The organism is Alcanivorax sp. (assembly GCF_002726155.1).
Taxonomy (GTDB): Bacteria; Pseudomonadota; Gammaproteobacteria; order Pseudomonadales; family Alcanivoracaceae; genus Alcanivorax.
Window position 1 is genome coordinate 1 of record NZ_PBSH01000023.1, and the last position, 55080, is coordinate 55080.

50 protein-coding genes are annotated in these 55080 nt (G+C 58.9%); 19 read left to right on the forward strand and 31 right to left on the reverse strand.

What is annotated here, in order from left to right; genetic code table 11:
* Window positions 1-134: 134 nt before the first annotated feature.
* From queC to aspS, 14 genes are all read right to left on the reverse strand, one after another.
* Window positions 135-803: a 7-cyano-7-deazaguanine synthase QueC gene (gene queC, locus CL546_RS06810; protein ID WP_290493829.1), complete on the reverse strand. Its 669-nt coding sequence runs from the start codon at window positions 801-803 to the stop codon at window positions 135-137.
* Between the two features lie 66 nt (window positions 804-869).
* Complete coding sequence (queE, locus tag CL546_RS06815; RefSeq protein ID WP_290493830.1) at window positions 870-1511, reverse strand: 7-carboxy-7-deazaguanine synthase QueE; 642 nt, start codon at window positions 1509-1511, stop codon at window positions 870-872.
* Window positions 1512-1613: 102 nt separating this feature from the next.
* Window positions 1614-2366: a tol-pal system protein YbgF gene (gene ybgF, locus CL546_RS06820; RefSeq protein WP_290493831.1), complete on the reverse strand. Its 753-nt coding sequence runs from the start codon at window positions 2364-2366 to the stop codon at window positions 1614-1616.
* 15 nt (window positions 2367-2381) lie between these two features.
* A complete protein-coding gene (gene pal / locus CL546_RS06825) occupies window positions 2382-2954 on the reverse strand; it encodes a peptidoglycan-associated lipoprotein Pal (protein ID WP_290493832.1) in 573 nt (190 codons plus the stop codon).
* Window positions 2955-2999: 45 nt separating this feature from the next.
* Window positions 3000-4304 (reverse strand): Tol-Pal system beta propeller repeat protein TolB, encoded by a 1305-nt coding sequence (tolB, locus tag CL546_RS06830; protein ID WP_290493833.1) that lies wholly within the window; start codon window positions 4302-4304, stop codon window positions 3000-3002.
* Between the two features lie 14 nt (window positions 4305-4318).
* Window positions 4319-5101: a cell envelope integrity TolA family protein gene (locus CL546_RS06835; RefSeq protein ID WP_290493834.1), complete on the reverse strand. Its 783-nt coding sequence runs from the start codon at window positions 5099-5101 to the stop codon at window positions 4319-4321.
* On the reverse strand, window positions 5094-5531 hold the full coding sequence (gene tolR / locus CL546_RS06840) for a protein TolR (RefSeq protein WP_039927546.1): 438 nt from the start codon (window positions 5529-5531) through the stop codon (window positions 5094-5096). The genes CL546_RS06835 and tolR overlap by 8 nt, the downstream gene beginning before the upstream one ends.
* Window positions 5532-5533: 2 nt before the next feature.
* Window positions 5534-6220: a protein TolQ gene (tolQ, locus tag CL546_RS06845; RefSeq protein WP_290493835.1), complete on the reverse strand. Its 687-nt coding sequence runs from the start codon at window positions 6218-6220 to the stop codon at window positions 5534-5536.
* Window positions 6213-6656, reverse strand: a complete 444-nt coding sequence (gene ybgC / locus CL546_RS06850) for a tol-pal system-associated acyl-CoA thioesterase (RefSeq protein ID WP_290493836.1) — start codon at window positions 6654-6656, stop codon at window positions 6213-6215. Before ybgC ends, tolQ begins: the two co-directional genes overlap by 8 nt.
* Complete coding sequence (gene ruvB / locus CL546_RS06855) at window positions 6649-7677, reverse strand: Holliday junction branch migration DNA helicase RuvB (RefSeq protein ID WP_290493837.1); 1029 nt, start codon at window positions 7675-7677, stop codon at window positions 6649-6651. The genes ybgC and ruvB overlap by 8 nt, the downstream gene beginning before the upstream one ends.
* Before the next feature lie 111 nt (window positions 7678-7788).
* Window positions 7789-8391, reverse strand: a complete 603-nt coding sequence (ruvA, locus tag CL546_RS06860; RefSeq protein ID WP_290493838.1) for a Holliday junction branch migration protein RuvA — start codon at window positions 8389-8391, stop codon at window positions 7789-7791.
* Window positions 8392-8431: 40 nt separating this feature from the next.
* Window positions 8432-8950: a crossover junction endodeoxyribonuclease RuvC gene (ruvC, locus tag CL546_RS06865; protein ID WP_290493839.1), complete on the reverse strand. Its 519-nt coding sequence runs from the start codon at window positions 8948-8950 to the stop codon at window positions 8432-8434.
* 217 nt (window positions 8951-9167) lie between these two features.
* Window positions 9168-9914: a YebC/PmpR family DNA-binding transcriptional regulator gene (locus tag CL546_RS06870; RefSeq protein WP_290493840.1), complete on the reverse strand. Its 747-nt coding sequence runs from the start codon at window positions 9912-9914 to the stop codon at window positions 9168-9170.
* A gap of 103 nt (window positions 9915-10017) precedes the next feature.
* Window positions 10018-11781 (reverse strand): aspartate--tRNA ligase, encoded by a 1764-nt coding sequence (gene aspS, locus CL546_RS06875; protein WP_290493841.1) that lies wholly within the window; start codon window positions 11779-11781, stop codon window positions 10018-10020.
* A gap of 379 nt (window positions 11782-12160) precedes the next feature.
* Between aspS and CL546_RS06880 the strand changes: the two genes are divergently transcribed.
* From CL546_RS06880 to CL546_RS06915, 8 genes are all read left to right on the forward strand, one after another.
* Complete coding sequence (locus CL546_RS06880) at window positions 12161-12535, forward strand: HU family DNA-binding protein (RefSeq protein WP_007150746.1); 375 nt, start codon at window positions 12161-12163, stop codon at window positions 12533-12535.
* Window positions 12536-12682: 147 nt separating this feature from the next.
* The gene (locus CL546_RS06885; RefSeq protein WP_290493842.1) at window positions 12683-12982 is read left to right on the forward strand and encodes a PA4642 family protein; all 300 of its coding nucleotides are present in this window, start codon (window positions 12683-12685) and stop codon (window positions 12980-12982) included.
* A gap of 197 nt (window positions 12983-13179) precedes the next feature.
* On the forward strand, window positions 13180-14400 hold the full coding sequence (locus CL546_RS06890) for a hypothetical protein (protein WP_290493843.1): 1221 nt from the start codon (window positions 13180-13182) through the stop codon (window positions 14398-14400).
* A gap of 10 nt (window positions 14401-14410) precedes the next feature.
* Entirely contained in the window at window positions 14411-15028 is a 618-nt protein-coding gene (locus CL546_RS06895; RefSeq protein ID WP_007150953.1) for a class I SAM-dependent methyltransferase, read from the forward strand.
* 223 nt (window positions 15029-15251) lie between these two features.
* On the forward strand, window positions 15252-16454 hold the full coding sequence (locus CL546_RS06900; protein WP_290493844.1) for a sensor histidine kinase: 1203 nt from the start codon (window positions 15252-15254) through the stop codon (window positions 16452-16454).
* A complete protein-coding gene (locus CL546_RS06905) occupies window positions 16451-17104 on the forward strand; it encodes a response regulator transcription factor (RefSeq protein WP_290493845.1) in 654 nt (217 codons plus the stop codon). The genes CL546_RS06900 and CL546_RS06905 overlap by 4 nt, the downstream gene beginning before the upstream one ends.
* A gap of 68 nt (window positions 17105-17172) precedes the next feature.
* Complete coding sequence (locus tag CL546_RS06910; protein WP_290493846.1) at window positions 17173-18933, forward strand: autotransporter assembly complex protein TamA; 1761 nt, start codon at window positions 17173-17175, stop codon at window positions 18931-18933.
* Window positions 18930-22436 carry a translocation/assembly module TamB domain-containing protein gene (locus CL546_RS06915; protein ID WP_290493847.1) on the forward strand — a complete coding sequence of 1169 codons (3507 nt, stop codon included), beginning with the start codon at window positions 18930-18932 and terminating at the stop codon, window positions 22434-22436. Before CL546_RS06910 ends, CL546_RS06915 begins: the two co-directional genes overlap by 4 nt.
* A gap of 250 nt (window positions 22437-22686) precedes the next feature.
* On the opposite strand, the gene CL546_RS06920 is transcribed toward CL546_RS06915, so the two are convergent.
* Together CL546_RS06920 and CL546_RS06925 are read right to left on the reverse strand one after the other, a co-directional pair.
* Complete coding sequence (locus tag CL546_RS06920; RefSeq protein WP_290493848.1) at window positions 22687-23097, reverse strand: PaaI family thioesterase; 411 nt, start codon at window positions 23095-23097, stop codon at window positions 22687-22689.
* 50 nt (window positions 23098-23147) lie between these two features.
* Window positions 23148-25466, reverse strand: coding sequence for a hypothetical protein (locus CL546_RS06925; RefSeq protein WP_290493849.1), 2319 nt, complete (start codon window positions 25464-25466; stop codon window positions 23148-23150).
* A gap of 155 nt (window positions 25467-25621) precedes the next feature.
* Between CL546_RS06925 and CL546_RS06930 the strand changes: the two genes are divergently transcribed.
* Entirely contained in the window at window positions 25622-27340 is a 1719-nt protein-coding gene (locus CL546_RS06930; protein WP_290493850.1) for a proline--tRNA ligase, read from the forward strand.
* A 119-nt stretch (window positions 27341-27459) separates the two neighbouring features.
* Here the strand turns inward: CL546_RS06930 and CL546_RS06935 are convergent, their stop codons facing one another.
* Window positions 27460-28497: a DUF4062 domain-containing protein gene (locus CL546_RS06935; protein ID WP_290493851.1), complete on the reverse strand. Its 1038-nt coding sequence runs from the start codon at window positions 28495-28497 to the stop codon at window positions 27460-27462.
* Between the two features lie 263 nt (window positions 28498-28760).
* Between CL546_RS06935 and CL546_RS06940 the strand changes: the two genes are divergently transcribed.
* A complete protein-coding gene (locus tag CL546_RS06940) occupies window positions 28761-29507 on the forward strand; it encodes a ParA family protein (protein WP_290493852.1) in 747 nt (248 codons plus the stop codon).
* 159 nt (window positions 29508-29666) lie between these two features.
* Here CL546_RS06940 and CL546_RS06945 read toward each other — a convergent pair whose 3' ends face one another.
* From CL546_RS06945 to chrA, 3 genes are all read right to left on the reverse strand, one after another.
* Window positions 29667-31361: an acyl-CoA dehydrogenase family protein gene (locus tag CL546_RS06945; RefSeq protein WP_290493853.1), complete on the reverse strand. Its 1695-nt coding sequence runs from the start codon at window positions 31359-31361 to the stop codon at window positions 29667-29669.
* Window positions 31362-31460: 99 nt separating this feature from the next.
* Complete coding sequence (locus CL546_RS06950) at window positions 31461-32096, reverse strand: TetR/AcrR family transcriptional regulator (RefSeq protein WP_290493854.1); 636 nt, start codon at window positions 32094-32096, stop codon at window positions 31461-31463.
* Window positions 32097-32206: 110 nt separating this feature from the next.
* Complete coding sequence (gene chrA, locus CL546_RS06955) at window positions 32207-33343, reverse strand: chromate efflux transporter (protein ID WP_290493855.1); 1137 nt, start codon at window positions 33341-33343, stop codon at window positions 32207-32209.
* Window positions 33344-33440: 97 nt separating this feature from the next.
* Here chrA and recQ point away from each other — a divergent pair, with 97 nt between their 5' ends.
* Together recQ and CL546_RS06965 are read left to right on the forward strand one after the other, a co-directional pair.
* Window positions 33441-35582 carry a DNA helicase RecQ gene (gene recQ, locus CL546_RS06960; RefSeq protein WP_290493856.1) on the forward strand — a complete coding sequence of 714 codons (2142 nt, stop codon included), beginning with the start codon at window positions 33441-33443 and terminating at the stop codon, window positions 35580-35582.
* Between the two features lie 109 nt (window positions 35583-35691).
* Window positions 35692-37641: a metallophosphoesterase family protein gene (locus tag CL546_RS06965; RefSeq protein ID WP_290493857.1), complete on the forward strand. Its 1950-nt coding sequence runs from the start codon at window positions 35692-35694 to the stop codon at window positions 37639-37641.
* 50 nt (window positions 37642-37691) lie between these two features.
* Here CL546_RS06965 and CL546_RS06970 read toward each other — a convergent pair whose 3' ends face one another.
* A complete protein-coding gene (locus CL546_RS06970) occupies window positions 37692-38123 on the reverse strand; it encodes an MgtC/SapB family protein (RefSeq protein ID WP_290493858.1) in 432 nt (143 codons plus the stop codon).
* 170 nt (window positions 38124-38293) lie between these two features.
* Between CL546_RS06970 and CL546_RS06975 the strand changes: the two genes are divergently transcribed.
* Together CL546_RS06975 and CL546_RS06980 are read left to right on the forward strand one after the other, a co-directional pair.
* Entirely contained in the window at window positions 38294-38428 is a 135-nt protein-coding gene (locus tag CL546_RS06975) for a hypothetical protein (protein ID WP_290493859.1), read from the forward strand.
* Window positions 38429-38518: 90 nt separating this feature from the next.
* Complete coding sequence (locus tag CL546_RS06980) at window positions 38519-39901, forward strand: DEAD/DEAH box helicase (RefSeq protein ID WP_290493860.1); 1383 nt, start codon at window positions 38519-38521, stop codon at window positions 39899-39901.
* A gap of 73 nt (window positions 39902-39974) precedes the next feature.
* On the opposite strand, the gene CL546_RS06985 is transcribed toward CL546_RS06980, so the two are convergent.
* The 3 genes from CL546_RS06985 to CL546_RS06995 all read right to left on the reverse strand — a co-directional run bounded on the left by CL546_RS06985 (window position 39975) and on the right by CL546_RS06995 (window position 42374).
* On the reverse strand, window positions 39975-40649 hold the full coding sequence (locus tag CL546_RS06985; protein WP_290493861.1) for a hypothetical protein: 675 nt from the start codon (window positions 40647-40649) through the stop codon (window positions 39975-39977).
* 128 nt (window positions 40650-40777) lie between these two features.
* Window positions 40778-41278 (reverse strand): activator protein, encoded by a 501-nt coding sequence (locus tag CL546_RS06990; RefSeq protein ID WP_290493862.1) that lies wholly within the window; start codon window positions 41276-41278, stop codon window positions 40778-40780.
* 190 nt (window positions 41279-41468) lie between these two features.
* A complete protein-coding gene (locus tag CL546_RS06995; RefSeq protein WP_290493863.1) occupies window positions 41469-42374 on the reverse strand; it encodes an aspartyl/asparaginyl beta-hydroxylase domain-containing protein in 906 nt (301 codons plus the stop codon).
* 259 nt (window positions 42375-42633) lie between these two features.
* Between CL546_RS06995 and CL546_RS07000 the strand changes: the two genes are divergently transcribed.
* From CL546_RS07000 to yecR, 4 genes are all read left to right on the forward strand, one after another.
* Window positions 42634-44340 carry a mechanosensitive ion channel family protein gene (locus CL546_RS07000; protein ID WP_290493864.1) on the forward strand — a complete coding sequence of 569 codons (1707 nt, stop codon included), beginning with the start codon at window positions 42634-42636 and terminating at the stop codon, window positions 44338-44340.
* 105 nt (window positions 44341-44445) lie between these two features.
* Window positions 44446-44619 (forward strand): hypothetical protein, encoded by a 174-nt coding sequence (locus CL546_RS07005; protein WP_007150661.1) that lies wholly within the window; start codon window positions 44446-44448, stop codon window positions 44617-44619.
* Window positions 44620-44971: 352 nt separating this feature from the next.
* Window positions 44972-46264 (forward strand): LssY C-terminal domain-containing protein, encoded by a 1293-nt coding sequence (locus CL546_RS07010; RefSeq protein ID WP_290493865.1) that lies wholly within the window; start codon window positions 44972-44974, stop codon window positions 46262-46264.
* A 90-nt stretch (window positions 46265-46354) separates the two neighbouring features.
* Complete coding sequence (yecR, locus tag CL546_RS07015) at window positions 46355-46684, forward strand: YecR family lipoprotein (protein WP_290493866.1); 330 nt, start codon at window positions 46355-46357, stop codon at window positions 46682-46684.
* A 118-nt stretch (window positions 46685-46802) separates the two neighbouring features.
* Here yecR and sat read toward each other — a convergent pair whose 3' ends face one another.
* From sat to CL546_RS07050, 7 genes are all read right to left on the reverse strand, one after another.
* A complete protein-coding gene (gene sat / locus CL546_RS07020) occupies window positions 46803-48008 on the reverse strand; it encodes a sulfate adenylyltransferase (RefSeq protein ID WP_290493867.1) in 1206 nt (401 codons plus the stop codon).
* A gap of 206 nt (window positions 48009-48214) precedes the next feature.
* Window positions 48215-49273, reverse strand: a complete 1059-nt coding sequence (locus CL546_RS07025) for a succinylglutamate desuccinylase/aspartoacylase family protein (RefSeq protein WP_290493868.1) — start codon at window positions 49271-49273, stop codon at window positions 48215-48217.
* Window positions 49274-49419: 146 nt separating this feature from the next.
* Window positions 49420-50328, reverse strand: coding sequence for a 30S ribosomal protein S6--L-glutamate ligase (rimK, locus tag CL546_RS07030; RefSeq protein ID WP_007148982.1), 909 nt, complete (start codon window positions 50326-50328; stop codon window positions 49420-49422).
* Window positions 50325-50783 carry an ATP-dependent zinc protease family protein gene (locus tag CL546_RS07035; RefSeq protein ID WP_290493869.1) on the reverse strand — a complete coding sequence of 153 codons (459 nt, stop codon included), beginning with the start codon at window positions 50781-50783 and terminating at the stop codon, window positions 50325-50327. Before CL546_RS07035 ends, rimK begins: the two co-directional genes overlap by 4 nt.
* Window positions 50783-51166 carry a lactoylglutathione lyase gene (gene gloA / locus CL546_RS07040; protein ID WP_039926957.1) on the reverse strand — a complete coding sequence of 128 codons (384 nt, stop codon included), beginning with the start codon at window positions 51164-51166 and terminating at the stop codon, window positions 50783-50785. Before gloA ends, CL546_RS07035 begins: the two co-directional genes overlap by 1 nt.
* A 191-nt stretch (window positions 51167-51357) precedes the next feature.
* Window positions 51358-52773, reverse strand: coding sequence for a YncE family protein (locus CL546_RS07045; protein ID WP_290493870.1), 1416 nt, complete (start codon window positions 52771-52773; stop codon window positions 51358-51360).
* A gap of 231 nt (window positions 52774-53004) precedes the next feature.
* The gene (locus CL546_RS07050) at window positions 53005-54228 is read right to left on the reverse strand and encodes an argininosuccinate synthase (RefSeq protein WP_290493871.1); all 1224 of its coding nucleotides are present in this window, start codon (window positions 54226-54228) and stop codon (window positions 53005-53007) included.
* Window positions 54229-54454: 226 nt separating this feature from the next.
* Between CL546_RS07050 and rnt the strand changes: the two genes are divergently transcribed.
* The coding region (rnt, locus tag CL546_RS07055; RefSeq protein WP_290493872.1) for a ribonuclease T at window positions 54455-55080 on the forward strand (626 nt) is incomplete at its 3' end.

Consider the following 55080-nt stretch of genomic DNA (forward strand, 5'->3'; position numbering starts at 1 on the left):
GGATTCGAACCAGCGACCAATTGGTTAAAAGCCAACTGCTCTACCAACTGAGCTAACGACCCGCTCCCGAAGGAGGCGCAAATAATACGGATTTATTTCTGGGTGACAAGGGGTTAACCGAAATTTTTTCCGCTTTATTGATAGTTTGTTGGATCTTTAACCAATGCATCGGCGAAGCCTTGGCTGCGCAAGCGGCAACTGTCGCATTTGCCACAGGCATTGCCATTCTCGTCAGCCTGATAGCAGGACACCGTGAGCCCGTAATCCAGCCCCAGCGCGACCCCCTGTTGAATAATCTGCGCCTTGCTCAGGTGCATCAACGGGGTCTCGACCTGCATCGGCCGGCCTTCCACCCCCGCCTTGGTGGCCAGATTGGCCATGGACTGGAACGCCTCGATAAACGCCGGGCGGCAATCCGGATAACCGGAATAATCCACCGCATTCACGCCAATAAAAATGGCTTGAGCATCAACCACTTCCGCCAGACCTAGCGCCAACGACAGAAATACCGTGTTACGCGCCGGCACATAGGTCACCGGGATGCCCTCGCCGCCATCTTCCGGCACATCAATGGAATGATCGGTCAGGGCGGAGCCGCCAATATTGCCCATACCCAGCTCAATCACACGATGACTCAAGGCCCCCAGCGCCCCGGAAACCTGCACCGCCGCATCCAGCTCCGAGCGGGTGCGCTGGCCATAATCAAAGGCGATGGTATGGCATTCATAGCCCTGATCTCGTGCGATGGCCAGGCAAGTGGCAGAATCGAGGCCACCGGACAGCAACACCACGGCTTTTTTCATGGCAGGCTCCTTAATTACTCGTTACTTGAAGGTTCTGAGGCTTCTGCGTCAGGCCTCGGACGTCTATCAACGCCCCCGGGCATCATTCCAAAGATACTTATGCAGTTGTAACTGAAAGCGCACAGGCAGACGGTCCGCGACAATCCAGTCCGCCAGATCCCCCGGTGCCAGACCGTCCTGCACCGGCGAAAACAGCACATCGCTGACCCGTTTATGCAGCTGGTGTTGATCCAACATGAAGCGCGCCCAGTCATAATCCTTGCGGTCCGCCAGCACGAACTTCACCTGATGGTGCGCCTTGAGCAGGGGGATGTTCTCCAGACGATTGTTGTGCTGTTCCCCGGAGCCTGGCGCCTTGAGGTCCATGACCACTGAAACGCGCTCATCCACTTCGGCAATATCCATGGCACCACCGGTTTCCAGACTCACCTGGTAACCGTCATCACACAGCGCCGTGAGCAACGGCAGGCAGTTCGGCTGGGCCAGCGGTTCGCCACCGGTCACCGTCACATAGTGCGCCCCATGGGCCGCCACCTGCTCGCGAATCGCCACCAAGGTCCATTTCTCCCCACCGGAAAAGGCATACTCCGTATCACACCAGACACAGCGCTGCGGGCAGCCGGTCAGGCGCACGAATACCGTCGGGCAACCCACGGTGCGGGATTCACCCTGTAGGGAATGGAAAATTTCGGTAAGACGGAGTTCCACAACATCTCCTGAGGGCCCCTTAATCGTCGGTTGGGGCGGAAATGCGCGGATTCTATCACCTTTGCCGGCCTCTGTGCCGCCGGTAAAGGTGACAGGAAGGTGTTACGGGTTGAGCTGGTCCAGCAGGCTCTTGGCCTGGCCGGCTTCGCTGCTATCCGGGTATTGCTTGATCAGCTTGTGCAGATTGACCTTGGCGGGCGAAACCTCACCGGCCTTGGCCTGCATGACAGCCAGGATATAGAGGCTTTTCGGGGCCTTGCTATGCTCCGGGTAATCGTCAGCCACCGCCTGAAAATGGCCTTCCGCCTTCTTCAAGTCCGGCTCTTTCTGGTCACTGTATAGCTTACCCGCCCAGAAATGGGCGTTGGCCCGGGACATTCCCTGCGGGAATTCCCCCAAATACGCCTCGAAACCGGCAATGGCACCCTTGAAGTCACCACCGACCAATTTGTCCTTGGCGGCATTGTAGGCGGCACGGTCCGCTTCCGGGTCATTATCCCCTTCAGCGCCGTCCTCTGGCTGCTCGGTCTGTCCCCGTTCAGCCAGCGTATTAATTCGGGTATCCAGATCCAGATAACGCTCACGTTCGGCTTCCTTGAGAGTGGAAAGCTCGTGGCGCAGCTCTTCCAGCTGACCCTGCAGCTGCTGAATCTGTTCTTCAAACTGTTGCTGCTGTTGCATCAACACCATCAACCCATCCTCGTTCACCGCAGCAGACGGTGTAGAGGTATTGCGCATTTGGGATTGCGCCTGGGCGAGGCTGCGCTCTTCAACGGCCAGCGGCCCAGTGCTCTGTGCATGCGCACAGAACACCAGGGAGCTGAGCATCGCGCCTGCGAGCAGGCGCGCTGTCATCACTACCTTCATGCCTTACGGACGGCCGGACAGGTAGTTGATTTCTACGCGGCGGTTCTTGGCCCAGTCCATTTCACCGTGGCCAAAGGCTGCCGGCTTCTCTTCACCGTAGGAAACGATTTCCAGCTGTGAAGAAGCAACACCCTGTACGCGCAGGAACTTCTCTACCGCTTTGGAACGACGCTCGGACAGAGCAACGTTGTATTCACGGGTACCGCGCTCATCAGCGTGACCTTCCAGACGAATTTTCGCGTTAGCGTTGTTCTTCAGGTAGGTCGCGTGGGCACGCAGAGTTTCGAAAGCCGCAGCCGGAACGGTGTTGCTGTCGAACGCGAAGTAGATAACGCGAGAATCGGTAGTACCGTCGTAGTTGGACGGATGGTTGTAGAAGTTGTCAGCAGTCAGCGGGATGCTGCTGGTGTCCGGCTTAACCGGCTCTGACGGCTCAACCGGAGTGACCGGAGAAGTGTCAGTCTGCTGAGACATGTTGTCAGTCGCAGAAGAATCGTCTTCAGTCGGGGTGCTGGAACAGGCTGCCAGGGCAGCTGCCAGCACAATGGCAAACAGCGGGTTAAGTAATGAACGCATGCGAAAAGCTCCTATAATTTCCTAGTATTGGACTCCGAGAACCACTCAGAGGAACGGCGACCATGCCGGTTCTCTGACTTCCCCTTCCTTCGACGGCAGCTCAACTTTCACTCTGCCATCGATGGATACGGCTTCCAGAACCCCCGTTCCCCCGTGTTGCGTCCCGTAAATTACCATACTTCCATTGGGTGCAACACTGGGCGATTCATCCATATCGGTGCGGGTCACAATATTGAATGTGCCGCGCTGGAGGTCCTGCACACCGACATTGAAATTTCCATTTCGTCGATGCACATAAACGAGATAGCGGCCATCGGGGGTCACATCCGAGCGCGCATTATAGGCGCCCTGGAACGAAACCCGCCGGACCGACTTATCATTTATGTTCAGTTTATAAATCTGTGGGCCACCGGAACGGCTGGAGGTAAACACCAGGTGTTCGCCATCGGGCAACCAACGCGGCTCGGTATCAATGCCGTAATTGTTGGTTAACCGGGTCAGCCCTTTGGTGGACAGATTTAGCATATAAATTTCGGGATTACCGTCACGCGACAGCGTCAGAGCCAACTTCTGGCCATCCGGCGACCAGTCCGGGGCACCGTTGATGCCACTGAAACTGGACACTTTTTCGCGCTCGGTGGTCGCCAGGCTGTGAATATAAATGGCCGGGCGCCCCTGATCTTCAAACGATACGTAAGCAATTTTCCTGCCATCCGGCGACCAGGTAGGGCTCATAATGGGCTCTTTACTGCGCAGGATCGTGGTGACCCGGTGCCCATCAGCATCCGCATACTGGAGCTGGTAGGGGTTGGAATCATGGCGATTGTGCGTCACATAAAGGATCTTGGTGGAGAAGGCGCCGGGAATGCCGGTGAGCTGCTCATAAATACGATCACTGATGGCATGGGCCACATCACGCAGCTGCGACTCAGGCGGGCGATAGGTTTCCGACATCAGCTTTTTCTGCCGGGCAACATCAAACAGCGCATAACTGACTTCGTAGCCACCGGTCTCCTGGCGCTTCATGCTGCCAGTGATCACATACTCCGTGCCCAGCACCTTGAAGTCCCGGTAAATCATTTCCTGCTCGTTGCGCGGGCGACTGAGCATGTCTTCCGCTGGCAACGGCTTGAACTGGCCGCTGCGATGCAGGTCGGCCTGAATGATTTCGGACACATCTTCCGGCGCATTTTGCGCACCATCAAAGGGCACGACAGCAATCGGCACCGCGTCCACGCGCCCTTCTGTTACCTTGATCAGCAACTCTGCCTGGGCATTTACCATCCACAGGGCTGCCATCAGGGCGATACTGATTTGTGTCCACACTTTGCGTTTACAGGTTTGCTGCATCCTTAACACACCTATCATTGTGCAACTCCAGGATCAAATTCGATCACCAGTGAGCGAAACTGTTCGTTAAACAACTGGCCATCCGGTACGGGTAACGGGCTGGCCAGCTTGACGGCGTTCACGACCGATTCGTCGAAATCCGGATAACCACTGCTTTCTGCCACCGACACATTGATCACTTCACCGCCCGGGATCATCTGTATTTTTACCCGCGTAGTGATGTCATCCCGGTTACGGTAATTGCCGGGAATCCGCCAGCGCTGCCCCACATGGGCGGCAATGGCATCGGTAAAACTGGCCACTTCGGCGTCAGCCTGGTCCGCGTTGCTGGCCGCTTCCTGATCGGGCTGATCGGACACCTTGCTCTGCCTGTCCATTTCCAGCTCTTCCTCGGCCAGCATTTCTTCCACACTCGGTGTATCAATGTCAGGCACTACCGGTTTTGGATCCGCTTTGGGCGCTGGCTTCGGGTCCGGCTTCTTCACCGGATCCGGTTTTTTTTCCGGCGCAGGCTTGGGTTTTGGCTCAGGCTTGGGCGTCGGTTTCGGCGCGGGCTTGGGCTTGGGCTTGGGCTTGGGTTTCGCAGCAGGCTTGGGCGTTGGCTTCACTTCCGTTTTCGGCTTCGCCACCGGTGCTTTCTGCTGCTTCGACCGCTCCACCATGGTGGCCTTTACATGGGGCGGCACCACCGGGGCCTTGTGCAGGGACGGGTCCGTGCTCCAGCTGAACACCAGCAACCCGAACACCAGCAGGTGGATAAACAGCGTGAACAGCAACCCAACGCGGCGATCACTCATTGCGTCCCTGCGGTTCCGTCACCAACCCGAGCTGGGAAATACCCGCTTCCTGTAACGCCCCCATCAGCGACACCACCCGGGCATAGGCCACGTTGCCATCGCCTTCCACCAGAAACAGGGTGGACGGCTTGTGCTTGTGGATACGCAGCACATGGCCTTTCACGGTTTCCAGGCTGGAGGACTTCTGGCTGTCGCCACCCACATCAATGAAATAGCTGCCATCGGCGGTAACGGAAATGATCACCGGTTCGTTCTTGGTGGTATCAATGGGGTCGCTGTTGCTGTCCGGCAGGTCCACATTGATGCCCTGAGTCATCATCGGCGCCGTGGCCATGAAGATCACCAGCAACACCAGCATCACATCGATGTAGGGCACCACGTTCATCTCGGCAACGAGCTTGCGCGGCACCCGTATCTTTACGCCGCTCATGCTCATGCCTCGCGCCCGTGAGCCTGACGGTGCAGTACGGAAGAAAACTCTTCCGCGAACATTTCGTTCTCCGTCAGCAAGGCATCACTCTGGGCGGAGAAGCGGTTATAGGCCATCACCGCTGGAATCGCCGCGAACAGGCCAATGGCCGTGGCAATCAGCGCTTCTGCGATACCCGGCGCAACCACACTGAGGGTCGCCTGTTTCACATTAGCCAGCGCCATAAAAGAATTCATGATGCCCCAGACCGTGCCGAACAGGCCCACATAAGGGCTGGTGGAGCCAACCGTGGCCAGAAACGGCAAATGTTTGGTCAGGCGAGTCTGCTCACGCTGCAAGGCAACGCGCATGGCCCTTTGAGCACCATCCATGACCGCTTCGGCACCGCGGGTGCTTTTGGAGAGGCGAACAAACTCCTGGAACCCGGCACGGAAGATGGCTTCAGTGCCGGAGTCCACGTCCGGATCCTTGCGGCTCTGGTTGTAAAGGGACGCCAGATCATCGCTGGACCAAAATTTTTCCTCAAAGGCACGACCGGCACGATGGGCCCGTCCGAGCACTCGGAAACGGCCAACAATCATGTACCAGGACGTCAGTGACGCCAGAATCAACAGCGCCATCACCAGCTGTACCACCACGGTGGCGTTGCTGATCAAACTGACGACAGACATGTCGGATGCCTCAACCATGTAGCCCTTCTCCTTTGCTGGCCGCGCTAAATTTCTTATACAGTGCCGACGGAATCGCCGTCGGCTTCAAGGTATCGGCACTCACGCAGGCGACTTTGATCTCCGCCTGGCAAATCAATGTTTCCGCCTTTCTCACCTGCTGATCAAACAGCAGCGTGGCCTTGCCCAGTTTTTTCAATGTGGCTGTCACGGTCAGCGCATCATCAATACGTGCCGGTTGGCGATACTGCACATTGGCGGAATGCACCACAAACTGAAAGTTTTCATCCGCCAGCGCATAGTGCTGATAGCCCAGCGTGCGCAGAAACTCGGTGCGCGCCCGCTCCATGAATTTCAGATAATTCACGTAATAAACAATGCCACCGGCATCAGTGTCTTCGATGTAGACGCGCACAGGCAGGGTAAATTCCCCGTTTTCCTGATCTTTTTCAATCATTAAACAAATCACCGTCCTGCCGCGGACGCTGCAGGCCAAAATGTCGCCAGGCGTGGTTGGTCACCGCACGCCCGCGCGGGGTGCGCTGAATGAAGCCCTGCTGAATCAGGTAAGGCTCCACCACCTCTTCCAGGGTGCCGGAGTCTTCATTGAGCGCCGCCGCCAGGGATTCCAGCCCCACCGGCCCACCATCAAATTTATGCATGATCATATCCAGCAGGCGGCGATCGGTGCCATCCAGGCCACAACTGTCCACTTCCAGCATATCCAGCGCCCGCTGAGCGATGTCTTCGGTAATACGCCCATCTCCCTTCACTTCGGCGTAATCGCGTACCCGCCGTAACAGACGATTGGCAATACGCGGGGTCCCACGGGCCCGACGGGCCACTTCCCTGGCACCCGCCGTTTCGATAGGAATCGCCAGAATATCGCAGGCGCGGCTGACAATGCCGGACAGGTCATCCACGGAATAGAATTCGAGGCGTTGCACAATGCCGAAGCGATCGCGCAATGGAGCGGTGAGCAAACCGGCGCGGGTGGTCGCCCCCACCAGGGTAAACGGCGGCAGGTCCAGCTTGATGGAACGCGCCGCCGGGCCTTCGCCGATCATGATATCCAGCTGATAGTCTTCCATGGCCGGGTAGAGAATTTCCTCTACCACCGGTGAGAGGCGGTGGATTTCATCCACGAAGAGCACGTCGCCCTCTTCCAGATTGGTCAGGATGGCGGCCAGATCCCCGGCTTTTTCCAGTACCGGCCCGGAGGTGGATTTCAGTTCGCAGCCCATTTCACGGGCAATAATGTGCGCAAGGGTCGTCTTGCCGAGACCCGGAGGACCAAAAATAAGGGTGTGATCGAGCGCTTCATGGCGGCCACGCGCGGCATCAATGAAGATTTCCATGCGCTCGCTGACTTTCGCCTGCCCGTGATAATCCGCCAGGCTGGCTGGGCGAATGGCCCTGTCCTGCTGCTCTTCCTGGCTGCCAACCGCAGCCGCGGTAATGACTCGTTCGTTATCCATGCCTGCGGCGGGTTTGCCTCTACATCGTTGAATGTCGCTAGCGTAGCGCACCCTGATACCGTACTGCTATTACTGTTATCACAAAGTGAGGGGCGGCATCAGGGTGCAGCGCTAGCGGGCCAGGCTTTTGAGCGCCTTGCGGATCAATTGTTCACTGCTCAGGTCATCTTCATCCGCCGCTTTGGCCACTGCCGCCGCTGCATCCTTGTTGCGATAGCCCAGCGCTTCCAGGGCAGCAATGGCATCACTGCGGGCATCATCGGGCTGACGGGTGTCCACCCGGCCAGGCAAACTCACCGGCCCGCCGTCGATTTTGTCGAGCCGATCGCTCATTTCGATGACCAACCGCTCTGCGGTCTTCTTGCCAATGCCCGGCACCTTTACCAACGAGGTGGTGTCCTGATCCTGAATACAGCGCGCCAGACGATCCGCTTCAATGCCGGATAGGATCGCCAGGGCCATTTTCGGCCCGACTCCATTCACCTTGATCAAGGCGCGGAACAGCTCTCGCTCATAACGGTCGGCAAAACCGTACAGCAGCTGAGCGTCTTCTCGAACTACAAAATGGGTATGCAGGGTCAATTCTGCACCCGCGTCAGGCAGGTTATAGAACACGGTCATGGGCGCTTCCACTTCGTAGCCAACGCCGTTCACGTCCAGCAGCAGTACCGGGGGGCGTTTTTCCAGCAGGGTTCCGCGAAGTTGTCCGATCATGGGTTTATCCGTGTTGTTAAAGTGAGATTAAAGCGCACGCTTAACGAAGCCGCCCTCGTCTGACAGCCGTTGCACCGCCCATTCTGGCCAGAGAAACGCGCATATGCGCGTGACAGAGAGCGATAGCCAGCGCATCGGCGGCATCTTCCTGGGGGCGCTGCTCCAGCTTCAGAAGGTACTTCACCATTTCCCCCACCTGATTCTTTTCCGCCCCGCCTTTACCGACCACCGCCTGTTTCACCTGGCGAGCGGAATATTCAAACACCGGCACATGGGCCTGCATGACGGCAGCAATAGCCGCGCCCCGGGCCTGCCCCAGTTTCAGAGCGGAATCCGCATTGCGCGCCATAAAGACTTTTTCGATACTGACTTCCGCCGGCCCGAACTCTTTCACCACCTGATCAATGCCCGCGAATATTTCCCCCAGGCGCGGCGGGATCTCCTTGTGGGTGGTGGCAATGGTACCGAATGCCACAGCCCGGGAGCGATTCCCCACCTGCTCTACCAACCCGTAACCAGTACGGCGCGAGCCGGGATCGATGCCTAAAATAAGCGCCATATTTCTCTGACCGATAATAAAAAGACAGCTACCTGATAGCTGGCCCAGTTCTACCCGAGCACTGTCCAAATGTCCAGCAGGATAAAGAGATGCGTCACGCCACAAGCCCGGGAATAGATGGCGACTGGGTCCACGCAGCCACCATCAAACGCCAGACAACAAAAAGCCCCGAGCGATTCGGGGCTTTTTGTTGTCCTCGCACCTAGACGTTAACCGCTTATTGCGACTCGTCTTCCGGCACCGGCCAGCTGGCGTTGGTGTAGACGTTTTGCACGTCATCCAGATCTTCCAGCATGTCGATCATCTTCTGCACCGTTTCAGCGGTGTCGGTGTCCATTTCCGCTTCCGTGGACGGGTGCATGGTAACTTCCGCCTCGGCAAACTCCAGCCCGGCCTCACGGAGGGCATCGACCACTTCACCAAAGCTCTTGTCCGGGGCAGTGGTCACGACAAAGCCGTCGTCACCCACTTCTTCCACGTCTTCCGCACCGGCTTCGAGGGCCACTTCCATCAGCTTTTCTTCGTCCACACCCGGCTCGAAGAAGATCTCGCCGCGTTTGGTGAACAGGAACGCCACGGAGCCACTGGTGCCCAGGTTACCCGCAAACTTGGAAAAGGCATGGCGCACTTCGGCCACGGTACGGTTCACGTTGTCGGTCATGGTTTCTACCAGAACCGCCACGCCCCCCTTGCCGTAACCTTCGTAAGTGATTTCGTCCATGTTGCCGTCGTCATCACCACCGGCACCACGCTTCACGGCCCGGTCGATGGTGTCGCGGGTCATGTTCTGGCCCAGCGCCTTGTCGATAGCCGCGCGCAGACGCGGATTATCGTTGGGTTCGCCGCCGCCCATCTTCGCGGCCACGGAGAGCTCACGAATCAGCTTGGTGAAAATCTTGCCGCGCTTGGCATCCTGGGCCGCCTTGCGGTGCTTGATGTTGGCCCACTTACTATGTCCTGCCATATTACCTCCGCCAGCACGCAGCACGCGTCACGCAACACATTTGCGGCACGCTTCTATGCGTGAAGCGTGCTGCGTGGTGCATGCCTGCGTCTTTCTATCTATATCAACCTTCTTCTTTTCGTACCTGTACGCCCACTTCACGCAGCTGCTTGTTGTCCACCGGTGACGGCGCGTTGGTCATGGTGCACGCTGCGGTCTGGGTCTTCGGGAAAGCAATCACGTCACGGATCGACTCACAGCCGGTCATCAGCATGACCATGCGATCCAGACCGAACGCCAAACCACCGTGGGGCGGGGCACCATACTTCAAGCCGTCGAGCAGGAAGCCAAACTTCTCGTTGGCTTCTTCATCGGAAATACCCAGGGCTTCGAACACGGTGCGCTGCATGGCCGGGTTGTGGATACGGATGGAACCGCCACCCAGCTCGGTGCCATTGAGCACCATGTCATAGGCCCGCGACAGCGCCTCTGCCGGGTTGCTCTTGAGCTCTTCCGCGCTACAGCTGGGCATGGTGAAGGGGTGATGCAGGGCATGGTATTGGCCTTCGTCTTCCTCGAACATGGGGAAGTCCACTACCCACAACGGTGCCCACTCGCCTTCGACCAGGTTCAGGTCATGGCCTACTTTAACGCGCAAGGCGCCCAAGGCTTCGTTGACGATCTTGGCCTTGTCGGCACCAAAGAAGATCAGGTCGCCGGTCTCGGCACCGGTGCGCTCAAGAATGCCCTTGATGGCCTCTTCGGTGAGGAATTTCAGGATCGGCGACTGCAGGCCGTCTGCGCCAGCGGCCAGGTCGTTGACCTTGATATAGGCCAAGCCCTTGGCGCCATAGATGCTGACGAACTTGGTGTAGCCATCGATATCCTTGCGCGACAAGGAACAACCGCCCGGTACACGCATGGCCGCCACTCGGCCTTTCGGATCGTTGGCCGGGCCGGAGAATACCTTGAAGTCCACACCGGCCAGCAGGTCGGCGATATCGATCAGCTCCAGCGGAATACGCAGATCCGGCTTGTCGGAACCAAAACGCTGCATGGCTTCGGAGAACGGCATGCGCGGGAAGTCCGGCAGCTCCACACCAAGCAGTTCTTTAAACACCGAACGCACCATCCGCTCGGTAATCCCCATGATGTCTTCTTCCTCTACAAAGGAAGCTTCCAAATCAATCTGGGTAAACTCCGGCTGGCGATCGGCGCGCAGGTCTTCGTCACGGAAGCACTTGGCAATCTGGTAGTAACGATCAAAACCCGCCACCATCAGCAGCTGCTTGAACAGCTGCGGAGACTGCGGCAGCGCGAAGAAGCTGCCCGGATGGGTCCGGCTGGGCACCAGATAGTCACGGGCGCCTTCCGGGGTCGCCCGGGTCAGGATCGGGGTTTCCACATCCATAAAGCCCTCACCTTCCAGGAAGGCGCGCACCACGTGGGTCAGGCGCGAACGAAACTGGAAGTTTTTCAACACTTCCGGGCGACGCAGATCCATGTAACGGTACTTGAGGCGCACCTCTTCACCGGCGGCGGAGTGGGCATCCAGCTCGAACGGCGGCGTTTCAGCCTCATTGAGAATGGTCAGTTCCTTGCCCAGCACTTCGATGTCGCCGGTGGACATCTTGCTGTTACGCACCGCTTCGTCACGCATGCGTACCCGGCCGCTCAGGCGGACCACGTACTCGCTGCGTACTTTATCGGCCAGGGCAAAGGCTTCAACGGTATCCGGGTCGAACACCACCTGCACCAGACCATTGCGATCGCGCAGGTCGAGGAAGATCACCCCGCCGTGGTCACGGCGGCGACTGACCCAACCGCAAAGCTCTACTGTTTCTCCGTCGTGGGAGGCTCGCAAATCACCGCAATAATGGCTTCGCATGCTTAACGTCCGCTTGTGTTCTGATTACGCCGTCCGGCTTATTGAAGGCGACCCCAGGCTCGCTGGAACCTGCCCCGACGCCGGACCACTGAAAAAGGCGCCACAGTATAGCGATTCAACCGTCCACGAGCCATGCCAGACGGCGATTCACTGCCAAACGGGCCACATGCCTACCTAATTTCACAAAATACCTTGAAAAATAGTGTCTCTACGCCTTGTGCCCTGAAAATCCATGGCATATAAAAGATGCGAACCCTATCAGGCGCCCTCTGTGTTGTGCAGTCCAGGGGCAGGCCTGACAAGGAAGCACCGCCGGTTATCCGTACCATTGCGGAACCAATACAACATCAGGAAGACACCAAAAAGGGGTAAGCAATCCATGGCTGCAAAGAAAAAGACAGCTGCTAAAGCTTCCAGCGCTACAGCGGCTCGCAAGGTGAAAACCATCACCGAACCGATGAACAAAACCCAGATCATTAACCAGATCAGCGAAACCACCGGCCTGACCAAGAAAGACGTCAACGCGGTTTTCGACGAGCTTGGCGATATCATGGAAGGTCACCTGAAAAAGCGTGGCGCCGGCCAGTTCACCCTGCCGGGCCTGCTGAAAATCGTGACCCAGAAGAAGCCCGCCACCAAAGCGCGCAAGGGCATCAACCCGTTCACCGGGGAAGCCACCACCTTCGCTGCCAAGCCTGCCCGCACCATGGTCAAGGTTCGTCCGCTGAAGAAACTGAAAGATATGACCGCCTGATTCATGCTCCACCACCGGGTGCCTGGCGCCCGGTGGGCTCTCGCCCTCTCCCAACCCATTTCATCGCTCCCCCCTTACTTGTTGCCCTGCGCTGGCCCCCAAAGGCCGCAAGCCTCTATAATGCCGCCGCATACGGAGGAGACCCCCATGGCTGAACGTAAAGACAAGCAGAAGGTGATCGGCGAGCCGATGACCGATGAACAGATTGCAGTATTTCTCGACTTCCCTCCCGAGGAGGGCGTAAACGGGGACTTCCACCTGCTGGAAAAAGCGTATCGCGCCCTGCGCGCCGAGGATTTCGCCCGCTTTCTGACGTTCTTCAAGGACCAGAACCGGGATCTGGATGCCCGTGATCCACAAGGCCGCACCCTGCTGGACCTGATTGCCCAGCACCCGAAAGGCAAGGATTACGCGCAAGCCCTGCGCGACGCCGGCGCCAACGCCTGATCCGCACCCCTGCTCCCTCGCCTGCCCGCCAAACCGGGCAGGCACATTAGCGATACACTCCTGCCGACAAACTCATACTGAGCAGAACTTGTTCACTTCCCGCCTGCGTGGCATTGTTAGGCCACAACCAAGGGCTATCGGGGCCCGGCGAACCTGTTCGCCTACAACACACAACAACAACAAGAGCTGTAAACATCATGGCAGCATATTCTGTACCGTTCTGGCGCTCTCTGTGCCTGATCGCGCTTTGCGCTATCAGCTTGCAAGTCCATGCAGCCCGCGATGACGAGGCCGACGACGAGATGGATGAGGTCACCCCGGAAGAACTGCAAATGCAGGAAATTCCGGTGGATGAACGCATCTTTGTCGAAAAATGGAATGAAGTGCCCTACAAGAAAAGCTACTTCACCTATACCGACAAACAGATCCGCGACAAATGGGAATACCTGATGCGCGGCCTGAAGGTGCCCTACCCGTCCGCCGCCTACATGAAGGAACAGTTCGAAAAGTATCCCTTCATGAAAGAAGACATCGTGGGCTGGAACGGCGATTATCAGGTGCTGGAGGCCCGCAGCCTGCAGGTATGGCGCAAGTTCTTTGCTGGCGACTTCCAGGAAGCCCGCGAAGAAGGCCTCAAACTTGGCCCCATCGGCAAGATCCCTGCCCTGTTTTCCCAGCTGATGTACGCCATTTACCTGGCCGACCGCCAGAGCACCAAATACATGATGCTCCAGGACGTGGCCAACCAGGCGCAAGAGTACTTTGATGATATGGAAGAAGCGGCCGACGATCCTGCCGTGGCGCCCATTGTTGCCTCGGTAAAACTCGGTTACGCCTACGCCATTGCCCGCATCGCGGAAGAATCCCCGGTACCCGTGGTCGTCGCCCGCCGCTATATCGGCAAGATCAAGAACAGCGCCGAGGAAGTGGTGGAAATCATGCCCGACCAACCGCTGGCACATGCTTTCCGCGCCGGCGTGGACGCCGGCATCATGCGCCGGGTAGGCAAGTTCACCGGCCGCATGACCTATGGCGCTCGCACCACCACGGTGGAAGAGTCCTTTGCCGACGCCCTGACGCTGGCCCCGGATATTCCCATCGTCAATTACGAATACGCCAACGCACTGATCTACATGAACCGCAAGCGTGACCTGAACGAAGCGATCAGCTACCTGGAAAAAGCCATGAAGATTCGCCCGGAATATTCCATGGATGCGCTGGACGTCATGTACTCATACAAGCGCCTGCAGGAAGTTCGCCTGTATGCGCTCAACTTCCGCAGCTTCCGCAAGTTCGAGAAACTGCGTCGCAAGTACAGCAAAAAGACCGATCGGAACCTGACCAGCATTATCAGCGACCCGCTGAGCATGGATATGCTGAACAACCCGGACAAATACATCCTGCCCGAGCGCAACTAACAGGCAACTCATGTCCTTTTATGAAGACAAGCTGTTCCCGGTATTACTGGATTGGGCCACCCGCCCGGTCTACCGGGACCGGCAACGTCTGCTGGCCCAGGCCAGCGGCCGGGTACTGGAGCTGGGCGTCGGCACCGGCGCCAACTTCCCTTTCTACAGTCATACCGCCACCGAAATTCATGGCATTGAGCCCGCCGGCGGGCTGCTCTCATTGGCCCGCGACAGTGCCCAGCAGTGCGATTCCCCCGAACGATTCCACCTGCAAGAAGGCGACGCCCAGCAGCTTCCTTACCCGGATCAACACTTTGACACGGTGATTGCCTGCCTGGTGTTCTGCACCATTCCTGACCCGGATCAAGCTGCGAAAGAGGCTTTTCGCGTCCTCAAGCCCGGCGGCACACTGCTGTCACTGGAGCATGTATTGAGCGAACGCCCCTGGATTCAGCGTCTGCAAAAAACCCTGAATCCCGCCTGGAAACCGCTGGCCTGCGGTTGTCAGCTCACCCGCGATACCGCTCGCATTTTCCAGCGCGCCGGTTTTCAGGCCGAGACGGCCCGCCAGCACCGCCATCCCAAACTGCCCGCCTTTGCCGGCGAATTGTACGAAGGGCGACTGCTGCGCCCTTGAAGAGCAGTAGAAAGTTCAAAGTGTAAAGTTGAAAAGCACATCACAGGCTGTGCCATTCCATGGCTCAGTACTCGCGCACGCAGTACCGCAGCGCGAAGGAAAGCTTTTCAGGTCGGCACGAGATTATCGTCGCGTTTAAACTTTACACTTTGAACTTTCAACTCGCCCCACCCGGGCAAACTGCCACACCTCCCCGCACCGATTTACCGTTACAATAGCCACCATGGATAACCGCCCCCCCTTATTGAACTGGCGCCTGCGACTCATCTGGTTGCGCAGTCTGCTGGTACTGGCCATCACCCTGGCCCTGATCGTGCTGCAACGGTTCGGCCATACCGGCTATCAGTTGGCAGAACTGGGCTGGCTGGGGGCGTTATTGCTTCCCAACCTGGTCACCTTGTTCACCCGCAAGGTCCACGGTCGCCGCCACAGCCAATTGTTGACGCTGGAACTGGCCATGGACGTGGTGCTGTTTGCCGGCCTGATCCAGGGGTTTGGTGGTGCCGGCAATCCACTTTCATTCTATTTGCTGGTCCCCGCCCTGATGGCCTCCCTGACCCTGCCCATGACGGGCGGACTGCTGGTCGCCCTGCTGGCACTGGGTGGCTACATGGTGTCGCTGAGCTGGTACCAAATGCCCGCCATGAACAGCCCGCTACACGCCCTCAGTCACCAGCTCAGCGGTCTGCACAGTGCCGGCATGGCTGCCGTCTTCATTGCCCTGCTGATCATGCTCAGCCTGCTCGGGCAGGTCATCCAGCGACTGATGCAACAACAACAACGGCAGCAGGAGCAGGCCCTGGATCTGGCCGGGCGCCGTGAACACATGTACCAGGTGGCGGCAACCCTGGCGGACCAGGCCCATGAATTGAATACCCCCCTCGGGACCCTGGTGATGCTGGCAGACAATCTTATTCACGCCCCCGAAATGCCGGACTCCCTGCGCCCGGAAGTCGAGCAAATGGATCACCTGGCCCGCAACGTGGCCAGCCGCCTGAAACAAGGCACGGACACCCAGCTGGAATCCGGCCTGCCCTTCAGCGTCCTGATCCAGCAGTTACAACAGCACCTGCGTCATCTGGCCCCCACCCTCAGCGTGACGCACACGCTGGAAGCCGACCCTAAGGTGGCCGACAGCCAGGGCTGGTTCCGGGTGCTGTGCAATCTGGGGTACAACGCCATGGACGCCGGCGCCACGCGCCTGGCCATCACCGTCAGTAACCATGCGCCGCTTTATCGGCTGCAGCTCAGTGACAATGGCCCGGCACACCCTGATTCAGAACGCGAAGGACTGGGCATGGGGCTCACCCTGGTACACTCCAGCCTGGCGCAAATCGGCGCGGAGCTGGAAATGGACTTTGGCCACAGCTGGACCCAGGCGCGGATTCACTGGCCGCAAACGGACAGCCCGGGAGCCGCACCATGAACGACGTCTCTCTCACCCGTCAGTTGTTGCTGGTAGAAGACGACGACTTGCTCGCAGAACAAACCGCCCGGGCACTAAGCCGCCATGGTGCCCAGGTCCATGTGGCCCATGATCGCGAGCAGGCATTGCAGCTGATCGCGCAGCTCACCGCCCAAGACATCCCGCTAGACGGCGCGATTCTGGACCAGAACCTGGGCAGCGATAATGGCCTGGACCTGATTGAACCGATCCGGCAGCACTTCCCCCTTTGCCGCGTAATCCTGTTGACCGGCTACGGCAGCATTGCTGCCGCCGTCGCCGCCACCCACCGCGGCGCCCATAACTATCTGACCAAACCCGCTGGCGCCAACGACATTCTCCAGGCACTGGATGCCGACCCGGCCAGCCAGACGCTGCCCCTGCCAGACAGCCCTCCCTCACTGCAGCGGCTGGAATGGGAACACATCCAGCGCACTCTCGATGCCCACGGCGGCAATATCTCGCGAGCTGCAGACGCCCTTGGCATTCACCGCCGCACTCTGCAACGCCGACTGAAAAAGCGGCCCAGTGCCAGTGATTATTTACGTGACAGCCAGCGAGAAAATCCGCAGGAAACGCACACCACCACTCAGCCAGACAACACACCGGGCAAACCCACGTCACGAGGTTGATCGCCCTGGCAGTTAAGGTTCTCGTTCCCCCCGCCCTTGGCTTACACTGTGGGCTGACGTACACAGGGATGCAGAGCTTGGCGCACCATCGATACCACAATCGGCAGAGCAAGACGTTCACCCTGATGCTGCTGATGCTGTTTCCCGCGCTTGCGTTCGCCAAAGACACGCCAAACCTGCACATCACCGGCAACGCCAGCGAGGCGGTGGCCAACAACATTCGAGCACTGGTGGACCTGTCTCGTTATCCCTGCCGCCCCCCCAAGGCCCAGTACGGCCTGATCCGCCGGCAAATCACCGCCAACAGCACCGACGCCCTGCAGGCCATGGGTTACTACGACAGCCAGCTTTCCCTGTCCGCCGATGAAAACGACGACTGCGTCAGCGTGACCCTGGACGTGAACACCGGCCCACCGGTGATACTCAAACACGTACAAGTGGAAATCACCGGTGATGCGGCCCAGGACCCGGCGTTCACCCGATTGGTAGAGCAAGCTCAGCTCGCCACTGGTCAACGGCTGCAACACGACCACTACAGCAACCTGAAAAAGAGCCTGCAACAGCACCTGATCAGCCGCGGCTATGTCCACGGCGAGCTGACCGCCCACACCCTCAAGGTGGACACAAAAACCCACCGGGCCAGCATCACCCTGCATGTGGACAGCGGTCCCCGTTACCATTTCGGTGACGTCGCCGTGAGCGGCAGCGCACTGAATCCGTCACTGGTTAACGCCTATGTGAGCTTTCAGGAAGGCGAGCCCTACGACAGTGGCCGCATGCTGGAAACCCAGCAGTCGTTTCTTGGTGCCGGTTACTTCAGTGCCGTGCGGGTACAGAAAGGCGAGCCCGACGACACCACCCGCCGGATTCCCGTCAGCATTGCACTGACGGACAACAACCGCTGGTCCCTGCTCACCGGTGTCGGCATCAGCACCGATACCGGGCCGCGGGTTCGGCTGGGGGTAGAGAACCGCCGGGTCAACAAGGCCGGGCACCGTTTCCGCGCCGAGACCGAGTTGTCCGAAGTGCAGCAAGGGGCCGGGGCCAGTTACCAGATCCCCCTGAAGGACCCGCTCCATGAACGGCTGGACCTGCACACCAGTTTCGTCAACGAAAACACCGACAGTAATGAAAACGAGCGCTGGAGCACCGGGGCGGATTATATCGTCGAACTGGAAAACCGCTGGGTGGCCACCACTTCCCTGGAGTTCCTGCGCGAAACCTACCAGATCGCCGATCAGGTGGATCAGGCCGAACTGCTGATTCCCGGCTTCCAGCTAAGTCGCGTCAAGGCCGACGACCCGGTCTACCCCACTTTCGGGTGGCGCCTGAACACCGCCGTGCGTTTCGCCGATCAGAACCTGTCATCCACGGCCTCTTTTCTGCAACTCACCAGCGGTGGCAAGCTTCTCTTTCCCTTGCTGGGCGGGCGCGTCTTGATGCGTACCGATCTGGGTTACACCGAGGTCAATGATGTGACCGAGCTACCCGCCTCCATCCGCTTCTTCGCCGGTGGCGATTCCAGCGTGCGCGGTTTCGCCTATGAATCCCTGGGCCCGGAGGACAGCAACGGCGAGGTCATTGGCGGGCGTCACCTGGCCACCGGCAGCCTGGAATACGATCACCCGCTTACCGAAAAATGGCACCTGGCAGTGTTCACCGATGCGGGTAATGCCTTCAACGATTTCGATGCCTTCGAGCCGCGCCACAGTGCCGGCCTCGGTATCCGCTGGCGCTCACCACTGGGACCGATTCGTCTGGACTTGGCCCGGGCGGTGGACGAGCACCGCGACTGGCGCCTGCACCTGAGCATGGGGCCAGACCTGTGATCCGCCGCCAACGTCAAAAAGGCTTTGCCTTGCGCGCCGTCCTGAGCCGCAGCCTGCTGGTATTGCTCAGCCTGCTGCTGGTTTGCCTGCTGGCGCTGGCCTTGTTGCTGGGCACTGCCACCGGTAACCGCTGGCTACTGGAAAAAGCCACCCCTTTTATCCCCGGCGAACTCCATTTGGGCGAGTGGCAAGGCAGCCTGCTCAGCGGCATCACCCTCAATGACATCGATTACCGCTACCAGGGACTCACCGTGGCCCTGGATCAGGTCAGTGCCGACATGGTGCCGCGGGCCCTGCTTAGCGGCTGGCTGGAACTGGAAAGCCTGTCCCTCGGCACCCTGCACATTACGCTTGCGCCCGGAGATGACACCGAGCCGCAACCGGCGGCCCTGCCAGAGAGCCTGACCCTGCCCTTCGGGGTACGTATCGACCGGTTAACCGTGGACACCTTTCAAGTGAACGACACGGTACTGGTCAGCAAGCTGGAAGCCGATAGCCTTGCGGCCTGGCGACGCTTCCAGATTGCCCGCCTGCAAACACACACCCTGGCCAACGCCTCGGTACAGGCCTCCGCCCAGGGCAAATTGACGGCCCCCTTCGATGTGCAAGGCACCGCAAGCTGGCAACTGCCACTACCTGACAACGATACCCTGCAAGCCCAACACGCCAGTGGCCAACTCACCCTGGCGGGCCCACTGAGCCAACTTCAGCTGCACCATCAGCTTACCGGCCCGGTGGAAATGCAAAGTCAGGGGGAGTGGCTGCTCAAGGATGAACAATGGCAAATCGCCCTGCAGCATCGCTGGCCAGCCCAGGCGTTACCGCTTGCCTTGCCGCAGCCTTTGTCGCTGGGCAAAGGCGAGCTGGACACAAGCGGCCCGCTCGACGCCCTGCGCCTGAGCGGACACACCGGGCTGTCCAGTGGCAAACGCAATGTAGCCATCACCGTGGACAGCGCTCTCATTCCCGGCGGCATTACCCTGCACGAATTCACCGTACAGGACGGCGACCAGACGCTGGCCAGCAACGGCCAGGTGATGTTCAGCCCCTTGAGTTGGGACCTGAATCTCAGCGGCGACCTCAACACCGCCCTGCTGCACCCGCTCTTCCCCGGCCAACTGGCCATCGACGGCCACAGCCAGGGGCAATGGGACGGCGATCGCTGGACCCTGTCTCCCAGTGAGCTGACGTTACGCGGCCAGGTGCGCCAGCAAGCACTGTCATTCACCAGTACCCTGCAAAGCCGGACGCCCGATGGCAAACAACAATTGCAGCTGAACACCCAGGGCAGCTGGGGCGACAACCGGCTTCAGGCCAGCGGCCAGGTGTGGCCACGGTGGCAACTACGCGGCGACCTGACACTGGCACGCCTGGAGCAATTATACCCGGGGCTGAGCGGGAATCTGGCTGGCCAGATTCAGCTCCAGGGCACGTATAGCGACCCGGCACTCAGCGGCCAGCTCACCGGCAATACCCTGGGCTGGCAGGACTGGCAAATCGCGCAGGTGCACAGCCGGTTCGCCCAACTGCGCCTCCCACAAACCTCACATCAGGGCGACATGGCACTAAGCCTGACTGGCAGCCAGCTCAGACAAGGCAGCACCGAGCAGATCAGCACCCTTTCCGCCACCGTCAACGGCAGCTGGGACCAGCATCAGCTCAAGGCTGAAGCGAGCCGTGATGACATGAGCCTGGAAACCCGCTTGCATGGCGGCATCAACCCGGCGGCCACCGCATGGCAAGGCACCCTCTCAAACACCCGGCTGCAACACACTCGCCTGGGGCAGTGGCAACAGGACGCAGACAGTACCTTGCGTGTCTCAGCCCAATCGCAATCACTGACCCGATTCTGTCTGGTACAGGCCCCCAGCCAGCTGTGCCTACAAGGCAGTCATACAGCCAACGCCCAAAACAGCGTGGACGCAGAGCTACGCCTGGCAGATCTGCCGCTGGCCCTGGCCAATAGCCTGCTCGACCCCACCCTGAGCCTGGAAGGGGCCGTGAATGCCGACATCACCCTGCGCGGCTCGCTGGACAAGCCCAATGGCCAGTTCTCCCTGCAAACCCGGGACGCGAAGATCACCGTTAACACGGCAGATGCCCCTCCCCCGGTGGAGATCGAAGAGCTCACCGTGCAAGGCACACTCGCCGATCAACGGCTCAGCAGCGATTTGGCCCTGACCACCGCACTGGGCAATGCTCGTGCGAAACTGGAACACGGGCTAGGCCTGGACTCATCGCTGCAAGGTGACGTGGATTTCACTCTGAGCAGCCTGGCCTTTGTGGAACTGTTCACCGCCGACCTGCGCGAAGTGCAGGGCCGTATTCACGGCGACTTTTCCCTGGCCGGCACGGTTCGCCAACCCATCATGAACGGCGCCATCAAGCTGCAGGACGGGCAAGCGCTGATTCCTTTTCTCGGGATCGATATCGCCGACTTTCAGGTGGCCATTCAGGGCAATCCCCAAGGCGAACTGGACATCACCGGCTCCGCTCAAATGGGCACCGGCACTCTGAATTTGACCGGCACGGTGGACCCCAGCGAAAAAAACATTCCCCTGCAGCTGACGCTTGGCGGCGAGCGCCTGCTTGCCGCAGACCGGCCCGATGCCCGCATCCTGCTAACCCCGGATCTGACCCTGGCAGGCGACCTGAAAGGGCTGAACCTGACCGGCTCCCTGGCCATCCCGGAAGCCGAAATCCGGCCTGTGGAAATTCCCGAAGGCGCCATCACCGTCAGCAACGATCAGGTGCTGGTCCATCAGGAAGGGGACAGCAGCAGTCAGCTGCCACTGGGCATGGATGTCACCCTGACACTGGGCGACAAGGTCCACTTCAAGGGTTTCGGGCTCGACGCCATGCTCGGCGGCACCCTGCAGGTTGAGCAAAAACCCCAGCGGCCACCGCAACTCAATGGCGAATTGGTGATTCGTGAAGGGCGTTACCGGGCCTACGGACAGAACCTGGCCATCAGCGACGGCCAGCTGATTTTTCAGGGGCCACCGGACAACCCCGGCCTGGATATTCGCGCCATCCGCAAAATCCCCAGCGAAGGCGTGGTAGTGGGCGTGCAGTTGAGTGGCACCCTGCAAGAACCCAGTGCATCTCTGTTTTCCGACCCCAGCATGGAACAAAGCCAGGCCATGTCCTACCTGCTCACCGGCCGCCCACTGGAAAGCGGCTCCAAGAGCGAGGGCAACCAGATTGCCCAGGCACTGGCGTTATACGGGCTGGAAAGAGGCAGCGGTGTCACCGAAAAGATCGGCGACAAACTTGGTGTGGATGACATCAGCGTGGGTAGCGACTGGGAAAGCGACGACGCGGCACTGATGCTCGGCAAACAACTCTCCGAACGGTTGTATCTGACCTACGCGGTAGGCTTGTTCGACGCCATTTCCACCGTCATCCTGCGCTACACCCTGACCCGCAGCCTGCACCTTGAGGCCCGCTCCAGCAGTGAGTCGAACAGCATCGATCTAATCTGGGAAAAAGAGTTGCGGTAAAAGAACGCGGCAAGCTACAAGCATCAAGCTGCAACGCGGGTTGGGACAGTGCCACACCGTGACCGCCCTGCCCGCGAAACTCTGTTGATAGTTCAAAGTGAAAAGTTGAAAAGGGAAACTGTCTTTGAAGATTGGTGCCTGTGATGATACTCCACACTAGCCACCAAACTCCTGCAAAACAGCGCGGTGATAACGTTCGCCCTGTGACAATCCATCCACACCGCGCTTTTCAACTTTCAACTCGATCCTTTCAACTACTCGGCAGCGCATAGGTCCCGGTGACATGGGCAACCATTTCATCGTTGCCTTCACTGAACAGCTGCACTTCCAGCACCGCAGCACGGCGCCCCAGCCGCAAAATTACCGCCTCGGCAATCAGGTCTGCCGGAGCCGGGCGTGACAGGAAATTGATATTCAGGTTCTGTGTCACCGCCATTTCCACCCGCCCCAGTTCCCCCAGGATCGCCGCGTACATGGCTGCATCCGCCAGCCCCATCATGGTCGGCCCGGAGATACTGCCACCGGGGCGCAAGGTCGACGGCCGGAACGGCGAACGCACCCGCGCCCGCCGCGCCCCCACTTCCTCAATCCGCAACCCTTCTTCCGAGGCCGCTGGCAACCCTTCGTAAATTACCGCCTGAACCTCATCGGCATTCAACATGCTGCCTCCTGAAAAAAAGGGCCCCGTCCGGGGCCCTGTACAGTTGACTGTTAGTTCCGTCGCTTCCGTGAGCGGAAGTAGAGCACGCCGAGCAGCCCGGATAACAAGCCAAGACTACCGCCGCCTCCGCTACTGAAACCACTTCCCGAAACCGGGGTGTCGGTTCCACCATCTCCAGAAGAATCCCCTCCACCAGCGGAAGGATCTGAAGAACCTTCAAAATTTGGTGCATCCGACAAATCACTGCTTACCGGAGTAAAGCGGTACTGCCCCTGATAGACCGTTGTTAACAGCAAATCATCGTTTGCCGTATCAACAATGTCAGAACGCACCGGCAGTCCCGCCAGGCCACCTTGACCAGCAGGTGAAAACGTAGCGTGGCCATCACTACCCAACGTCAGCAACCAACGCTGCAGAACAGAGGCTGTGGTGCCCTCATTATCTCCGCCATTGAGGTTGTAGAGGGCATAGTAACCCGCCGAGCCCTGGGTCGTTTCAGACCAGGTCGCCGCCCCCAGCAAAGCTGGCAGGAAATCCTGCGGCTTACCCTCATCATAAGCTGGGCCATTCTTATCGAACAGGACAGCACTCTCTTCCGGCAAGTTAAGAGCAAACAGGGTCTGGTCTTTTGAAGCGATCAGCGGCGCTTCAATCGAATCTACCGTCTCGTCCAGCACCCCATTGTCGTAGACCGCGTCAAACGAGAATGAGGTTTCATCTTCGGTAAAGTTGAGAAGACTCAGATCGTCCCCCGCCTTCAAAGCCAGTCCTGCGGTTTCCCCTAGCACTGCACGGGAATCCCAGCCATCAATAACGCCCGGAGGGCAGCCCCCTTCACTATCGCAGTGAGTATAGACAGCCAGGCCACCACCAGGGCCAACGGCGGTAATTGTGCTGTAATCAGTCTGAGCTGCGACTTCAAGCTGGAACAGGACCGCATGGCGGCTGGGCTGGACCGTACTCAAACCGTGGTAAGAAGAGCCATAGTCGGCAAAATCCAGAGTTGCATCTTCTTCCACTGCAGCGGCATTCAGATCAATGAATGAGGCCAGTGGATCACTGCGTCCGTAAGCGTCATAGGCGATTTCATAAACCACGGCCAGCTGATCGTCGCTGGTATCCGGGTTTGCGCCGCCGACTACCGCCAGCGCATCCGCCCGCCAACGAAGCGGGATCGTGCTCTGCCAGGTATTCGTTGTCAGGTTGTAGACCCTGACCATGGACTGGCAGGTTGCATTACCCTGATGCAGCACATAAGCAAGGGTATGGTCGTCATTCAGGGCAACATGGCGACTCTTCACCCCCTGCTGCAATTGATATCCCGACAACCCGGCGCCAGCAGACACAGAAAAGGGCACCTTGCCATCGTCGTAGGCCTGCCCATCAGCCCGCTCAGAGGCGCTTACCTGCAAGGCCCCAGGCGCACTTTCCCGGAACAAGTGACTGCCCGGATTCGCACCAGCACCCCAGACATGCACCACGTCAAAAAGGACCTCGGGAGTACCGGCCTTCTCTCGGCTGTCAAACCGGAGAGAATGATCGTAATGAATCAGATCAGATCCCCAGGTACGCAGTTCCTCAGGCTCACAGGCAATCACCTTGTCGCGAACCACTGACCAGTTGTCATCCTCCGCCTGATCCAGGAAGCGAAACTCTCGCCCGGCAATCCAGCCGTAATAACCACCATCCAGGGACCACTCAGAGCCATTGTCCATCAGGATGACATCCCCGGTAGCACCTTCCAGGAAAAAAATATTTTCCGGCACTTCCAGTTGCTGACCAGGTGGAATGGCGAAACGTTCAGACTGCGCAATATCGTCCGCATCAAAAGCAACCGGGAAACTCAATCGCGCAAGATCACTGCCGGCGGGACTGTAAAGCGCCTGCAGGGGGGCTGTGCCGTTTGCAGGGTAGGCCACCAGTCGCTTCAATGGCTCCTGGAGAGTCAAGTATGCCTCAGCACCTACAGCACCAAGATCGCTGGTGCTGAGCTGGTAGATAGAGTCACCATCGTTAAAGGCGGCATAAAGGGTCGTGTCATGAACCAGGATATCCGTAGTCTGGACAAGGGTCCGCTGAATCGGACCACTGGCATCACTCAGAAGGCTGCCATCAAAGCCACGCTTTTCCACCTTGGACGGATAAGCCACAAATACACCATCCGCGGCAGCATCTACGGCAACGGGGGCCATCTCCAGCGCCAGGGAATCCGTCGTTTCGGAGACCGAGTCATAAACATAGAGATGGGTCTCAGAGATGAGGTAGGCATTGTCCCCAGCCCGGACAGAATCGATAAGCTCTGCTTGGGCTCCGGCGCACAATGCCATACCCAGGGCGCATCCTGACGCCCACTTGAAAAGATGGTCCATTACTTCCCCCGTTCCCCGGAATTCTTGTGATTAACTCTGATACTTTATTCTGAAGCTGATTCTAGACAACAGAGGCCAAAAAAGCCAAGGCTGGAGTCACACCCCCTTTATCCCTAGAATCGGCCCTTTCCTGTCAAATCAGCCGAAGAGCCCCTATGCGCACCTCCCAATACTTGCTTGCTACCGTTAAAGAAACCCCGGCGGACGCCGTTGTGACCAGTCACCAGCTGATGCTGCGGGCCGGCATGGTGCGCAAACTGGCTTCCGGCCTTTATACCTGGCTGCCATCCGGGTTGCGGGTGCTGCGCAAGGTAGAACAGGTCATCCGCGAGGAAATGGACCGGGCCGGCGCGCAGGAAGTGCTGATGCCGGTGGTACAACCCATGGAACTGTGGGAAGAATCCGGCCGGGCGCCGGCCTATGGCCCGGAGCTGCTGCGTATTACCGATCGCCACAACAATCCGTTCTGCCTGGGGCCGACCCATGAAGAAGTGATCACCGACATGGTGCGCAACGAGCTCCACAGCTACAAACAGCTGCCGGCCAACTTTTACCAGATTCAGACCAAGTTCCGTGACGAAATTCGCCCACGCTTCGGCATCATGCGTTCGCGGGAATTCATCATGAAGGACGCCTATTCCTTCCACACCAACATGGATTGCCTGGCAGAAACCTACCAGATCATGCACCGGGCCTACTGCGCCATCTTTGATCGGCTGGGTCTAGATTACCGTCCGGTGGAAGCGGACACTGGCGCCATCGGTGGCGCCGCCAGTCACGAGTTCCATGTACTGGCTGAGTCCGGCGAGGACGATATCGCCTTTTCCGACGGTTCCGACTACGCCGCCAATGTGGAACTGGCGGAGGCGCTGGCCCCTGCCATCGAGCGCCCGGCCCCCGGCGCCGCCATGGAAAAGGTGGATACCCCCAATGCCAAAACCATTGAGGAACTGGTGGCCCAGTTCAATCTACCCATCGAGAAGACCATCAAGACACTGGTCGTGAAAGGTGCCGAAGAAGACCAACTGGTAGCACTGCTGGTACGCGGCGACCACGAGCTGAACGATATTAAAGCCGAGAAGCTTGATGCCGTCGCCACGCCGCTGGAATTTGCCAGCGAAGATGAAATTCGCAAAGCAATAGGTGCAGGCCCCGGTTCACTGGGCCCCGTAGATCTGCCATTTACGGTCATCGCTGATCGCAGCGTGGCGGTGATGAGCGATTTCAGTGCCGGCGCCAATGAAGATGGCAAACACCACTTCAACATCAACTGGGAACGGGACGTGGCCCTGCCGCAAATCGCCGACCTGCGTAATGTGGTCAACGGTGATCCCAGCCCCGATGGCACCGGCACCCTGAGCATCAAACGCGGCATCGAGGTGGGTCATATCTTCCAGCTCGGCACCAAGTACTCCGAAGCACTGGGCGCCACCGTGCTGGATGAAAATGGCAAGTCCGTGGTGATGCCCATGGGCTGCTACGGCATTGGTGTCACTCGCGTGGTCGCCGCCGCCATTGAACAGAACAACGACGACCGGGGCATCATCTGGCCACAAGCCATTGCGCCGTTCCAGGTGGCCCTGATTCCGGTGAACATCAAAAAAAGCCCCCGGGAACGGGAACTGGCAGAAACGCTATACGCTGAGCTCACCGCTGCCGGTATTGAGGTGATCTTCGATGACCGTGAGAAGGAACGCCTTGGCGTAAAACTGGCTGACAGCGAACTGATCGGCATCCCCCATCGTATCGTCATCGCCGAACGCGGCATGGACAACGGCGTGCTGGAATACAAGGGACGCCGGGATGCGGACAAGACCGAGGTGCCGGTTGATGAGGTGGTGGCGTTCATCAAGGGAAAGTTGGGGACGAATTAATAGTTAATAATGAATAATTAATAACGTCGCAGACCCGGTTTTTCAGATCTGGAAGCAAAGAGGCTGCGCCCAAAGTTTGGGCGCGGCCTCTTGCGTTTTAAACTGTTAATAACTATTAATTAAATTTTCACCGTGCGCTTGACGGCCATCACCTGGCTCATGGTGTTATCGCCATGGGCGGTCAGTTGCCAGAGAGGCAGGCCGCGAGTGTCTTTCTCCGCTGACCGGGCAATCAGCCCCAACGCCCGCAGATGGATTTTCACCTGATTAAAGGCATGGGCCGCCAGCACCACATTACGCACGGCGTGGGCTCGAGGGAAATCGTTCTGCACATCCCCCAGCGCCTTGCGGCCGATAAAATCTTCCAGCGCCTTCTGCAACACCGGTTCCGCCGCCGGGTTCAACATCAACGGCGCCACACAGGAAAAGGCCTGATCCCAACTAATTTTGGTGGTTACCATGGCCAGCTTGCAGTCACCGCCTTCATACACATTGCAGGAATAATCCAGCGCTACCTGGTCTCCGGCACGGGCCAGGGTTTTCAAGGGGGGGCGCGCCTGACTGAGCGCTTCTTCGCGCTCTTTTTCCAACAGTTCAATGCGCGCCTTGAGCGCCTCCGCCTGGGCACCACCGCCCTCACCCGCCTGATCGGCACGCACCCACCCCACTGCATGGTGCTCACGCATCAGGTGGGGAATGACCTTGCCAGCTAGCTCATTCAGGCCTGCTTCAGTACTCCAGCGATAGCAGGTCACCTTTTCTTCCAGCAGGCGCACAAAATCGTCACGGCGCACCTGACCGTCCCGGGTCGGCTCACGCTGCGCTTCCGGCAACGCAGAGGGGTTTTCATGGATGAAGGCAATAATCGGTTTACGCTTGGTGGCGGCGAAGATGTACTCACGGTGGATCTCGCTGAGCCCCATGGGCGACAGGGTGCCGTAACGGCCGCCCACAATCAGGATGAAATAATCACTGGTTTCGATCAGCTTCTGGATCACTGGCAACAGGGTATTGCCGTCCGCTGCCGCACTGTCCAGGCCGGTAGGAATCAACCCATGCTCCAGCATGGGCAGTATCAGCGCCTGGCGCGCGCCCTGCATATCAGGGAACGTGGCGCTGATAAAGACTTGATAGCGTTTGTTGGCTGTCGCGCTCACCCTGATCAAAACCTCTTTCTTCGTAATTCCGGCCCGCCGGGCCGTGCCTGTGGAGGGCTATTAAAGCGCCTGACTGCCCTGATCACAAGCCAGCCAGCTGACCCAAAAGCCGGGTCTGGACGTGACATGGGACATTTAACCGGTTCGTGCTAGCCTGAGCCCAGCCTATAACGCGGCCGGGGCCGCTATAATGGCGGGTCGCACGGGCAGGCAGACGGGAGCCCCGGGCACTCCACTCTCAAAGCTTACAGGAAAGGGACGCCATGCAAACCATTGCCTTTTACAACCTGAAAGGGGGCGTAGGTAAAACCACCACCGCAGTCAACGTGGCCTGGCACGCTGCACGCTGGAAACACCGAACCCTGCTCTGGGACCTGGATCCGCAAGGGGCCGCCAGCTTTTACCTAGGGGTGGACGATGGCGATGGCTACAAGGCCGCCAACCTGATCAAGGGCAAACAGCCCATTGGCCGCCTGAAACGGGAAACCCGCTGGGCGAATCTGGACGCCATTCCCGCCGACCTGTCCATGCGCAACGCCGATATCAAACTGATCGAAAATGGCGGCGCCAAAAACCGCCTGAAGCAGCTGATTGCCCCGCTGGGGGAAAGCTACGAACTGGTGATTCTGGACTGCCCGCCCACGCTAAGTCCGCTGGCGGAGAGCATCTTTGCTGCGGTGGATTATCTGTTCGTCCCGGTGATTCCCACTCACTTGTCCGTGCGCGCTTTTCAACAGGTTATGGACTGGCTGGACAGCAAGAACTACAAGAACCTGACCGTGGTGCCGTTCTTCAACATGGTAGACCGCCACCGCGATCTGCATGTGGAGATGCTGGTGAAACGGCCCAAGGTCATGAAAGGTGGATTGAAAGGCTGGATCCCCTACTCCACCCATGTGGAGCAGATGGGCGACCACCGCGCCCCGGTCGGCGAGTTCGCCCCCTACACCCCCTCCGCCCAAGCCTTCCGAGCTATGTGGTTCGAGATTGCGGGGAAACTCAAGCTTTAGTTGACAGTTGATAGTGGACAGTTGACAGCTAAAACACGCGCGGCAGGAATTGGTAATCATGAAACGAAAGAGGCCGCGCCCATGCCTTGGGCGCGGCCTCTTGTGTTGCAGACCGGACAAATCGGCTCCGCGAAGCTGTCAACTTTCAACTGTCCACTGTCAACTGCGTTCCCAAGGGTTTGCCCGCTTCAGCACCTCATCCAGATCCAGCCCTCTGGGCAAGGTGCCATAGTTCCGGTCCCCATGCTCTCCCAGTCGCGAAGCAATAAACGCTTCCGCCACGGCGGTATTACCGGCGGCCACCAGCTGGCTGGCCTGCATGGTCAGTGATACCCGATCCACGATATCCCGGGCCCGGTATTGCGCCTCATCCATATCGCTGAATTCGCGCTTGAGCGCATCCACAGCCTTGTCCAGGCGTGCATCGCTGCCCTGGGTCTTGGCCAGTTCCGCAAACCAGGTATCCAGCACCGCCGGTGTTTTGCCCAAGGCGCGCAGCATATCCAGGGCCTGCACATTGCCCGAACCTTCCCAGATCGCATTGATCGGCGCTTCGCGGTACAGGCGCGCCATGATGAAGTCTTCCGTCACGCCATTACCGCCGAGACACTCCATGGCCTCGTAGGCATGGAACGGGGTGCGTTTGCAGATCCAGTATTTTCCCGCCGGCAAGCCCAGTCGCAACAACAGCGCCTCATGGGTGTTGCCCGGATCCAGGGTGGACTGATCCAGCGCTTCTCCCATGCGCATGGCGATGGCCAGGGAACCTTCCACTTCCAGCTGCAGATCGGCCAGCACGTTGCGCATCAGCGGTTGGTCCAGCAAGGTCTTGCCGAAAGCCGCCCGCCCGGCGGCATGATTCACCGCCTGGGCCACCGCCTGACGCTGCCCGGATGCGGAACCAATCATGCAGTCGAAACGGGTCATCGCTACCATTTCGATAATCGCTGGCACCCCGCGACCTTCTTCGCCGACCAACCAGCCCAGCGCACCGCGCAACTCGATTTCCGAGGAGGCGTTGGACACATTGCCCATCTTGTTTTTCAGGCGCTGTACCTGGATCGGGTTCTTACTGCCATCCGGGCGCCAGCGCGGCACCAGAAAACAGCTCAACCCGCTTTGCGTCTGGGCCAGCACCAGAAAGGCGTCGCACATGGGGGCCGAGGTGAACCACTTGTGGCCCACCAGCTCATAGGCCTCACCCGGCCCTTCATTGCCAATGGCGGTGGCAACGGTGGTGTTGGCACGCACATCGGAGCCGCCCTGCTTTTCGGTCATGCCCATGCCGATGGTCAGCGCCTGTTTCTCGGTGTGGGGCACATTGCGCGGGTCATAAGCGTTATTAAGAATCTTGGGCAACCACTCCTTCGCCAGTGCCGGCGTCAGGCTAATGGAGGGCACCGCAGCGAATGTCATCGTCAGCGGGCAGCCGTGGCCTGCGTCCGCCTGTGCCTGCAAATAACTCTGCGCTGCCCGCGCCACATGAGCGCCCGCCCTGGGGTTTGACCAAGGCGACGAGTGAATGCCGGATTCCAGCCCCAAGGCCATCAGGCGATGGTAAGACTCATGGTATTTCACCAGGTCCACCCGATACCCCTGACGGTCATGGGAGAAAAACTGCGGCTTGTGCTCGTTAGCCAAAAAGCCCCATTCGATTACCTCGGCGCTACCGGTGCGTTCACCATGCGCAGACAGGGCCTCCTCCGCCCAACCCGCACCGTGGCGACGCACCGCCTCGCGCAGGGCCGTATCGTTGTCGTAAGCGTTGTAATTTTCCAGCGCCCGGGCCTGATTGAAGACCTCATGGGTCTGTGCCAGCGGGTCCGCTTTCAGGGTGTCGTGCTTGGCATTCATGTGAGCTCTCCCGATTTATTAACGCAGCCTGTTTCTCGCTTGATGCAACAAGCTCCACGCCCCACGCGGGGAAAGCGTGCTTGCTGCCGCTGCCACTTTTTACGCAGTCTGTTGCTGCTGAATCGCCTCCGCCTGCGCCCGTGGAGCACCCACCGCGCGCAGACAAAATTGGGTCAGGGATTCCGCCAGGCTGGCCTTGGGTAGCGGCTCCGAGAGCGGCCCCACCAATGCCTCGGCAATAGCGCCCACCAGCGCGGCGGCGCTGACGGCTGTGTCCTGCAACGGCAAGGCGCCCTGGCTGACACCATCGCTCAACAGTTGCTGGTACAGCTCGGCATAACGCTGGCGGTAGATCAGACGCTCCGCGTCCACGGCCGGGTCCACCGGCTCGGCAATCAACGACCAGGCCAGCGTAGGCGCGGCTTGCGCCCGGCGTACAAACACCTGCAGCACGTAGCCCAGCCGCTGGGCAAAATCGCCGTCTTGCTCCATGGCCTGGGCCACCGCCGCCACTTCCCGCTCGGTGGCCAGGCGAAACACCTCCGCCGCCAGCACCGCCTTGTTGTCGAAATAGCGATACAAGGTGCCCACACCAACCCCGGCCTGGCGGGCCAGCGTCTGCATGGTCAAGCCGGCAAAACCGCCGTCGCGCACCAACTGCTCCGCATTACGCAGCAAGTGGGCGCGCTGGGCCGCCTTGCGGGCTTTCACATTGTCGGTTTCCCGGTACGCCATAAACGGAATCCATATTCATTTCTTAAAAGAAGTGAATCATGGTTCCGACTTTCGAGCAAGCACCACCTGTCGTGCGGCTCTATTTTGTAGGAGCACCGCCAGCGGCGCGCCTACAACAAACCTGCCAACACTCCCAGCGCCGCCATGCCCAGCACCATCCCCCACAAGGGCACCGTCTTGCTGCGCAGCACCACGAATCCCGCTACCACGATCAGCAGATCCCACCCATCATGCACCGCAGAGACGAACACCGGCTGATACAGCGCCGCCAGCAGCAACCCGACCACCGCCGCATTGATGCCCGCCACCGCACCGGCCAGCGCCGGGCGGGAGGACAACCATTGCCACCCTTCCATCATTCCCAGCACCAGCAAAAAACCGGGCAGGAAAATCGCCAATGTGGCCAGCAAGGCGCCCCACCAGGGGCTGGCTGGCAGCAAAACGGCCCCCAGATAGGCGGCCAGCGAGAACATGGGCCCAGGCACCGCCTGTGCCGCCGCATAACCGGTAAGGAACGAATCCGGGCTCATCTGTGGCCCTACCAGCTCCTGCAATAACGGCAGCACCACATGGCCGCCGCCGAACACCAACGCACCGGCAGTGAAAAAATCATTCCAGAGACCCAGCAACCGCCCGGCGGGTAGCACCGTCAACAGCGCCAGCAGTCCCAACAGCCCCAACGGCAACCAACGCCAGACCGGCTTGCCCTGCAACGGCGCCACGTTTGCGGGGCGCAACCAGTACCAGCCCACCGCTGCCGCCAGTAGCAGGGCCGCCACTTGGCCCCAGAGCGCAGGCCATAGCACCAGCAACAGGGCCACACCCAGCGCCAGCCCCCGTGTCAGCAGGGCCGTACAAAAGCGCGTACCCATATTCCACACGGCATCAGCCACCACCACCACCGCCAGCCACTTCAGGCCGGTGACCACACCGCCCTGCAACCACCCCGGCAACCCTGAGGCATACATGGCCAGCAGCGCCATCAACAAGAATGACGGCAAGGTAAAACCCACAAAGGCAACAAAAGCCCCCACCACGCCACCGCGCACCCGGCCAATAGCAAAGCCCAGCTGGCTGGACGCCGGACCCGGCAGAAACTGGGTGAGTGCCAACAGGCGGGCAAAATCGGCCTCGCTCAGCCACTGCAGCTGCACCACAAACCGCTGGTGAAAATACCCCACATGGGCCGCCGGGCCGCCAAAACTGACCATCCCCAACAGCAAGAACTGACGAAATATTTCTGCCATTAGCTACACGCTTTTCCGTCCACAGTGACCGAAACGCTACCACACAGTAATGCCGTTCGGATGTCATCGATCCTGCCCGGCGGGTATACTCGCGGCCATGCAATCCAATGCCCACTCCGTGCTCGAACATGTTTTCGGCTATCACCAGTTTCGCGGCGAACAGCAGGCCGTTATCGACACCCTGATACAGGGCGACGACGCCCTGGTGCTGATGCCCACCGGCGGGGGTAAATCCCTGTGCTACCAGATCCCGGCATTGGTGCGCGCCGGCACCGGTGTGGTGATCAGCCCGCTGATTGCCCTGATGCAGGACCAGGTGGATGCGCTCAAGGCGCTGGGCGTGAAAGCCGGCTTCCTTAATTCCACCCTGTCACTGGAGCAAGTCCGGACTCTGGAAAACGCCTTGCTGCAGGGCGAGCTGGACATGCTCTACATCGCCCCGGAGCGGCTGATACAGCCGCGCACCCTGGCGCTGCTGAAACAAGCCGAGATCGCCCTGTTTGCTATTGATGAAGCCCACTGCGTATCCCAGTGGGGGCATGATTTCCGCAACGACTATCTGCAGCTCTCTCTGCTGCACCGGGAATTCCCGCAGGTGCCCCGCATTGCATTAACCGCCACCGCGGACCAGCGCACCCGCACGGAAATTGCCGAGCGACTGGACCTGACCCAGGCCCGGCATTTTGTTTCCAGCTTTGATCGCCCCAATATCCAGTACCGCATCGAACGCAAGGACGGTGCCCGCAATCAGCTATTGCGCCTGATACGCGCGGAGTACGCCGGTGAAGCGGGAATCGTCTACTGCCTGTCGCGCAACAAGGTGGACCGGGTGGCCGAATGGTTGTGCCAGCAGGGTATTAATGCCCTGCCCTACCACGCCGGGCTTTCTGGCCCGATACGGGAAAAACACCAGCAGCGCTTTCTGCGCGAAGATGGCATTGTCATGGTCGCCACCATCGCCTTTGGCATGGGCATCGACAAACCTGACGTGCGTTTTGTGGCGCATCTGGATCTACCCAAAAGCATCGAGTCCTACTATCAGGAGACCGGTCGCGCCGGCCGTGACGGCAACCCGGCCACCGCCTGGATGGCCTATGGGCTGGAAGATGCCATCAAGCTGAAGCAGATGCTCGCCCAGGGCAGCGGCAATGAACAACACAAGCGCAACGAAAACCAACGCCTGGAAAGCATGCTGGGGCTGTGCGAAATCACCCACTGTCGTCGCCAGGCCCTGCTGCACTACTTTGGCGAGAGCCTGGAAAAATCCTGTGGCAACTGCGACACCTGCCTGCACCCACCGGAAACCTTCAACGCCACCGAAGCGGCCCAAAAAGCCCTGAGTTGCGTCTACCGCACCGGCCAACGTTTCGGCGTCAATCACCTGATCGACGTGCTTACCGGCAACCGTTCCGACAAAGTGGCCAGTGCCGGGCACGACCATGTGTCCACCTGGAACATCGGCAACGAATTCAACGCCACCCAATGGCGCAGCATCTACCGGCAACTGGTGGCCCGTGGGCTGCTCACCGTGGACATGAACGGTTACGGCGCGCTGCAACTGACCGACGCCTGCCGCCCTTACCTGCGCGGGGAGCAACCCCTGCACCTGCGCAAGGAAATCGCCAAGGCGAAAAAAGCCAGCACCCGTAAAAGCCAATCCAGCGTGGCAGAAGCCGACCGCACACTGTGGGAAGCCCTGCGCGCCTGCCGCAAACGGCTATCCGAAGAAGAAGGGGTGCCGCCTTATGTGGTATTCCACGATGCCACCCTGATGGACATGCTCGCCATCCGCCCGCGCAATCGCATGGAGTTTTCCGCTGTGAGCGGTGTCGGGGATCGCAAGCTGGAGCGTTACGGCGACGACTTTCTTGCCGTTCTCAATGAAGCCGCGAATGGCAACAGCGCAAGCGAGCCAGAAGACTCCGGCCCGGACAGCAACGAGATTCTCACCCTGGCCCTGGCCAACATGGACCCGGCCGCCATCGCGCGGCAGCAGAACCTGAAAGAGCAGACCATTTACCGGGAACTGAGCCAGCTGGTGGTCAACGGCAAGCTGTCACTGGAACAGGCTCTGGGCCTCAGCGACGTGGAAATCGGCATCATTCAGGACGCCCTGCTCAGCCAGACCAACCTGGCGGAAGACACCTTCAGCTACCGGCAGATCAAGGAACAACTGGCTGACGACTGGCCCACCGGTGTCCTGCACTGCGTTCGGCAAGCCATTCTGGCTCAGTGCTGAGCCAGATTCAGCACGAACGTTCAAATAAAATTCACTGGATCGTCAATTCCCACACACACGCCCTCTCCACAATCCCCCCACCGACTTTTACCTCACTGGGGAATTCATTGTGAAACGGCTCAACTCTAGCCTTGCGGCTTTGTTTACCACGCTTGCACTTTCCGGCTGCGGAGGCGATTCGTCTTCCTCATCCGACGACACAGGCACGACCGATAAAGGCGGCACACCCGCCACCACCGCCACCGTGCGTATTGGCTTGCTGCCCGACACCCAGGGCGGTGGCGACAACGTGGCCATGCACCCGATGAAAGCGGTGCTGGATAAAGAACAGGCACTGGGCGCCAACATCATCATCCCCGTGGGCGACCTGACTGACCACGGCACCACCGGTGAATTCGAGCAGTGGACCTCCATTGCCGAAGGCTACCGCGATGCCGGCATTGAATTTCTGCCGTTGATGGGCAACCACGAAGACAGCTATGCCTACTCGGTGGAGTGGGTTGAAAACATGAAGCACTACATTCCCGATGACGCCGTCCATATGGCCGGCGCGCAGTACCTGAATTATTACGTGATCCGCGACAACGTGATGATTGTTCTGCTCAAGTACTACAACCTGCCGATCGCTTTCCAGTGGATCAAACAGGCGGTCAATACTCATCGCGATGAGGTAAACCACATCGTGATCGCCAGCCACGATGGCCTGATCGGCGCCAAATACGGGGAAACCCGCGAAATGATCGTGGAAGGCGTCACCGGCGATAATCTGCTGATGGATCAATGGGACGATATCCGCGCCTTCTTCGCCCGCAATGACGTGATCTGGGTACAGGGCCACGAGCACATGTACCAGCGTTCCGTCATCACCGCCCCGATTTATGTGGACCCGGCCTCCTGGACCGAAGAGGAAGGCAACTACCGCCTGCCGCAATACACCCAGATCGTTTCCGGCAACGCCTCCTACAAAGGCTACGAATTCCGTTACGGGGAACGCGAGCTGGTGCAACGTATCGTGCAGCAGAAAATGAACACCAAGAGCAACGGCTCCACCGCCTACGATGTGAATGCCTCGGTGCTCACCTTCAACGGCCCGCGGGTAGACTATGAATCCTGGTTCGCCGAGCACACCATCAACAGCAACGAGGACGGTGTGAAAGAGCTGGCGGAGCCCAACTGGCAATTGCTGGACCGTTTTTCACGTACCAGCAACCGCTGCGAGCGAGTGGTCTACCCCAACTCCATTCCCGACGGCACCCGCCCGGTCATGTACCTGGACAGCCAGTACATCAGTAATGACTGCCGCGCAGACGATGGCAGCACCGCAAGAATGGTGGCCGGCACCAACAACACCTTCAACCGGCTGGAAAGCCGCACCCGGGACATGGAACTGACCCCTGGCTTCAGCCGAGCCGAGAGCGTGCCGGACCTGATGCGCCTGTCTTACCAGTACCTGTTCCAGTACAACCAGCCCTGGACACCTAACCTGAACGCAGAAAACCGCGTCATCCCCAACAGCGGCGACAGCAACGTGCTGGATATTCCGGAAACCACCATGGACCTGAAAGAAGACGTGGCCATGAGCTGGCAACCCGCCACGGAAGATACCCTCAGCGACATTCTGATCATCAGTGGCACCCAGAATCAGACTGGCACTTACTCCAGTGCCTATGGCGCGATCAAGGATCTGGAAGCCGATACCGGCCTGCCAGGCAGCCAGCCGGACGGCACCGCCAAGCAAGCCCATACCCTGCCCGCCAGCGCCAGCAAGGACTGGGATTTGAGCAGTGCGGTCTCCGATCGCTATGCCCTCACCTTTGATGCCACCGCCGGCGCCGCCGGGACCACCACCCTGGGCATGCATAGTGAATCCGGTTGGCAGCCTGTCACCTCAGCGGACTGCGTGATCAACCAACCTTTCGATGAGAGTTTCCTGACTACCCCGCCAGTGCGCAGCGCAGGCTGCGACGCGGAACCCCTGGTGGGCTTCGATGCTGACCACGGGCAACGCTGGTGGGTCGTTCTGGAACAGGACGCGGAACTGGCCTTGCTGGCACGCTAACCTGCCATATAAAGCCCGGTTACCCGACCCTTCCCGTCACGCGGGGAGGGTCACCCCTGCTCTTCCTGGCGTTTGAACGAGCGAGAAAACTGCAGAATCAAGAAGTTGATCAGCGACAACACCAGGGCAATTTCATAGCGGTTGTAGGCCACCGAAATACCGATCGCCCCGGTATTCCACAGGCTCGCTGCCGTGGCAGTACCGCTCACATTGGCGCCATCCTTGAGAATCGCCCCGCCACCAATAAACCCCATACCGGTAATGATCCCGTACATGACCCGCGCTTCCGCGTCGGATCCGGTATACACCTGCATCCCCACCAACATATAGCCACAAGCCGCAATAGAAACCAGCGGGAAGGTACGCAATCCCGCACCTCGCGCCTTCTGCTCCCGGTTCCAGGCCACCGGCAACGCCAGCACAAAGGCTGCGCCAAGCTGAATCAGATGAGTACCCACCTGCGCCCAGTCCAGTTCCTGCATATCGCTCTCCTTGCTTAATCGCACCGAACCCCATGCGCGACACCTGACAGTCACCCAGCCCGGCTACCATTGAGACGCATATGTAAGCAAAAGCTTACACCGACACAACAGAAGCTCACCGCCGGATCACGCTACCGTTAGTACACAGAATAAACAGAGGGGAAGGAAAAATGGAACAGGATGAATCTCTGGACCTGAACTGGCTGCCCGAGCAACTGGATAGCATCTTCGAAGACAGCCATGCCGCCGCTAGCGGTCAATGGGAATCCGTACAAAACCACGATATCAGCCACCAGGCGGCCTGAACCGGCCGTCGGCTTTACCAAGCATTACTCGTGTTCACGCCCCGGATCAGTTAGGCTTGCCGCCCTTTTCCAGCTGATCCTCCCAACTTCATGCATTTTTCAGATCTCGGGCTGTGTGATGCCCTGCAAGCGGCCGTGGCTGAGCGTGGCTACGACACGCCTTCCCCCATTCAGGCCCAGGCCATTCCCGCCGTTCTCTCCGGCCGTGATGTGATGGCCGCCGCCCAGACCGGTACCGGCAAAACCGCCGGCTTTACCCTGCCGCTTCTGGAACGCCTGCGCACCGGCACCCCCGCGCGCAACAATCAGGTCCGCGCCCTGGTACTCACTCCAACCCGCGAGCTGGCCGCCCAGGTGGCAGAAAGTGTTGCCACCTATGGCAAGAACCTGCCGTTGACGTCCAGCGTGGTATTCGGTGGTGTGAAGATCAACCCGCAAATGCAGCGCCTGCGTGGCGGTTGCGATGTGCTGGTGGCTACACCAGGACGCCTGCTGGATCTGTATCAGCAGAACGCGGTGAAGTTCGATCACCTGGAAGTGCTGATCCTGGATGAAGCCGACCGCATGCTGGACATGGGCTTTATCCACGACATCCGCAAGATCCTCTCGAAACTGCCGCCCAAGCGGCAGAACCTGATGTTCTCTGCGACCTTTTCGCCGGAAATTCGTGCGCTGGCCAAGGGGCTGGTCAACGACCCCGTGGAAGTGGATATCAGCCCGCGCAACACCACCACCGAACTGGTCACCCAGTGGATCGCACCGGTGGACAAGAAGCGCAAACCCGCCCTGCTGACCCACTTGATTCAGGAACACAGCTGGTTCCAGGTACTGGTATTCAGCCGCACCAAACACGGCGCCAACAAACTGGCCAAACAACTGGAGGCCAGCGGCATTGAAGCCGCCGCCATCCACGGCAACAAAAGCCAGAATGCACGCACCCGCGCCCTGGCCGATTTCAAGAGCGGCAAGGTCCGCGCCTTGGTGGCCACCGACATCGCCGCCCGCGGTCTGGATATCGAGCAGCTGCCCCAAGTCGTGAATGTGGACCTGCCCAACGTACCCGAGGATTACGTGCACCGTATCGGCCGCACCGGCCGGGCCGGCGCCACCGGGCAGGCCATTTCCCTGGTTAGTGCCGACGAATTCCAGCAGCTCAAGGACATTGAGCGCCTGACCCAGCAACAGCTGGAGCGCAAAATCGTGGCCGGTTTCGAGCCCGGTGAACCCCTTCCCGCCGCGCGCGCACCCTTGCCTCCCAAGAGCAAACGTCCCAAGAAGCCGAAACCCGCTTCCGCAGGCAGAAACCGGAACGGGCAATCTTCCGGTAGCGGCCAGCGCGCCCAGCAGGGCAGCAAGGGCAACCCGAACGGTAATGGCGGTAATAGTGGCAATGGCGCAAAACCTGCCGGGAACGGGCAGCGTCGTCGCCGGCCGCAACGCAACAGCCGTCCGGAAAATGGCAATAAAGCCTGACTCTGAAAACAGCACCCGCACGCATAAAAAAACGGGGCCAACTGGCCCCGTTTTTTTATGCTGATGCCAACCCTTAACGCTGGCGTAGCAACCCTTGGTAGTGGGCCATATAACCTTGCAGCTCGGCGTCACTCAGGTCTTTCAGCACCTTGTTGTTCACCGCATGTACCGCTTTGCGGCTGCCATCCACCCCCACATTCAGGGCCTTCTGGGTCACAAAACCTACCTTCACTTCCTTGGTGTTGGCGACAAAGACTTCATCGATAATCTTGTCTGCCACATCGCCCATGGCGCGGGTGACCAGTGCCACATCCTCGGTGCCTTTGCCGGCCGCACACAGCTCGGTGGCCTTGCGGAAGGTCTCGGCAAAGCCGTCATCCACCGGGAACGAAATATGGGCCTGGTTGCCGTTGTCGTCACCCGCCTGCCAGTACATGGCTTTCACATTCGCCAATACCGGTGCAAATTCCTTGCTGGTGATTTTCTTGAAGATCTGACGAGTCAGCATGCTGGACGCTTTACCCGCCGTAGAAACGGCAAAATCGATGACTTTTTTCTGGCCACCGGACAGCTCGGTCATGTTGGCCGGTTCCACCAGGAACAGGCTGAGAACACGGTCGGTCAGATGATCCGCCATCTGGATAAACTTCTCCGCGCTGTCCTTACGGTCGTTTTCAACAGCGTGGATGAAATCTTCCGTGCTGTTCACCAGCGCCGGGTTTGCGGGAATCGCCACCACATTTTGCATTGTTATGTCCTTGCCTGTTCTGTGTGCCCAGGCCGCCCATCAGGCAGCCGATCAAGCTGGCCATAATAACGGGGCGATGGGCACAGGGGAAACGCCGATCAGGCCGGAATAACAAAGCTGATACGTCTTCAAGGCGAACTCGCACTTTGTGTAACCGTGCCGGTTTGCGACGGATGACGGATATCCACCTGCGGTGTAGTCAGCATGGTGCCATTCATGGCGCAATCCGGCCCCAGATTAACCTGCTCGAAACTGGCTGACGCGTCGGCATTACGCCATACCAATGACACCGGGCCCGGGCCGCAAACACCCCCAAGCACAGGCACCCGGACTTTTACCTGCATGTCATGCACAGTGAGCTTGCGAGGGCTATCCACCTGCCCTTGCCAGGGCAAGCCCTGCGCCTTGATGCTTTTACACAAGGGATTCAGCCCACCGAAGGTCACAGCGGTAACCCGGAGCGCACCGTCACCGCCCACGCGGCCATCGAAGGTGGTATTACAGGACACGGGTATCCGACCTTTTTTCATGGCCAGTTCACCGCTGGCGGAGAAGGGGCCAGCGGGTGTCACAGCCACGTCGGCATAAGCGGTGAAGGAAAGCGACAACAACACGATGGGCAAGAGCACGGCGCTCCTACGGGCAATGACCGTCCTTATCATTGTTATTATTCCTGTTTCTGTTCTTGTTTTGTCTGGTGTTTTTTTGACTATCTCCCCACACCCATACTGTCACGGCAATTCAACGGCTGCCAACCACAGCACGGCGGATCTTCGCCGCGCTGCTACCGTTTATCGCTCTGCGGAAAATGAATAACATTCACACCAATTGGTAACTGATACTGCCCAGTACCACCAAAACCACTGCCCACTTGGCGGTCACATAGAAACGCTTGTTTTTCCGCTTCACCGATTTCAGGAAGCCTTTGTAGGCAATCACGCCCTTGCCCAGCTTGTTACCAATACCGGTGTGGCTGCTGTCCACGTTGTCGATCATGAACAGGCGATTGAAAAACCAGCCGAAGAACCAGTAACCCTTTTGCACCCATTTGCTCTTCAAGGGACGATCCACGTCGGTCATCAGGATGATGCGGGGGGTGTCTGTGCGATTCCACGCAGAATGAATATAGGTTTCATCGAAGATAATGCTGTCGCCATCACGCCAGATGTAATCCTCTTCGTTTACCGTCAGCCCGCAGTTTTCATCATTGGGGGTGCTCAGCCCGATGGAGTAGCGCAGGGTGTAGGCAAACGGATCGTGGTGACGATTCAGCTTCTTGCCCGGCATCAATACCGCGAACAGGGCGATATTCAGGGTGGGAATCTGCTCCAGCAACGCCATGGTTTTCGGCGCCAGGTCGTAGGCCGAGGGCAGCTTGTTGTCGTACACTTTCAGATAAAAACTGGTCCAGCGATTATCCTTGTAAAAGCTGCTGGCCGGCAGATCTTCTTTCGCAGTAATCAGGCCACCGTGGTACAACGCCACCGCTTCATCGCGAATGGTTTCCCAGTTGTCTTCGATCAACTGTAATTCCGGCAGATGCGACAAGCTCAGGCGCGGCGTGGTGGGCACCTTGGAGAGCAGATAGGCCGGAATATTGAACGGCACCATAAAGGTGGAAAAGTCCGACAGCTGGCGCTTCAGGCCAAACGGTTCCCGGTTACGCATCCGAATAAAAATAATGCAGCCCGCATAAATCAGCAGACAGGCCAGAATCACGGTCATCTGTTTTCCTTTGGTTCATTGAGTCCAGGTTCGAGGCAAGCCGCGCTGCCCGAAAAATCGACGGACGGGATTTTAAAGCAAATCCCCCCGTAAAACCGGGATAATACCTGCCAATTGCCGCCATTGCTCTGCCTGACAGGCCCGTCGGTCTGTTCTCTCCGACCCAGCCAGGGCCGCCATCATTGGCCGACATCACGGTTAGCGGTACATTCTAGCCTTGCCTTTGCACAACAGCCGCCACCTTTGAGGAATCCAGCCTGTGACGCACCGAATTCTGCCCCTGATCGCCTGCCTGCTGCTCTTGGCACAGTGGAGCCACGCCGACGATAGCTCGCTGACCATCAAGGATGTCATCGATACGGGAGAAAAGGCCGAGGCGGTGATTGCTGACTCCCTGCAAGATGACAGCATTCGACCCGGCGATACCCCCCTATCGACTATGCTGGCCATCATGAACGCAGCCCAGGACGGAAACTGGGACGCCGCCGGGACTTACTTGGACATGCGTTACCTGCCCGCAGACATGGCCGACAGTGATGCCGCCACCTTAATGGAGCAGCTGAATATTGTCTGGGGCCAGCAGCGGATCCTGGACCTGACCCGGTTGTCTACCCACCCGGAGGGGCACCGGGATGACGGCCTGCCCAGCTACCGGGACAAGATCGCCACCCTGACCCTGCCGGACGACACCCTGACCCTCTATCTGCAACGGGTACCCGGCGATGACGAGCGTCGTATCTGGAAAATCTCCAACGCCACAGTGCAGCAAATCCCCCACCTCTGGGAGCTGTTCGGTTACAACCCGACCATCACCCGCCTAGCGGATTATCTGCCGGATTTCACGATCCTCTATATGCAGAACTGGCAGGTGGCCGGGCTGGTACTGATCATCATCGGCGCCTGGCTGGCCTCTTCCCTGCTGCGCCGGCTGACACTGCGCCTGCTGGAGTACTCCGATCGTTACCGCGATACCCTGCACCAGTTCTTCTCCATGCCGTTTCGCTGGTACCTGTTCTTCAAGCTGATGCAGCTGGGCGTGGCCGAGCTGGGCTTGTCCATCCGCGCCCAGGTGTACCTGAACCAGTCCGCCCTGGGCTATCTGGCCACCCTGTTCCTGGCGCTGGGCTTTATCGAACTGCTTTCTGCCCTGTTCCTTAGCAGTGCCCAGAACCAGAAGTACTGGTCCGGCATCATTCGCCCTGTTCGTACCATCCTCAAAATGATCGCCGCTGTGGTGATCTTTCTGCTGTGGCTCAGCGACTCCGGCTACGACATCACCACGGTACTGGCCGGGCTGGGCATTGGCTCCATCGCCGTGGCCCTGGCCGCACAGAAGACCCTGGAAAACGTGATTGGCGCCTTCACCCTGTACATTGCCAAACCCGTTCAACCCGGCGACTTCTGCCGGGTTGGCACCACCGCCGGCGTCATCGAGGAAATCGGCCTGCGCTCTACCCGCATTCGCCAGACGGACCGCACCGTGGTGTACGTTCCCAACGCGGTACTCGCCAGTGCCAGCATCGAAAACATCAGCGAGTCCGATTTCCGTCGCTACTATCGCGACCTGCATATCCGCCTGGGCGCCAGCACCGATCAGCTGCGTCAGTTACTGGTGGATCTGCGCCGGCTCGTCTACAGCCACCCGCGGCTCACCGAGCGCGCCGCCCGGGTACGTTTTGAGGAAATCCTGCGCGACGGCTACCGCATCTCGCTGAACTGCTACGTGGACAGCAATGCCTACGGCGAATTCCTGGCCGTGGCTGAAGACCTGAACCTGCGCATCCTGCAAATCCTGGAGGATAACGGCGTGCACCTGGCGGTACCGGTTCAGCAATGGGTCAACAACACCGAAGGCAGCACAGCCACGGTGCAACGCTCTCAAGATGAGGCTTTGCCCTTCCCGGACTTCAGTGACGACGACAAGGCCGCCATGAAAGGCAGCCTGGAGTATCCGTACAAGGGTTAAGCTAAAATGTATATACATTGACTATCTAAAAGATAGCCTATAGCCTCATTGAAAGTCGAGCGTGAACCGGCGACGATGCGGCGTGATTTTTCATGGTGATGACCAATGGCAAAGAGCAAAGCCAAAAAGAAAAACAGCCAGCTTATCGTCCGAATCAACGACGAAGAGCGTGTGCGCTTTATTGAGCTCTGTGAGGAACTCGATACCAGCGCAGCAAGGGAAGTGCGCCGGTTTATTCGCGACTTTATCAAGAATCAGGAAGCGCCTTCCGGCGACTGACTGAAACCGATAAAACCTGTATTCGATATAAACGACGGAGCACACCATGTCTCAGAAGAAAAAACTGAAAAAAGCCATCAAGAACAGTAAAGCCAAGATCAGCAAACAAGAAAATGTTGTGAAGAAACTGAAGAAAAAGCTCAAGAAGCTTTAATCTTCCATTGAAGGGACCGGCATCGCCGGCCTCCTTCAACCACTTTCAACCTTCCTCAACGTTCTCACGCCCCCTCTCACCCCATTGCATATCCCCAACGCCCCCAGCCGCGCCGCGTACTGATTCATTTTCAATCATCAACATCCCGCCAATGGCAGTGTTAACATCAAGCTTCACGGGTTAAGGGGATGTTCGGGAATGAAGCAACGGCTCGCTTTGCTATTCAGTCTTTTCGCTTTCACTGCCGCATGCAGTTTTCAACCCGGCATCGTCGATGACAACGCTCTGCGCGAAGGCGCCACGCAACACGCGGAACAAGCGCTGACCGTACGCGCCAGCGTCATCAGTGACAGCGATGCCCACGACATCTTTGGCGTGGCCCTGGGCATACACGGCATTCAGGCCGTCTGGCTGGAGGTGGACAACAACACCGGCACGCCACTGTATTACCTCCCTGTCACCACCGACCAACAATATTTTTCGCCACTGGAAGTGGCCTGGAAAGTGAAGGGAAAGTTCGGCAAGGAAGATGAAAAAGCCGTGGACCGCATGTTCGTTTCCCGTGCCATGCCCATCAACCTGCCAACCGGTAAGCGCACCAGCGGCTTTGTATTCACCAATCGCGATCTTGGCGTCAAGGTGGTCAATGTGGACCTGCTGGGAGGCGGAAAAAGCTGGCAATCGTCATTCATCATCGACGTGCCGGGCATCAAACTGGATGTGGAAAAAGTCGACCTCACCATCCTGTATAACGAACAGGACCACCAGCACGTGGATCGCGATGGCCTGCGCGCCTGGCTAGCAGAGCAGCCCTGCTGCACCCACAACGACGACAGCAGTGCCAGTGGCGACCCGATCAATTTCGTCCTGGTCGGCGACAGCCAGTTGCTGCTCAGCGCCATGGTGCAACGCGGCTGGGACCTGACCGAGCGCATCCATGGTGGCTCGATCTGGAAAACCACCAAATCCTTCCTGATGGGTTCCAGCTACCGTTACTCACCGGTGAGCTCCCTTTATGCTCTGGATCGCCCCCAGGATATGGCGTTGCAAAAAGCCCGTGGCAATATTCACCAGCGCAATCACCTGCGCCTCTGGCGGGCGCCACTAATATGCGACGGCGAACCGGTCTGGCTGGGGCAGATCAGTCGGGATATCGGTGTACGCTTTACCTTCAAGTCGCCGACCCTGACCACCCACAAAATCGATCCGGATGTGGATGAGGCCCGGGACTATCTGCTCCAGGACATGATTTTTTCACAACGGCTGGCCGAGTTCGGGTATGTGCGTGCCATGGAAGCCAAACACATCGACAGCCCCGGCCATAACCTCACCGGCGATCCCTTTATTACCGATGGCCTGCGGCTGGTGATGTTCTTCCATAGCCCCATGACGCCCATGCATGAAGTGAAAAATCTCCACTGGGAACAGCCGGACCGGAACCGTCGCCTCTGGATAGAAAGCGATTCGGCCCCGGCGATGCCACCACCGTAATTTTTGCTTTCTTTACAGATTGCCACTTGAGCCCTTCAAAACAGCCCCTAGGCTTTGTGGATAATACTTACTCACCGATTGGAGCCAATCATGTTCATTCGATTTCTGACCGTGCTTGCCACCGCGTCCTTGGTCGCCTGCGTGACCGCCGCCTCCCCGATCCGGGTTGCCGACGGGAACCAGAATGAAGGCACCGTGACTCTGGCCACCGACTATAACCTGATGCAGAACCCACAGATGGACTGGCAACAAGGCCTGCAAAAAGCCAGCGCGCAATGTCAGGGCTGGGGATACAGCGGCGCGATTCCCAACGGCAAACCCAGCCAGAGCTGCAGCAATGAAACCCAGGACGGTGACTGTATCGGCTGGACGGTGAACGCGACTTTTCAATGCACAGGGCAACAGGCTCCCCAGCAGTAACGTCCGCCGGCAAACCGTTATTTCAGCAACCCGCGATAAAACAAAAAAAGCCTCTTAAAAGAGGCTTTTTTGTTTTTCTTTCTGATGCTGCTGAGCGAACGTGCTCAGCCAGATGTGATTACTTGTCGGCGTCCAGCGCCTGGTAGTAATCCATCAGGATCTGCGCCACTTCAGGACGAGAGAATTCCGGCGGCGGGGCAATCCCCTGGCCCAGCATCTCACGGACCTTGGTCCCTGACAGCAGAACAAAGTCGTCCTTGGTGTGATCCGGCACATCACGCATCATCACCACGCGATCAAGCTTCTTGGAGTAGGCGGTATGGTCGGCTTCGAAGATCTTGATCTCCAGAGCGCCTGCCGGCACTTTTTCCTGGAAGATGGTCTGTGCGTCGAAGGCACCGTAATAATCACCCACACCGGCGTGGTCACGACCCACGATCAAGTGGCTGCAACCACAGTTCTGACGGAACACCGCGTGCAGCACCGCTTCACGGGGGCCTGCATACAGCATGTCAAAACCGTACCCGGTGATCATCACGCTATTGGGCGGGAAATACACTTCGACCATCTTGCGAATAGAGGCATCACGTACTTCAGCCGGAATATCACCGGCTTTCAGCTTGCCCAGCAACATGTGGATCAGGATGCCATCGGCGTTCAGCGCTTCCTGGGCCATGCGACACAATTCTTCGTGGGCACGGTGCATCGGGTTACGGGTCTGGAAAGCAACCACATTACTCCAGCCACGCTCAACAAACTCATTGCGGATAGAAACGGCGGTACGGAAGGTGTCGGGGAAATCGTCAGCAAAATAGGAGTAGCTCAACACCTGGATGTCGCCGGAAACGATAAAGTTGCCCGCCGCCAGGAAGTTCGCCACGCCCGGGTGCTGCTTGTCGTTGGTGGCGAAGACCTGCTCGGCCACCGCTTCCAGTTCCGCGTCAGAGGCTTCTTCGATAGCCGCCACGTCCATCACCGCAATCACCGGCTGACCTTCCACATTGGGGTCACGCAGGGCAATGCGCTTGGCGCCTTCAATCGCGCTGATATCTTTCAGCATATTGACGATCGGTACCGGCCAGAACAGGCCATCGGCCGTGGTCAGGTTTTCGGCCACTGACAGCATATCTGCCTTGTTCATGTAGCCGGAAAGCGGGGTGAAATAACCGGCGCCCATCATCACCGCATTGGCAGCAGCCGCGGAACTGATCACCACCGACGGCAGAGACTCCGCTTCCTTCTGCAAGGCAACGCGAGCGGCTTCATCAGCCACGTACAGGGGGTTCAATGCGTCCGCACCATGCGGCTTGACCAAGGCGACCATCTATTCACTCCTAATGATTAATCAACGGGGTATCCATATCGCGGCGCAGTATAACAAAGGATTGGCACCAGGTCGGCCCGGCAATAAGTAATAAGGAAAATACAAACAAGAATAAGACAGACAGCGGCAACCGCCGCCCAATCAGACCGCCAGGGGGAACTCGCCCCCTGACGCCCCACCCGAGCTGCAACAGGTTGCGAGCCGGATTATACGATTGGCGGCTCCCCCGACAGGGTTGGCCCTTCTTCGATATCGTGGGTGAACTCTTCCAGCGACTGCGCCACTTCCCCCACCTCCTCGAAACGGGCGATGTGGTAGAGGGCTTCGCCTTCGTTAACCAACGGCAGATTGTTGCGGCCCACCAGAATGCCGGCGGCAGGGGCGTGGATATTGATGTCATCGCCGCCAAAGGGGCTGGAGATACGGCCGATCAGATCCCCTTTCTTGATCCAGGCACCCAGGGCCACCAGGGACAGGAAGACGCCGTCGCGTTCGGCTCGGACCCAGCTGGAGGAGCGGGCGATATAGGGCTCAGCGGGTGCCTTGGTGCGGCGGGAACCCGTCATACCCAGATGATGCATCACGTTGAGCACGCCTTTGACGCCAGCACGAATGCAGGACTCGTCAAAACGCAGCGCTTCGCCTGCTTCGTAGGTAATGACCGGAATGCCCTGGGCTTCGGCCACTTCACGCAGCGTGCCCTCGCCCAGTACCGAGTTGATCACCACCGGCACGCCAAAGGCGTTGGCCATGGCGCTGGTGTCATCGTTGGACAGGTTGGCTCGAATCTGCGGCAGATTATCACGGTGAATGGCGCCGGTGTGCAGGTCCACCGCGTGGGTGGCACGGTCCAGCACCTGGGTCTTGAACTGCCATGCCATGCGCGCGCCCAGGCTGCCGGTTTCCGAGCCCGGGAAGCAGCGGTTCAGATCCCGGCGGTCCGGCAGGTAGCGCGATTTATGGATAAAGCCGAACACATTCACCACCGGCACCGCCAACAGGGTGCCGCTAAGGTTTTTCAAGGCGGAATGGCGTAGCAGGCGACGGATAATCTCAACGCCATTCAGCTCATCGCCATGGATAGCCGCGCTGACCATGAACACCGGCCCGGGCTTGCGGCCGTGGATCACATGAATAGGCACATTCAGCGGGGTCTGGGTATAAAGCTGAGCCAGCGGCAGCTCCACTTTTGTGCGGGAACCGGGCTGGACGGTAATGCCATCAATTTCAAAAGGAGCGTTTTTCGGTTCTTTTGGATTTTTCATTCTTTTCTGACCACGTTGCCGACAGCCTTCCCGGTCACGAGTGCCGAGCACAGAAAACCATGATTTTGTTCGGCTTTCGCAACTCGAAACTCGTCACTCGCTTCAGGCTGTTCGCACCTTTTGAGGTGCTCTTGGAATAAACAGCCTTATCCCTTGGAACCTTTGGTTTGTGTCCGGTAGGGACGGGCATCCTTTTCGATGAACTTGATGATCATGCCAGCCACATCCTTGTTGGTGGCCATCTCAATCCCTTCCAGGCCAGGAGAGGAATTCACTTCCATCACCACCGGACCATGGTGTGAACGCAGGATATCCACACCCGCCACATTCAACCCCATGATACGGGCAGCTCGCACAGCGGTGGCGCGTTCTTCCGGGGTAATGCGGATCAGGCTGGCACTGCCGCCCCGGTGCAGGTTGGAGCGGAACTCGCCCGGCGCGGCCTGGCGCTTCATGGCAGCAATAACCTTGCCGCCCACCACAAAACAACGGATATCCGCACCGCCGGCTTCCTTGATGTATTCCTGCACCATTACCGACACGTTCAGGCCCATAAAGGCTTCGATTACCGACTCCGCAGCCTTGCGGGTTTCCGCCAGCACCACGCCGATGCCCTGGGTGCCTTCCAGCATCTTGATCACCAGCGGCGCACCGCGAACCATGTTGATCAGGTCGGGAATGTCATCCGGCGAGTGGGCAAAACCGGTGATGGGCAACCCAACGCCTTTGCGCGAGAGCAGCTGCAGTGAACGCAACTTGTCCCGGGAGCGAGAGATAGCTACCGATTCATTGATCGGAAAAACGCCCATCATTTCGAATTGACGCACTACCGCCGTACCGTACTGGGTAATCGAGGCACCAATACGGGGAATCACCGCATCAAAACCTTCCAGCACTTCACCCTTGTAGTGAATCTCCGGCTTGTGAGCCACCATGCTCATGTAACAGCGCAGGGTGTCGATCACATGCATTTCATGGCCCGCCGCTTCGCCGGCTTCGACCATGCGTCGCGTGGAGTACAGGCGCTTGTTTCGGGAAAGAATCGCAATTTTCATGGTTGCTCTTTTGTGCCGCCAAGGAGGAATGACGCTGTCGGGTCCACGGTAATCTGGTCCATGGCGGTTCGCCCCAGCAGCATGCGGAATTTCATGTTCTCACGATCCGTGAGAGTAATCTCAATGGGCCAGTGACGCCCGCCCAACACAATCTCGGTGCGAATTACCGGACGCTCTTCCTTGTGCCCACCGGAGTCGGTGACCACACGGCGATCCAACACCGGGGCTTCGCATTCACGGACAGTATCCTGATCCTGGATCGGGTGAATGCAAAAACGCACCCACTCGGCGCCATCGCGCTCAAACGTTTTCACCTGATAGGCGTGCAACGCGGACGTGCGGGCACCGGTATCCACCTTCATCTTGATGGCCTCGATACCCAGTTCAGGCAACGTCGCCCATTCCCGCCAGCCAACGGTGACCTTGTTCGTCACTTGCGACTCCTTTATTGCCATCAATCGCGTCCCAGCAATTCGATTTTATAGCCGTCCGGATCCTGCGCGAATGCCAGCACTGTGGTGCCGTGCTTCATGGGGCCCGGTTCGCGGGTGATACGCCCGCCTCTTTCCCGAATACGCTCACAAGCAGCGTACACGTCGTCCACGGCCAGAGCCACATGGCCATAGCCGTCGCCCAGATCATAGGATGACTGGTCCCAGTTACAGGTCAACTCCAGCACCGCGCCTTCCGATTCCGGCTGGTAGCCCACAAAAACATTGGTAAAGCGACCTTCCGGGTAGTCCTTGCGGCGCAATTCGGTCATCCCCAGCACTTGGGTATAGAAAGCGACGGACGCCTCAAGATCGCCCACACGCAGCATGGTATGCAGGATTCGCATGATTGGAAAAACTCCTGACAACAGGGAAATGCACAGGTGCCGCAAGCGCCTGCCGTGTCAGGGCGAAGTGTGGTGCGAGAAAGGTCGATTGACAAGGAAAAACGCCGGAGGCACGACGCCGAAAGCCAGACACAAGGAAAGGCGGTCGGGATCTCAGCGTCAGGCCTCCGGCATTAGGCGTCTGGCGTACTTCAGGGCAGGAACAGAGACCCCTGATCCTCTACCCAGGCTTCCGGCACACTGCCTTCACGGATACGCTGCGGGTGGTCGCCCACATCCACCCGCGCCACTTCCTTGCCACTGGCATAGTTAAAGACGGACATCTGGTCGGTGCCGCTCCAGGACACATAACAGTGGTTACCGTCCTTGCTGGTGGTCACCCAATACGGTTTTTCGCCAATGCCGGTTTTCAATTCGTAGGAGAAATCGTCACGGTTCACCAGCGCCACATAGTCACTCATGGTACCGGCCACACAGAAGGTGCTGTCGTCTGCACTCAAGGCGATGCCGTGGTGGGCGGAATCGTTCACATAGGTTTCCCGGGTCACCAGTGGACCGGTCAGGTCCGGCAACTCGGCCAGACGCAGCACTTTCTGCTCTTCCATGTCGTACTCGATAAAGCCGTGCAGAAAAGACAGCTGGAAGTAGAAATAACGCTCATCTGCCGTGTGGGCCATGGGCCGCACCGCGGTGCTCAGGTTGCCATAACCGGCAGCCTCCAGATCCGCTTCCAGATCCAGCGTTTTGAGAATCTCCAGACTGTCGGCATCCACCACCTGAAACACCCGCTCGCCCTTGGTCGCGTCCAACAGGTTCTTGCCCAATAGAGCGTCGGTGACGCCGCCGAGCAGTTCGCTGTCCAGCGGGGTGTACACGGTACCGATACTGGCGTGATAAATGCGCTTGCCGTCCTCGGAATAAATATTTTCGTGGGGCGAGTCACCGGACGGGAACTTGCCCTGCTCTTCACCGGTTTCCACATCGAGAATATGGACCACATTGCCGGTGGAAGCTGACACGGCCACCTGGGTGCCATCCGGAGACAATGCCATGTGATCGGAGCGGTAGCCGTCCACCTCAAAACGCCAGACCACCTCACCGGTGGCAATATCAATGGCGGCCACATCCGCATAGCTGGGCCGGGAGACGATCAGCAGGCGGCCGTCATTGGAGCTGTACATATCATCCACGTACTGGTGATGACCTTCGCCAATCAACACGCGGATGCCCTGGAAAAACACCAGATCCACGGGGTTCATGGCAATCGCCCGCTCCCGCTCGGCTTGGTCCGGTATGCCATTGATGCGCCCCAGCCGCGTGTAGGTATTAGCGTCGATCACATCGACCATGCCTTCCCAGTTATTGCCCACGAAAATCACCTTGCGCGGGCCATCAGGTTCGGCAGCCGGGTTATCAGGGGATGCGTCCGCCGGCGCTTCCGGCTCCGCCACCTCCCGCTCTGCTTCCTGCGCCGGGCTATTGGCGGCGGGCGCATCACTACTGCCTCCCCCACCACACCCTGACACCAGCAAGGCGGCACTCAAGGCGATAGCACCCAAAGCACGGGGAAAGAACGGGATCTCGAAAACCGGTTGGCGCAGCAGCATGGCGATTCCTCAATAAGCCTGTTGTTGTGTATATAGAGCTGTCGATATATCGCTGCCCACAGACTAATTGAGACTGACGTACAACCTAAATGCACTTTCCTTGTCGTTATGTAACGTATTACGCCGGATGCCTAACGCCTGACGCCTGACGCCTGACACAAAAAACCGCCGCGAGCTCGTGGCTCGCGGCGGTTTTCGTGTTGCGTGCTGCGTGAAGCGTGCGGCGTCGCTTTAACCCAACTTGCGGCCCGTCTTGGCGGCAATACGCAGGCGCAGCGCATTGAGCTTGATAAAGCCTTCCGCATCTTTCTGATCGTAGGCGCCGGCATCGTCTTCAAAGGTGGCGATGGACGCATCGAACAGGCTGTCGTTGTCAGAACGACGGCCGACAACGGTCACGCTGCCCTTGTAGAGCTTCAGGCGCACTTCGCCGTTCACGTGTTCCTGGGTAGCATCGATCAGCTTCTGCAGGGCCAGGCGCTCCGGGCTCCACCAGTAACCGTTGTACAGCAGCTCGGCGTACTTGGGCATGACCGAGTCTTTCAGGTGCGCGGATTCGCGATCCAGGGTCAGGGACTCGATGGCGCGGTGCGCTGGCAACATGATGGTGCCACCCGGGGTTTCGTAGCAGCCACGGGACTTCATGCCTACATAGCGGTTTTCCACGATATCCAGGCGACCAATGCCGTTGTCGCCACCCAGCTTGTTCAGCTTGGTCAGCACCTCAGCCGGGCTCAGGGTTTCGCCGTCGATGGAGACGATATCGCCCTTTTCAAAACCCAGGGTGATGTAGGTGGCCTGGTCCGGTGCGGCTTCCGGGCTCACGCTCCAGCGCCACATGTCTTCTTCCGCTTCCCACCACGGATCTTCCAGGTTGCCGCCCTCGTAGGAGATGTGCAGCAGGTTGGCGTCCATGGAATACGGGGATTTTTTCTTCTTGCTGGAGAAATCCACCGGGATATTGCGCTCTTCGCAGTACGCCATCAGCTTTTCGCGGGAATTCAGGTCCCACTCACGCCACGGGGCAATCACCTGAATGCCGGGGGCCAGGGCGTAGGCGCCCAGCTCGAAGCGCACCTGGTCGTTGCCCTTGCCGGTGGCGCCGTGGGAAATGGCATCCGCACCGGTTTCTTCAGCAATTTCCACCAGACGCTTGGCGATCAGCGGGCGGGCAATGGAGGTGCCCAGCAGGTACTCGCCTTCATAGATAGCATTGGCGCGGAACATGGGGAATACGTAATCGCGCACGAACTCTTCGCGCAGGTCTTCAATGTAGATCTCTTTCACGCCCATGGCTTCTGCCTTGGCGCGGGCCGGCTCTACTTCTTCACCCTGGCCGATATCGGCGGTGAATGTCACCACTTCACAGTCATAGGTATCCTGCAGCCATTTGACGATAACTGAAGTATCCAGGCCACCGGAATAAGCCAGTACCACCTTGTTGATCTTGGACATTGAAAGACTCCGCAAATGGGCGGCCGGCAGCGCATGGGCCGGCCCCCGGTGAATCGTGGGGCATATCGAGGGGGCGTATTGTACCCGCCCGCCCCCGTGCACGTCACCTCCAGGCAGCGCCGTGCCCGGTTTCGCCTGTTGCCGGGGTGGGGATTCCGGTAGCATAAGCCCCGCTCGCAGTTGCGCTTGCGGTTTCTGCGGGGTCTTTGTGTTTGATGGAGTGATCATGAGCGATCAGCATCCCAGCCTGGCGCTACGTTTCCGCGGCTTTTTGCCGGTAGTCATTGACGTGGAAACCGGGGGATTCAATTCCCAGACCGACGCGCTGCTGGAAATCGCCGCCGTCCTGATAGAAATGGACGCCCAGGGCAACCTGCGCCCGTCCACCCGTATCCAGTTCCATGTGGACCCGTTCCCCGGAGCCAACCTGGAACAGGCGGCACTGGACTTCACCGGTATCGATCCGAGCAACCCGCTACGCGGCGCGGTCTCGGAAGAAACCGCCCTCAAGGGGGTGTTCGAGCCCGTGCGCAAGGCAGTGAAGCAACATGGCTGCACCCGTGCTGTCTTGGTGGGGCACAACAGCTTCTTCGATCAGGGTTTCCTGAATGCAGCCACCGACCGGACCGACATCAAGCGCAGTCCGTTCCATCCCTTCTCCAGTTTCGATACCGCCGCCCTGGCCGGGCTGGTATACGGGCAAACGGTGCTGGCCAAGGCCTGCGAAGCCGCAGGGATTCGTTTCAGCCAGCGCGAAGCGCATTCCGCGCTGTACGACGCCACCCGCACGGCGGAACTGTTCTGTTCCATGGTCAATCGCTTCAAAACCCTGGGCGGCTGGCCCCCCCCCCC

What these genes read in the sequence shown, in the direction of transcription:
- yecR (WP_290493866.1), top strand. Translation starts at nt 46,355, where the DNA reads ATGTTCATTCGATTTCTGACCGTGCTTGCCACCGCGTCCTTGGTCGCC.
- CL546_RS06995 (WP_290493863.1), bottom strand. Translation starts at nt 42,374, where the DNA reads ATGACCGTGATTCTGGCCTGTCTGCTGATTTATGCGGGCTGCATTATT.
- tolB (WP_290493833.1), bottom strand. Translation starts at nt 4,304, where the DNA reads ATGCAGCAAACCTGTAAACGCAAAGTGTGGACACAAATCAGTATCGCC.
- tolQ (WP_290493835.1), bottom strand. Translation starts at nt 6,220, where the DNA reads ATGGTTGAGGCATCCGACATGTCTGTCGTCAGTTTGATCAGCAACGCC.
- pal (WP_290493832.1), bottom strand. Translation starts at nt 2,954, where the DNA reads ATGCGTTCATTACTTAACCCGCTGTTTGCCATTGTGCTGGCAGCTGCC.
- CL546_RS07005 (WP_007150661.1), top strand. Translation starts at nt 44,446, where the DNA reads ATGGCAAAGAGCAAAGCCAAAAAGAAAAACAGCCAGCTTATCGTCCGA.
- CL546_RS07035 (WP_290493869.1), bottom strand. Translation starts at nt 50,783, where the DNA reads ATGGCAATAAAGGAGTCGCAAGTGACGAACAAGGTCACCGTTGGCTGG.
- tolR (WP_039927546.1), bottom strand. Translation starts at nt 5,531, where the DNA reads ATGAGCGGCGTAAAGATACGGGTGCCGCGCAAGCTCGTTGCCGAGATG.
- ruvC (WP_290493839.1), bottom strand. Translation starts at nt 8,950, where the DNA reads ATGGCGCTTATTTTAGGCATCGATCCCGGCTCGCGCCGTACTGGTTAC.
- CL546_RS06985 (WP_290493861.1), bottom strand. Translation starts at nt 40,649, where the DNA reads ATGCAAAATGTGGTGGCGATTCCCGCAAACCCGGCGCTGGTGAACAGC.
- ruvB (WP_290493837.1), bottom strand. Translation starts at nt 7,677, where the DNA reads ATGGATAACGAACGAGTCATTACCGCGGCTGCGGTTGGCAGCCAGGAA.
- CL546_RS06905 (WP_290493845.1), top strand. Translation starts at nt 16,451, where the DNA reads ATGAACGACGTCTCTCTCACCCGTCAGTTGTTGCTGGTAGAAGACGAC.
- CL546_RS06945 (WP_290493853.1), bottom strand. Translation starts at nt 31,361, where the DNA reads ATGAATGCCAAGCACGACACCCTGAAAGCGGACCCGCTGGCACAGACC.
- CL546_RS06885 (WP_290493842.1), top strand. Translation starts at nt 12,683, where the DNA reads ATGGCTGAACGTAAAGACAAGCAGAAGGTGATCGGCGAGCCGATGACC.
- CL546_RS07050 (WP_290493871.1), bottom strand. Translation starts at nt 54,228, where the DNA reads ATGTCCAAGATCAACAAGGTGGTACTGGCTTATTCCGGTGGCCTGGAT.
- recQ (WP_290493856.1), top strand. Translation starts at nt 33,441, where the DNA reads ATGCAATCCAATGCCCACTCCGTGCTCGAACATGTTTTCGGCTATCAC.
- CL546_RS06975 (WP_290493859.1), top strand. Translation starts at nt 38,294, where the DNA reads ATGGAACAGGATGAATCTCTGGACCTGAACTGGCTGCCCGAGCAACTG.
- CL546_RS07045 (WP_290493870.1), bottom strand. Translation starts at nt 52,773, where the DNA reads ATGCTGCTGCGCCAACCGGTTTTCGAGATCCCGTTCTTTCCCCGTGCT.
- CL546_RS06870 (WP_290493840.1), bottom strand. Translation starts at nt 9,914, where the DNA reads ATGGCAGGACATAGTAAGTGGGCCAACATCAAGCACCGCAAGGCGGCC.
- CL546_RS06925 (WP_290493849.1), bottom strand. Translation starts at nt 25,466, where the DNA reads ATGGACCATCTTTTCAAGTGGGCGTCAGGATGCGCCCTGGGTATGGCA.
- CL546_RS07025 (WP_290493868.1), bottom strand. Translation starts at nt 49,273, where the DNA reads ATGAAAAATCCAAAAGAACCGAAAAACGCTCCTTTTGAAATTGATGGC.
- aspS (WP_290493841.1), bottom strand. Translation starts at nt 11,781, where the DNA reads ATGCGAAGCCATTATTGCGGTGATTTGCGAGCCTCCCACGACGGAGAA.
- rimK (WP_007148982.1), bottom strand. Translation starts at nt 50,328, where the DNA reads ATGAAAATTGCGATTCTTTCCCGAAACAAGCGCCTGTACTCCACGCGA.
- CL546_RS06835 (WP_290493834.1), bottom strand. Translation starts at nt 5,101, where the DNA reads ATGAGTGATCGCCGCGTTGGGTTGCTGTTCACGCTGTTTATCCACCTG.
- ybgF (WP_290493831.1), bottom strand. Translation starts at nt 2,366, where the DNA reads ATGACAGCGCGCCTGCTCGCAGGCGCGATGCTCAGCTCCCTGGTGTTC.
- CL546_RS06980 (WP_290493860.1), top strand. Translation starts at nt 38,519, where the DNA reads ATGCATTTTTCAGATCTCGGGCTGTGTGATGCCCTGCAAGCGGCCGTG.
- CL546_RS07010 (WP_290493865.1), top strand. Translation starts at nt 44,972, where the DNA reads ATGAAGCAACGGCTCGCTTTGCTATTCAGTCTTTTCGCTTTCACTGCC.
- ybgC (WP_290493836.1), bottom strand. Translation starts at nt 6,656, where the DNA reads ATGATTGAAAAAGATCAGGAAAACGGGGAATTTACCCTGCCTGTGCGC.
- CL546_RS06910 (WP_290493846.1), top strand. Translation starts at nt 17,173, where the DNA reads ATGCAGAGCTTGGCGCACCATCGATACCACAATCGGCAGAGCAAGACG.
- CL546_RS06890 (WP_290493843.1), top strand. Translation starts at nt 13,180, where the DNA reads ATGGCAGCATATTCTGTACCGTTCTGGCGCTCTCTGTGCCTGATCGCG.
- ruvA (WP_290493838.1), bottom strand. Translation starts at nt 8,391, where the DNA reads ATGATCGGACAACTTCGCGGAACCCTGCTGGAAAAACGCCCCCCGGTA.
- sat (WP_290493867.1), bottom strand. Translation starts at nt 48,008, where the DNA reads ATGGTCGCCTTGGTCAAGCCGCATGGTGCGGACGCATTGAACCCCCTG.
- CL546_RS06950 (WP_290493854.1), bottom strand. Translation starts at nt 32,096, where the DNA reads ATGGCGTACCGGGAAACCGACAATGTGAAAGCCCGCAAGGCGGCCCAG.
- CL546_RS06940 (WP_290493852.1), top strand. Translation starts at nt 28,761, where the DNA reads ATGCAAACCATTGCCTTTTACAACCTGAAAGGGGGCGTAGGTAAAACC.
- chrA (WP_290493855.1), bottom strand. Translation starts at nt 33,343, where the DNA reads ATGGCAGAAATATTTCGTCAGTTCTTGCTGTTGGGGATGGTCAGTTTT.
- CL546_RS06920 (WP_290493848.1), bottom strand. Translation starts at nt 23,097, where the DNA reads ATGTTGAATGCCGATGAGGTTCAGGCGGTAATTTACGAAGGGTTGCCA.
- CL546_RS06880 (WP_007150746.1), top strand. Translation starts at nt 12,161, where the DNA reads ATGGCTGCAAAGAAAAAGACAGCTGCTAAAGCTTCCAGCGCTACAGCG.
- CL546_RS06900 (WP_290493844.1), top strand. Translation starts at nt 15,252, where the DNA reads ATGGATAACCGCCCCCCCTTATTGAACTGGCGCCTGCGACTCATCTGG.
- queC (WP_290493829.1), bottom strand. Translation starts at nt 803, where the DNA reads ATGAAAAAAGCCGTGGTGTTGCTGTCCGGTGGCCTCGATTCTGCCACT.
- CL546_RS06930 (WP_290493850.1), top strand. Translation starts at nt 25,622, where the DNA reads ATGCGCACCTCCCAATACTTGCTTGCTACCGTTAAAGAAACCCCGGCG.
- gloA (WP_039926957.1), bottom strand. Translation starts at nt 51,166, where the DNA reads ATGCGAATCCTGCATACCATGCTGCGTGTGGGCGATCTTGAGGCGTCC.
- CL546_RS06970 (WP_290493858.1), bottom strand. Translation starts at nt 38,123, where the DNA reads ATGCAGGAACTGGACTGGGCGCAGGTGGGTACTCATCTGATTCAGCTT.
- CL546_RS06895 (WP_007150953.1), top strand. Translation starts at nt 14,411, where the DNA reads ATGTCCTTTTATGAAGACAAGCTGTTCCCGGTATTACTGGATTGGGCC.